Origin of the sequence: Corallococcus carmarthensis (genome assembly GCF_003611695.1) — a bacterium.
Lineage (GTDB): Bacteria > Myxococcota > Myxococcia > Myxococcales > Myxococcaceae > Corallococcus > Corallococcus carmarthensis.
On the sequence record NZ_RAWE01000010.1, the window covers coordinates 57,672 to 107,387 of the forward strand.

47 protein-coding genes and 1 pseudogene (1 of these 48 cut by a window edge) are annotated in these 49,716 nt (G+C 68.8%); 22 read left to right on the forward strand and 26 right to left on the reverse strand.

The features are described from left to right. Both D7X32_RS04835 and D7X32_RS04840 read right to left on the reverse strand, forming a co-directional pair. On the reverse strand, positions 1-1,132 hold the 5' portion of the coding sequence (locus D7X32_RS04835; RefSeq protein ID WP_147450031.1) for a hypothetical protein. 248 nt of this gene lie to the left of the window's left edge; 1,132 of the gene's 1,380 nt are visible here — the first part of the coding sequence; the start codon lies at positions 1,130-1,132; the stop codon falls past the left edge of the window. A 107-nt stretch (positions 1,133-1,239) separates the two neighbouring features. Continuing rightward, on the reverse strand, positions 1,240-1,647 hold the full coding sequence (locus D7X32_RS04840; RefSeq protein WP_171446466.1) for a MarR family winged helix-turn-helix transcriptional regulator: 408 nt from the start codon (positions 1,645-1,647) through the stop codon (positions 1,240-1,242). A 92-nt stretch (positions 1,648-1,739) separates the two neighbouring features. On the opposite strand from D7X32_RS04840, the gene D7X32_RS04845 reads away from it, so the two are divergent. Continuing rightward, positions 1,740-2,825, forward strand: a complete 1,086-nt coding sequence (locus D7X32_RS04845) for an aldo/keto reductase (RefSeq protein ID WP_120601320.1) — start codon at positions 1,740-1,742, stop codon at positions 2,823-2,825. A 6-nt stretch (positions 2,826-2,831) separates the two neighbouring features. On the opposite strand, the gene D7X32_RS04850 is transcribed toward D7X32_RS04845, so the two are convergent. Next, positions 2,832-3,773, reverse strand: a complete 942-nt coding sequence (locus tag D7X32_RS04850; protein WP_120601321.1) for a LysR family transcriptional regulator — start codon at positions 3,771-3,773, stop codon at positions 2,832-2,834. Between the two features lie 93 nt (positions 3,774-3,866). On the opposite strand from D7X32_RS04850, the gene D7X32_RS04855 reads away from it, so the two are divergent. Beyond that, the gene (locus D7X32_RS04855) at positions 3,867-4,751 is read left to right on the forward strand and encodes an NAD-dependent epimerase/dehydratase family protein (protein WP_120601322.1); all 885 of its coding nucleotides are present in this window, start codon (positions 3,867-3,869) and stop codon (positions 4,749-4,751) included. A gap of 44 nt (positions 4,752-4,795) precedes the next feature. After that, positions 4,796-6,034, forward strand: a complete 1,239-nt coding sequence (locus D7X32_RS04860; protein WP_120601323.1) for a hypothetical protein — start codon at positions 4,796-4,798, stop codon at positions 6,032-6,034. Between the two features lie 80 nt (positions 6,035-6,114). Here D7X32_RS04860 and D7X32_RS04865 read toward each other — a convergent pair whose 3' ends face one another. Next, entirely contained in the window at positions 6,115-7,662 is a 1,548-nt protein-coding gene (locus tag D7X32_RS04865; RefSeq protein ID WP_120601324.1) for a DUF1501 domain-containing protein, read from the reverse strand. 5 nt (positions 7,663-7,667) lie between these two features. Next, entirely contained in the window at positions 7,668-9,347 is a 1,680-nt protein-coding gene (locus D7X32_RS04870; RefSeq protein ID WP_120601325.1) for a DUF1800 domain-containing protein, read from the reverse strand. A 187-nt stretch (positions 9,348-9,534) separates the two neighbouring features. Between D7X32_RS04870 and D7X32_RS04875 the strand changes: the two genes are divergently transcribed. Further along, positions 9,535-10,155 (forward strand): hypothetical protein, encoded by a 621-nt coding sequence (locus D7X32_RS04875; RefSeq protein ID WP_120601326.1) that lies wholly within the window; start codon positions 9,535-9,537, stop codon positions 10,153-10,155. On the opposite strand, the gene D7X32_RS04880 is transcribed toward D7X32_RS04875, so the two are convergent. Then, the gene (locus tag D7X32_RS04880; protein WP_120601327.1) at positions 10,136-10,732 is read right to left on the reverse strand and encodes a hypothetical protein; all 597 of its coding nucleotides are present in this window, start codon (positions 10,730-10,732) and stop codon (positions 10,136-10,138) included. The genes D7X32_RS04875 and D7X32_RS04880 overlap by 20 nt on opposite strands. 52 nt (positions 10,733-10,784) lie before the next feature. On the opposite strand from D7X32_RS04880, the gene D7X32_RS04885 reads away from it, so the two are divergent. Next, entirely contained in the window at positions 10,785-11,543 is a 759-nt protein-coding gene (locus tag D7X32_RS04885) for a hypothetical protein (protein WP_120601328.1), read from the forward strand. Between the two features lie 13 nt (positions 11,544-11,556). On the opposite strand, the gene D7X32_RS04890 is transcribed toward D7X32_RS04885, so the two are convergent. From D7X32_RS04890 to D7X32_RS04915, 6 genes are all read right to left on the reverse strand, one after another. After that, entirely contained in the window at positions 11,557-11,757 is a 201-nt protein-coding gene (locus D7X32_RS04890) for a hypothetical protein (RefSeq protein WP_120601329.1), read from the reverse strand. After that, positions 11,754-12,608 carry a hypothetical protein gene (locus tag D7X32_RS04895; RefSeq protein ID WP_120601330.1) on the reverse strand — a complete coding sequence of 285 codons (855 nt, stop codon included), beginning with the start codon at positions 12,606-12,608 and terminating at the stop codon, positions 11,754-11,756. Before D7X32_RS04895 ends, D7X32_RS04890 begins: the two co-directional genes overlap by 4 nt. Then, entirely contained in the window at positions 12,605-13,702 is a 1,098-nt protein-coding gene (locus tag D7X32_RS04900; protein WP_244238851.1) for a pilus assembly protein, read from the reverse strand. Before D7X32_RS04900 ends, D7X32_RS04895 begins: the two co-directional genes overlap by 4 nt. Continuing rightward, complete coding sequence (locus D7X32_RS04905; RefSeq protein ID WP_120601331.1) at positions 13,702-15,327, reverse strand: pilus assembly protein; 1,626 nt, start codon at positions 15,325-15,327, stop codon at positions 13,702-13,704. The genes D7X32_RS04900 and D7X32_RS04905 overlap by 1 nt, the downstream gene beginning before the upstream one ends. Before the next feature lie 36 nt (positions 15,328-15,363). Then, entirely contained in the window at positions 15,364-16,188 is an 825-nt protein-coding gene (locus tag D7X32_RS04910; RefSeq protein ID WP_120601332.1) for a TadE family protein, read from the reverse strand. A gap of 118 nt (positions 16,189-16,306) precedes the next feature. After that, a complete protein-coding gene (locus tag D7X32_RS04915) occupies positions 16,307-16,930 on the reverse strand; it encodes a TetR/AcrR family transcriptional regulator (protein ID WP_120601333.1) in 624 nt (207 codons plus the stop codon). 105 nt (positions 16,931-17,035) lie between these two features. Here D7X32_RS04915 and D7X32_RS04920 point away from each other — a divergent pair, with 105 nt between their 5' ends. Beyond that, positions 17,036-18,022, forward strand: a complete 987-nt coding sequence (locus tag D7X32_RS04920; protein WP_120601366.1) for an NAD-dependent epimerase/dehydratase family protein — start codon at positions 17,036-17,038, stop codon at positions 18,020-18,022. Positions 18,023-18,032: 10 nt separating this feature from the next. Here D7X32_RS04920 and D7X32_RS04925 read toward each other — a convergent pair whose 3' ends face one another. The 4 genes from D7X32_RS04925 to D7X32_RS04940 all read right to left on the reverse strand — a co-directional run bounded on the left by D7X32_RS04925 (position 18,033) and on the right by D7X32_RS04940 (position 22,038). Next, positions 18,033-19,922 carry a chloride channel protein gene (locus D7X32_RS04925; RefSeq protein WP_120601334.1) on the reverse strand — a complete coding sequence of 630 codons (1,890 nt, stop codon included), beginning with the start codon at positions 19,920-19,922 and terminating at the stop codon, positions 18,033-18,035. Beyond that, a complete protein-coding gene (locus D7X32_RS04930) occupies positions 19,909-20,463 on the reverse strand; it encodes a MarR family winged helix-turn-helix transcriptional regulator (RefSeq protein ID WP_120601335.1) in 555 nt (184 codons plus the stop codon). The genes D7X32_RS04925 and D7X32_RS04930 overlap by 14 nt, the downstream gene beginning before the upstream one ends. Before the next feature lie 203 nt (positions 20,464-20,666). Then, complete coding sequence (locus D7X32_RS04935) at positions 20,667-20,987, reverse strand: hypothetical protein (protein ID WP_120601336.1); 321 nt, start codon at positions 20,985-20,987, stop codon at positions 20,667-20,669. Positions 20,988-21,090: 103 nt separating this feature from the next. Then, positions 21,091-22,038 carry a LysR substrate-binding domain-containing protein gene (locus D7X32_RS04940; RefSeq protein WP_120601337.1) on the reverse strand — a complete coding sequence of 316 codons (948 nt, stop codon included), beginning with the start codon at positions 22,036-22,038 and terminating at the stop codon, positions 21,091-21,093. 122 nt (positions 22,039-22,160) lie between these two features. Between D7X32_RS04940 and D7X32_RS04945 the strand changes: the two genes are divergently transcribed. After that, a complete protein-coding gene (locus D7X32_RS04945; RefSeq protein WP_120601338.1) occupies positions 22,161-23,066 on the forward strand; it encodes a DMT family transporter in 906 nt (301 codons plus the stop codon). Between the two features lie 4 nt (positions 23,067-23,070). Here D7X32_RS04945 and D7X32_RS04950 read toward each other — a convergent pair whose 3' ends face one another. Continuing rightward, positions 23,071-23,880 (reverse strand): class I SAM-dependent methyltransferase, encoded by an 810-nt coding sequence (locus tag D7X32_RS04950; RefSeq protein WP_158625611.1) that lies wholly within the window; start codon positions 23,878-23,880, stop codon positions 23,071-23,073. A gap of 68 nt (positions 23,881-23,948) precedes the next feature. On the opposite strand from D7X32_RS04950, the gene D7X32_RS04955 reads away from it, so the two are divergent. Continuing rightward, complete coding sequence (locus D7X32_RS04955) at positions 23,949-25,343, forward strand: hypothetical protein (RefSeq protein ID WP_147450032.1); 1,395 nt, start codon at positions 23,949-23,951, stop codon at positions 25,341-25,343. Positions 25,344-25,351: 8 nt separating this feature from the next. Here the strand turns inward: D7X32_RS04955 and D7X32_RS04960 are convergent, their stop codons facing one another. After that, on the reverse strand, positions 25,352-25,879 hold the full coding sequence (locus D7X32_RS04960; protein WP_120601341.1) for an ureidoglycolate lyase: 528 nt from the start codon (positions 25,877-25,879) through the stop codon (positions 25,352-25,354). 66 nt (positions 25,880-25,945) lie between these two features. Next, entirely contained in the window at positions 25,946-26,812 is an 867-nt protein-coding gene (locus D7X32_RS04965; RefSeq protein ID WP_120601342.1) for a GIY-YIG nuclease family protein, read from the reverse strand. Positions 26,813-26,904: 92 nt separating this feature from the next. On the opposite strand from D7X32_RS04965, the gene D7X32_RS04970 reads away from it, so the two are divergent. The 3 genes from D7X32_RS04970 (at position 26,905) to D7X32_RS04980 (ending at position 29,796) form a co-directional block, all read left to right on the forward strand. Further along, positions 26,905-27,735, forward strand: coding sequence for a hypothetical protein (locus D7X32_RS04970; protein WP_120601343.1), 831 nt, complete (start codon positions 26,905-26,907; stop codon positions 27,733-27,735). Between the two features lie 186 nt (positions 27,736-27,921). Continuing rightward, the gene (locus D7X32_RS04975) at positions 27,922-29,136 is read left to right on the forward strand and encodes a DUF4374 domain-containing protein (protein ID WP_120601344.1); all 1,215 of its coding nucleotides are present in this window, start codon (positions 27,922-27,924) and stop codon (positions 29,134-29,136) included. Positions 29,137-29,151: 15 nt separating this feature from the next. Then, the gene (locus D7X32_RS04980) at positions 29,152-29,796 is read left to right on the forward strand and encodes an MXAN_6652 family MXYO-CTERM-anchored protein (protein ID WP_120601345.1); all 645 of its coding nucleotides are present in this window, start codon (positions 29,152-29,154) and stop codon (positions 29,794-29,796) included. A 67-nt stretch (positions 29,797-29,863) separates the two neighbouring features. Here D7X32_RS04980 and D7X32_RS04985 read toward each other — a convergent pair whose 3' ends face one another. Continuing rightward, positions 29,864-32,164: a hypothetical protein gene (locus D7X32_RS04985; protein ID WP_120601346.1), complete on the reverse strand. Its 2,301-nt coding sequence runs from the start codon at positions 32,162-32,164 to the stop codon at positions 29,864-29,866. A gap of 94 nt (positions 32,165-32,258) precedes the next feature. Next, on the reverse strand, positions 32,259-33,071 hold the full coding sequence (locus D7X32_RS04990) for a hypothetical protein (RefSeq protein ID WP_120601347.1): 813 nt from the start codon (positions 33,069-33,071) through the stop codon (positions 32,259-32,261). Between the two features lie 355 nt (positions 33,072-33,426). On the opposite strand from D7X32_RS04990, the gene D7X32_RS04995 reads away from it, so the two are divergent. The 4 genes from D7X32_RS04995 (at position 33,427) to D7X32_RS05010 (ending at position 38,026) form a co-directional block, all read left to right on the forward strand. Continuing rightward, complete coding sequence (locus D7X32_RS04995; protein ID WP_120601348.1) at positions 33,427-34,290, forward strand: caspase family protein; 864 nt, start codon at positions 33,427-33,429, stop codon at positions 34,288-34,290. 145 nt (positions 34,291-34,435) lie between these two features. Then, entirely contained in the window at positions 34,436-35,305 is an 870-nt protein-coding gene (locus tag D7X32_RS05000) for an SIR2 family NAD-dependent protein deacylase (RefSeq protein WP_120601349.1), read from the forward strand. Continuing rightward, the gene (locus D7X32_RS05005) at positions 35,302-37,215 is read left to right on the forward strand and encodes an nSTAND1 domain-containing NTPase (protein ID WP_120601350.1); all 1,914 of its coding nucleotides are present in this window, start codon (positions 35,302-35,304) and stop codon (positions 37,213-37,215) included. The genes D7X32_RS05000 and D7X32_RS05005 overlap by 4 nt, the downstream gene beginning before the upstream one ends. Before the next feature lie 217 nt (positions 37,216-37,432). Then, entirely contained in the window at positions 37,433-38,026 is a 594-nt protein-coding gene (locus D7X32_RS05010; protein WP_147450033.1) for a hypothetical protein, read from the forward strand. Positions 38,027-38,068: 42 nt separating this feature from the next. Here D7X32_RS05010 and D7X32_RS05015 read toward each other — a convergent pair whose 3' ends face one another. Together D7X32_RS05015 and D7X32_RS05020 are read right to left on the reverse strand one after the other, a co-directional pair. Beyond that, positions 38,069-38,425, reverse strand: a complete 357-nt coding sequence (locus D7X32_RS05015) for a GFA family protein (protein ID WP_120601352.1) — start codon at positions 38,423-38,425, stop codon at positions 38,069-38,071. Further along, positions 38,422-39,033 (reverse strand): LamG-like jellyroll fold domain-containing protein, encoded by a 612-nt coding sequence (locus tag D7X32_RS05020; RefSeq protein ID WP_147450034.1) that lies wholly within the window; start codon positions 39,031-39,033, stop codon positions 38,422-38,424. The genes D7X32_RS05015 and D7X32_RS05020 overlap by 4 nt, the downstream gene beginning before the upstream one ends. 285 nt (positions 39,034-39,318) lie before the next feature. Between D7X32_RS05020 and D7X32_RS05025 the strand changes: the two genes are divergently transcribed. After that, positions 39,319-40,944, forward strand: coding sequence for a HEAT repeat domain-containing protein (locus D7X32_RS05025; RefSeq protein ID WP_147450035.1), 1,626 nt, complete (start codon positions 39,319-39,321; stop codon positions 40,942-40,944). Positions 40,945-40,948: 4 nt separating this feature from the next. Here the strand turns inward: D7X32_RS05025 and D7X32_RS05030 are convergent, their stop codons facing one another. From D7X32_RS05030 to D7X32_RS05040, 3 genes are all read right to left on the reverse strand, one after another. Next, entirely contained in the window at positions 40,949-42,289 is a 1,341-nt protein-coding gene (locus tag D7X32_RS05030; protein ID WP_158625612.1) for a S41 family peptidase, read from the reverse strand. After that, the gene (locus D7X32_RS05035) at positions 42,273-42,785 is read right to left on the reverse strand and encodes a MarR family winged helix-turn-helix transcriptional regulator (RefSeq protein WP_208752318.1); all 513 of its coding nucleotides are present in this window, start codon (positions 42,783-42,785) and stop codon (positions 42,273-42,275) included. The genes D7X32_RS05030 and D7X32_RS05035 overlap by 17 nt, the downstream gene beginning before the upstream one ends. A 123-nt stretch (positions 42,786-42,908) precedes the next feature. Beyond that, on the reverse strand, positions 42,909-44,585 hold the full coding sequence (locus tag D7X32_RS05040) for an invertase recombinase-like protein (RefSeq protein WP_120601356.1): 1,677 nt from the start codon (positions 44,583-44,585) through the stop codon (positions 42,909-42,911). A gap of 641 nt (positions 44,586-45,226) precedes the next feature. Here D7X32_RS05040 and D7X32_RS44845 point away from each other — a divergent pair. The 6 genes and pseudogenes from D7X32_RS44845 to D7X32_RS44850 form a co-directional block, all read left to right on the forward strand. Continuing rightward, on the forward strand, positions 45,227-45,601 hold the full coding sequence (locus D7X32_RS44845) for a hypothetical protein (RefSeq protein WP_147450036.1): 375 nt from the start codon (positions 45,227-45,229) through the stop codon (positions 45,599-45,601). Between the two features lie 23 nt (positions 45,602-45,624). Beyond that, entirely contained in the window at positions 45,625-47,202 is a 1,578-nt protein-coding gene (locus D7X32_RS05050) for a phage tail sheath family protein (RefSeq protein ID WP_120601358.1), read from the forward strand. A 15-nt stretch (positions 47,203-47,217) separates the two neighbouring features. After that, positions 47,218-47,718: a phage tail protein gene (locus D7X32_RS05055; RefSeq protein WP_120601359.1), complete on the forward strand. Its 501-nt coding sequence runs from the start codon at positions 47,218-47,220 to the stop codon at positions 47,716-47,718. Between the two features lie 31 nt (positions 47,719-47,749). Further along, complete coding sequence (locus D7X32_RS05060) at positions 47,750-48,589, forward strand: T4 family baseplate hub assembly chaperone (RefSeq protein ID WP_120601360.1); 840 nt, start codon at positions 47,750-47,752, stop codon at positions 48,587-48,589. Between the two features lie 17 nt (positions 48,590-48,606). Next, a complete protein-coding gene (locus D7X32_RS45330) occupies positions 48,607-48,756 on the forward strand; it encodes a hypothetical protein (protein ID WP_158625613.1) in 150 nt (49 codons plus the stop codon). A gap of 5 nt (positions 48,757-48,761) precedes the next feature. Further along, positions 48,762-49,716: pseudogene (locus D7X32_RS44850) on the forward strand (hypothetical protein); the annotation flags it as partial.

The window sequence follows — 49,716 nt, forward strand, 5'->3', positions numbered from 1 at the left end:
CGAGCTGGTTGCTGCTCGTCACCCCCAACTGCACGCCCATCACGGACGCGTTGCCGCTGGTGGCGAGCTGCGCGTCGTACGCCGTCCACGCCGTCGCAGCGGTACTGGCCGACGTGGCGCTGGAGAGGCTCGCTCGCAGGGCCGTGGCGGCGGTGTTCGCCTGGGCCAGCACCGTGTCGGCGGCGCTGGCGCCCTGGAGCAGGGCCTTCACGGCGGCCTCGGTGGCGCGCGCCTCCAGCGCCGCGGCGGCCCGCACCGACGCGTCCGTGACCGCGATCCCCGCGCCGTTGGACAACCGCGCCTCCACCGCCATGCGGTAGGACACGCTGGCCTCGCGCTCCGCCTGCTGGTCCTGCGTGTCGCTCGTCTGGGGCGTGGCCGCGCGCACCGCCGCGAAGAACGCGTCATACGCCTCCGCCGCCTGCCCTCCCGCGTCCAGCGCCGCGTCCAGCTTCGCCGCCGCGTCCAGCGACGCGCTGAAGAGCTGTCCCTGCGTGACGACCACTCCAGCCCGCGCATACGCCTTGATCCGGGTCGCCTGCGCCGCGCTCACCGCCGCGGCCAGGGCCTCCACCGATTCCGTCGCCGTCTCCTTGAGCTGGCCCCGCACCGCCGTGGCCTGCTCCACGTTCAGCCGCGCGCGCAGGTCCACCGTGTCCACGCCGTCCGGCGCGTCCCCATCCCGCACCATCTGGACGAAGACCTCCGCCTCCAGCGAGGACTCACTGGTGATGGGCGGCGCCGTGCGCACGTCCTGCCCGGACGGCGGCTCCGTGGAGTCCAGCAGCGCGGAGCCCACCGTGGCGCCGGACTTGTTCACCGCTTCGATGATCAGCCGCTGCCCCGCGTCGTCCAGATCCAGCGTGTAGCTGCCATCCGCCGCGACGTCCGCCTCCGCCAGCGTCGTCAGGTCGCCAGACGTCACCACGCGGCTGATCCGCACCGTGGTGGTGGCCGACGCCGTCCCGTCTCCCCCCAGCGCGGGCGCGCCGTCCACGAGCCCCTGCGATTGCTGGCCGCCACCGTTGGTGACGTGCCCCCGGACCTTCACCTTGTCGCCGCCACCACAGGCCGCGAGCCACAGACCGACGACTGCACCCAGAACCACTTCACCCGCGCGACGCGTCCGCATGTGTAGGGAACCCCCGCCGGGCGCAAACCCGCCTCGGCATTCGGTGGGGAATACATCCAGGGGCGCCGCGGGATGCAAGCAGCCAGGCGGACTGCTGCTCCGCGCCGTCAGCTCAGCTTTTCGAGCAGGCTCCGGAGCTCCGCCTGCTCCGCCGCGCTCAGGCGGCCAAGCCGCGCGCCGAACGCGTCCGACAGCAGCGCGAGCCCCCGCGCCGTCACCTTGCGCCCGGAGGGGGTGACCTGCAACCGGTGCCGCCGCAGGTCCGCGGCGTCGATCTCCCGGCGCAGGAAGCCCGCAGCCTCCAGCCGCTTCACGTACACCGTCACCGTCGGCTTCGGCATGCTCAGGGTCGCCGCCAGCTCAGCCGGGTAGGGGTGCTCCTCCACCTGCGCCAGGACGAAGAGCTCCTTCGTGTCCAGCCCCAGCTCCGCGATGTCGGGGGAGACACCGGAGATGACCGACATCAGCAGGTTGTAGTTCAGCGACCAGATTTTCGCCGGGTCGATTTTCGACATGGGCCCTTGCGTGGAAATTGGTACAAAATTAAATCACTTCAAGGCGGAACCAATTCGGCCGTCGAAAAAGTAGCACATCCCCAGGAGCCTCCATGCCTCTCGACCACTACGTAACGCTCGGCCGCTCAGGCCTCCGCGTGAGCCCGCTGTGCCTCGGTGCGATGACGTTCGGTGAAGACCTTGGCTGGGGCACCAGCGTGAAGGAGTCCGAGCAGATCATCGACCGGTTCATCGAACTGGGCGGCAACTTCATCGACACCGCGAACTTCTACACGAAGAGCCATTCCGAGAAGATCATCGGCGACCACATCGGGCGGAATGCGGTCCGCCGCGACCGCCTGGTCATCGCCACGAAGTTCAGCGGGAATCTGTACCCCGGGGACCCGAACGGGGGCGGCTCCGGCCGCAAGTCCATCATCTCTGCGTGCGAGAACTCGCTCCGCCGCCTGCAGACCGACTACATCGACCTGTACTGGCTGCACAACTGGGACAAGCACACGCCCATCGACGAGACGATGGCCGCGCTGGAGGACCTCGTCCGGGCCGGCAAGGTCCGCTACCTGGGCGTCTCCGACACGCCGGCGTGGAAGATCGTCGAAGCGAACGTCACCGCGCGCTTCCGGGGCTGGTCGGCCTTCATCGGGTTGCAGATTGAATACTCGCTGCTCGAGCGCAGCGTGGAGCAGGAGCTCGTGCCCATGGCCCTGGAGCACGGGCTCGGCATCACCCCCTGGTCGCCGCTCAAGAGCGGCGCGCTCAGCGGCAAGTACACCCGCGCGAACGCGGGCCAGCTGAAGGGAGACCGGGGCGCCTTCATCGAGCCCTACCTGAATGAGAAGACCTACACCGTCGTCGACGCGCTCGAGGCCATCGCTCGCGCGCACGAGAGCACTCCGGCGCGCGTGGCGCTGGCCTGGGTGATGGCGAAGCCGGGGGTGGGCTCGACCATCATCGGCGCGCGGCGGCTCTCGCAGCTCGAGGACAACCTGAAGGCCGCCGACGTGAAGCTCACGGCCGAGGAGCTGGGCCGGCTGGATGAGCTCACGAAGCCCACGTTCGGGTTCCCGCAGAGCATGGAGCCCATCTTCCCCGCCATCCACAACGGCGGGACGACGGTGAACGGCATCCAGATGCCGGCTTCCCCCTTCGGGGTGGAGAAGGGCGACAAGGTCTACTGACCGCCGTCACCGCCGGGGCCGGGGCCTTCCGCCCGGCCCCTTCGCGGGAGCGGGCGCCCGCGCCTCTTCGCGCGCGAACGCGTCCGCCACGAAGTCCACGAACACGCGGACGCGGGGCGACAGGTGCCGCCGCTCCGGATAGACGACGAACACGTCGGGCCCCGGCGAGTGCACCTCGCCGAGCACGGCCCGCAGCTGTCTGGAGGCCAGCGCCCGCGCTGCGACGAACTCCGGGATGCGCGCGATGCCCACGCCCTCCACCGCCAGCGCCAGCAGCGCTTCGTTGTTGTCGGACGCGAACGGGCCGGGCACGTCCACCGGCGTGCCATCCAGCCGCCACGGGACGCGCTGTCCGTCGCGCAGGTAGGCCAGACACGCGTGGCGCTGGAGGTCCGCCACCTTCCGGGGCGTGCCGTGCCGGCGCAGGTACGCGGGCGACGCGCAGATGACGGCTCGCGATTCGCCCAGACGGCGGCGCACGAGCCGCGCGTCCGCGCTCTCCCCCATGCGCAGCCCCACGTCCACGCGCTCCTCCACCAGGTCGATGAAGCGGTCCGTGAGCCCCAGCGCGCACTGGACCTGCGGATATGCGGCCAGGAACGCCGGCAGGCGTGGCACCAGCCAGTAGCGTCCCAGGTCCATGGGCGCGGTGACGTGCAACGGGCCTCGGGGACCCTTCGACTCGCGCAGCTCGCCCTGCGCCGCCTCCAGCTCCGCCACGATGCGCTGGCCCCGCTCGAAGAGGGACAGGCCCTCTGGCGTCGGCTGGAGCCGCCGCGTGCCACGCTGAAGGAGCAGCACCCCCAACCGGCCCTCCAGACGGGCCACCGTCTTGCTGACCGCGGAAGGGGACACGCCGAGCGCCCGTGCCGCCGCGCTGAAGCTCCCCGTTTCGAGGGTGCGCACGAAGGCACCCAGCCCGGCGAGCGGCTCCTGGATGAGGGTCATTCAAGAACTCTAGGAACAGGACATGTGCCCGGCAAGCCACTACCCGTCCACCGGGGAACAGTGCAGGTTTCCTCCCATTCACGGGAGCGGATCATGAAAGTCTTCGTGTTGGGCGCGACGGGGTACATCGGCGGGTCGGTGGCGGCGCGGTTGATGGCGGCGGGCCATCAGGTGGTGGGCACCGCCCGGACCCAGGACAAGGCGCGGGCGCTGGAGGCGCGCGGCATCCAGGCGACGGTCGCTTCGTTCGACGACCTGGACGCGCTCGCGCGGTTGGCGAAGGAATCCGACGCTGTCATCAACGCGGCGTCCGCGGATGAGCGCAAGGTGGTGGAGGCGCTGATCGCCGCGCTGAAGGGCTCCGGCAAGCACTTCATCCACACCAGCGGCTCCAGCATCGTCGCCACCGACGCGGGCGGCGAGCTGACGGCGGGCGTGCACGACGAGGACACGCCCATCGAGCCCGTGCCGGAGAAGGTGGCGCGCATCTCGTTGGACAAGACGGTGCTGGACGCCGCGAAGGACGGCATCCACACGAACGTCATCTGCCCGTGCCTCATCTACGGCAAGGGGCTGGGCCTGAACCCGGACAGCGTGCAGCTGCCGCCGCTCATCCAGTACGCGCGGGAGACGGGCACGGCGCGCTACATCGGGAAGGGGGAGAACGTCTGGTCCAACGTGCACATCGAGGACCTGGCGGACCTGTACCTCCTGGTGCTGGAGCGCGCGCCGGCCGGCACGTTCTTCTTCGCGGAGAACGGCGAGGCGAACTTCCGGGACGTGGTGACGGCCATTGGCAGGAGCCTCCACCTGCCCGTGGCCAGCATGCCGCTTCAGGAAGGGGAGAAGCGCTGGGGCGTGGAGCTGGGGCGGCTGGCGCTCGCGTCCAACAGCCGCATCCGCGCGAAGCGGGCCCGCGCGCTGGGCTGGAAGCCGCACCGGCCCTCCGTGTTCGACGTCCTCGCTGAGCTGAAATAGTCACACGCCCGCAACCCGCCGGGGACTGGGGTGTTGAGGAGGGCATGACCCCCCGACCCCTGCTCCTGGCCTCGCTGTTGTTCTCCACCCCGGTCTTCGCCTTCGGCGAGGACCTCTGCTACGCGGCGAACGGCTCCGCGCCGCTCAACTGCCAGCCCCTGCCCGCGGGCTGCGCGCCCGGTGACGCGTCCGCGGCGTGCAAGTCCGCGGCGCTCGTGGCCGCGGGCAACGCGAAGAACCAGTCCAACGGAGGCCGCAGCCTCATCCACGTGGACGCCACCTATCTCCTCGCGCAGGCGGTGGGCTTCTCCCCCACGCAGGCGTACTGGATCGCCGCCTACGACGAAGCCACGGACCTGGGCTCGTTCGCGCCTCGCACGCTGAATGGTGCTCCCGCTTCGAACGCGGCGGCTCTCACCACGAAGTCCATCACCGGCGTCACCCGGGGCGACTTCGACCACGGCGGCGTGCTCTTCCACTTCGTCGCCCCTCGAAACGGCGGCGCCGCGTATCCGGACCCCGCCGTGGACGGCCTGCATCCGGATGCCACGGACGTGGACGAGGTGCTGCTCGCGAACCTCCGCGCGTGGGCGCTCCAGGGACAGGGCGGCGGGCGCGGCTGCACGGCGGGCCTGACGGTGCCCGCGTCGGGGACGGGCTACGCGCTGGGGCCCGCATGCTACCAGTTCAACGGCCAGCCCGGCGCCGTCACGGGCAGCCTGGCGGCGGTGGGCTCCGTCGCGGTGCCCTTCAACACCACCACCGGACCGCAGGTCATCGACGTGGACGCGGGCGTGCTGTCCACCGGCTTCGACGCGTACATCGGCGCGAACGCCGCCGACGCCCGGGCGGGCATCTACCTGCACACGCTGGCGGACCGCATCTCGCACCACGTCTGTACGGACGCGTCCATCAGCACCGGCCCCACCGGACCGCAGCGCACGTTCACCGTCGACATGTCCAACAGCGAGTGCGTCCAGACGCTGCACGTGCTCCGCCACGTCTGGGAGTCGGGCGTGGACTTCTCCGCGCTCCCGGCGCGCGAGCGCACCACGGAGGCCGCGCTGGGTGAGGTGTTCGACGCGCTCCTGGAGCTGGCCACCGCGCGCGGGCTGGCGTCCGGCCCCACGCCTGCGACCGCCACCCTGAAGACCCAGCTCGTCACGGAGCTGTCCGGCGCGCTGGAGACCTTCAACGCCCAGGACCGCGCGCTCGCGGTGCGCGACGTGGGCTGCGCCCGGGGCCTCGCGGTGCTGCCGGGCATGCCCGCCTGCGGGAACTGACGGAGCTTCACGGATGAGGGGGAGGAAGGCCGCGAGCCAGCAGGGGGCTCGCGGCCTTCTTCATTCACACGGCCTTCACGTCAGTCCGCCAGCATGAAGCCGATCTTGTACTTGCGTGCCTGCGCCGGGAAGCTGCGCGCCACCGCGTCCGCCACGTAGCCGGCGAGGTTGGGGAACACGTAGTCGCGCTCGACGGCGGTGGTGAGGCCCAGCCACGAGGCCAGCGACCAGCCGTACTGCTCCACCGTGAGCGTGGGGATCCAGCGGCCGCGCTCGTCCGTGGAGCCGTCCAGCGAGCCCGACAGGTCCAGGCTGGGGAAGGTGCCGTAGAGCGCCTTGCCCGCCACGCGGTTGCCCAGGACGATGGCATGGCCACCCCAGGCGTGGTCCGTGCCGCTGTCGCCGTTCTCCAGCAGCGTCCGGCTGAAGTCGCTCATGGTGAAGAGCGTGGCCTGCGGCGCGTTGGCCCCGAACGCGGTCTGCGTCTCCAGCAGCGTCACCGACTTCTGGAAGGCGTCGAGCGCGAAGTCCAGCTGCTCCAGGAGCTTCGGCTGGTCCACGTCCTGGTCATGGTGCGTGTCGAAGGTGCCGAAGCCCACGGAGAACACCTGGCGCTTGAGGCCCAGGCCCGCCTTGTTCGTCGGCATGGCGCCCGCCACCAGGTCGCGCACCACCTGGTAGAGCTGCGTGTGCAGCGTCCATCTGGCGGTGTCCTCCGGCGGCAGCGTGGGCACGAAGTAGCCATCGATGGTGTCGCGGGTGGCCTGGGGCAGCTGCGCCCACGCCGCGTCGCGCGCGGCGGCGCGGGCGGCGGAGAAGGTCTGCGCCGTGGTGAACACGCCCGCGTAGGCCGTCTCCAGCACGTTGCTGTCCTGCTCCGCCATCACGTCCGCCAGCGCCGCCTGCTGGAGCAGGTCGAAGTCCGACGGCGGTGTGCTGAGGGTGCGGAACGCGAGCGTGCCGTCCGGAGCCACCATCATGGGCTTGCGGTCCACGCCCGCGCAGAAGCGCGGCTTGCCTCCGAACGACGTCACCTCCGGGTAGTCCGGCGGCGTGCTGGAGTTGAGGATGTGGAGCTTGTCCGCCGCGCGGCCGCCCCAGCCCGTCACCTTGATGTCGGTGGTGACGGTGCTGGAGCCGGGGTTGGCCAGCGCGCTCGCCCAGGCGTCCTGCTGGTCGCTGTGGGAGAAGAGGTTCTCCGGCACGGCGGTCCCGCCGGCCAGGTAGTCCGCCTTGGTCAGCGGGAGCACCAGCGGGCCCACGTTGCACACGAACGCGGCGCGCCCCGCCTCGAAGTGCGCGCGCAGCTTCGAGAGCGTCTTGGGCAGGGCGAAGGAACCGGCGGCCAGGCCCGTGGGGTTGATGAGATCCAACTGCTCCGGCTTCAGCCCGATGGTGGGCCGCGCGGCCAGGTACTGCGCGTAGGCGTTGGTCTCGCGCGGGATGAGGATGTTGTTGCTGTCGTTGCCTCCCAGCAGGAAGACGCAGACGGCGACGCGGCTGCCGGAGTAGCCACTGGTGTTGGCGGCGTGGGCGTTGCCCACCCAGCGGGGAAGGGCGGCGGCGGCGGCCAGGAAGCCCAGGCCATGCGTGGCGCGCCGGAGGAACTGGCGACGGGTGGTGGTCATGGGGTTCACCGCTGGATCTGGAAGGAGGGGGAGAGGAACGTCAGGTAGAGCCCGAGCTTCTTCTTTCGGATGGCCGTGTTCGCCCGGCTGTCATTCATGGCCGCCAGCAGCTTCGGCTCCAGCGTCGGTGCCATCGTGCCGTGCAGCCAGTAGCGGCCCATGTACGCGACCAGCTCCGTGGTGGTCCCTGGCAGGAGGTCGTAGTCCACGCCGATGCCCGAGTTGGCGAGGGTGGTGGAGTAGAGGAACTCGTGGAGGAAGTTGGCGCGCGCCGTGATGGTGGCCGTGTCCAGGATGGCGAACTCCGGTCCGACCAGGCCGTCCGCCCCCGGCAGCGGCGCGTTGGGCGGGTAGAAGCTGAACACGGAGGGCGAGCGGGTCACCCACTGGCTCATCGACTTGCTCCAGTTGCTCAGCTTCAGCCCCGGGTCCTTGGTGGCCGTGTCCAGCGTGGGGTCCAGCCAGCGGACCACGTTGGTGACGAACAGCGCGGGCGAGCGCAGGTGGCCGAAGCCGGGACGCAGGCTGGAGGGCGGCAGGGCGCCGCGCGCCTCGTTGTCCACCAGGATGGCGCGCACCACCGCCTGGAGGTTGCCGCGCGCGCCGGTGCCGTCGTTCTTGAAGACGTTGGCCACGCGCTGCACGTAGCCGGGCGTCGGGTTGCTCGTCACCAGGTGCTGGATGAGCTGCTTGCTGATGAAGGGCGGGACGTTGGGGTCGTTGAAGACGTTGTTCAGGGCCTGCGTCAGGTGCGTGGTGATGTTCCCGCCCTGCGCGGTGAGCACGCCGCGCAGGAGCTCCTGGCGGCTCGTGTCGTGGTTGTCGTTACAGGGCATCAACGGGTTCTTGTAGTCGGGCGTGTTGATGGCGGCGCCCTTGGCCGGACAGGCGGCGGCGTTCCAGGTCCAGCCAGACAGGGTGTGCGCGAAGGCCTTCACCTGCGCCTCGCTGTACGCGCGCTGCCGGTTGCCGTTGACGTCCAGCGCCGGGGTCCCGTCCAGGTTCAGCTTGTCGGTGCCCAGGGTGAAGAGCTGGAGCATCTCCCGCGCGTAGTTCTCGTTCGGGTCAATGGGGTTGCCCTGCGAGTCGAAGGCGCGGTTGTTCGCCGTGTCCAGGTAGCGGCCCATGGCGGGGTTCTTCGTCACCTCCTCCAGCAGCACGCGGAAGTCACCGAAGGCATGCTGCGACAGCAGGTTCATGTACCCCGCGAGCGCCACCTTGGAGTCCACGTACGGCGTCTTCGAGGAGTCCGGGATGCCGTTCTGGGAGACGACGAAGATCTGGCTGAGCGCGAACGCCACGCGCTGGCGGAGCTGATCCTCCCCCGTCACCGCGCGCTGGAAGAACTGCGAGCCCAGGTCCTGGGCGAGCTCCCCGTCGTACGGCGTGGCGGGCTGGAGCGCGAACTGGTCCGTGAGCGACTGGGTGATGCCCACCGCCATCACGCGCTCCACGGTGCCCACGGGCGCCGGGGCCACGTTGCGCGCGAGCTTCGGGCCGAAGGACGACTGCTCCAGGAAGCGGATGCTGTTCGCTTCGGTGGGCGTCTCCAGGGACTCCACGGCCTGTTCGGCCGTGCCCAGGGCTGCCTGTTCGGGGCGAGGGGACTCTGCTGCGGAAGGCCCATCGGCCTGTGTGCAGGACGTGGCACACAAGACGAGGGCCAGGGCGGTGCGACGAAGCATCCGGTAACTCCTGGTGACTGCGGGGGGTGGACCCCTGAACGCCGGGGCCGCGACGTCGCAAAAGATTCTAGGAGATAGGTAAATTCAATGAAAGCGGCTTTTTCTGGTAGTCCCGCAACCGTGCGACGCCGGAGGTTTTCCTTGAGGCCCCGGGGCGCTGGGGGCCGGGTGGTGTAGAGAGGACCGGGTGAGTCGTCCTCCGGCCCCCACGCGCCCCGTCTCCACGGCCGCCTTCCAGGGCGTGACGCTGCTCTTCTTCGCGGGCTGCGCCGCGTGGCTCGTGCGCGAGTCACGGGAGCTGGGAGGTCGTCCCGGGATGATGGCGCTGGGCGTGGCGGTGGCCGCGGGAGGACTGGCGCTGGTGGCGCTGGGAGCGCTGGTGGCGCTGCTGCGCGGCGGGAGGCTGGTGGCGCTGCGCTCGCGCGCGGAGATGGGCACCTATGCGCTGGTGCTCGCGACCATGGCGGTGCTGGCCCTGGTGGGCCTGCGGCTGTTCTCCACGGAGGGCCGGCCCGCGCTCGCCACGTTCTGCCTGGGCGTCGCCGGGTGGCTCGCGGGCGTGGGCCTGCATGCGGTGCCCGCGCTGTTCCTGGGCCAGACGGGCTTCATCGATTCGCTGGGGCGGCGCACGCCGTTCTCCCGGCTGGAGTGGTTCTCGTTCCAGCGGGAGCAGGGGGACCTGCCACGCGTGCGGCTCCAGGCGGGGCACGGGACGCGGTTGCTCCTGGCCGCGCGGCTCGCCAGCGAGGACGAGGACGTGGTGCGGACCGCGTTGCTCGGGGCAGGCCTCAGCGCCCGGCGGAAGTAGCGCCCTTCCAGGGGTCTCCGCCCACGCCGAAGGCCTCCAGCTGGAAGGACTGGGTCCCGGAGACGCGCACCAGGCCCAGCACCGGAACGCCCGGGGACCACTGGGCGGTGATGCCTCCCGCGTACGAGTACTCCGTCACCGCCAGCTTCTTTCCGGCGACCGTCTCCGTGCCCTCGCGCAGCAGGTGGGGCTGGCGGTCCGCGCCCGGTTGGTTGAAGGGCGCGGGCGTGTCCGACGGCGGCCGGCCCGGCACCCGCAGGCGCATCAGCAGCACGCTCTTCGCGCTGAAGCGCTCACCCTCCACCAGGAAGTCGAAGCCCACGCGTCCGGTGGCGGGCACGTCGATCTCCAGCAGCACCCACCGGCCGCGCTTGCCTTCATGGCGTCCCGGGCCGCCCAGCTTGATCACGAACCGAGCGGGCCCGTCCGGCGACGTGTTCACGTAGCGCGCCCAGCCGCCTTCGCGAACGACGAGCGGCAGCCCGAACAACGCATCCGGCGCGCTGCCTTGCGCCCGGGCGGGCAGGGCCGCAATGCAAACGAACATCACGGCGAGCAACACCAGGCTCCGACCCATGCGTCCTCCAAGCTTGTCCGGCGCGGAGCCCCGGACCCATAGTGCTGTTCCCATGCGCCGCCTCCTGTGTCCCGTGTGCACCGCCGTGCTGCTCTCCGCCACGCCGGCCACGTTCGCCGCGCCCGACGCGGGCGCTGCTCCGGCCCGCCCCACCCCGACGGCGGCTCCCACCGACGCCGGAACGCCGGCCCCGGCGGATCCGCCCATCGCCCCCGAGCGCCTCGCGGAGGCGCGCGCCCTGGTGCCGCCCCTGCTCCTGTACGGCCAGCTCCAGCCCGTCCTGGGCACCTGGGTGGAATACACCGTCCTCCCGAAGCAGGGCATGTCGAAGCCGGGCTCCTTCCCCGTCCGCGCCGCCGTGGTGGGCGAAACGCCGCGCGAGCACGACACGCTGTACCAGGTGGAGCTGGACTACCAGACGATGCCCCGCAGCCTCATCGTCGTCTGGGTGTCGCGCGCCGGCACCGCCCGCGCCGTGGTGGAGCGGCTGGCCATCTCCGTGCCGCCCAACACCCCCGTCTCCATCCCCGTGGACCTCCTCGCGGACCACGCCACGCTCCGGGGCGCGCCCGTCCGCCAGCGCGACACCGACCTGCGCACCGGCCCCTTCGCCGGCAAGGGCCGCGAACAGACCTTCCGTCTGGAATCCGGCCAGCAGGTGACGGTGGTGACCTCGGCCCGGGTGCCCGTGTTCGGCGTGGAGTCCCTGCGCGAAGCGGAGGTCACCTGGACGGCCCAGAAGGGCGGCACCGGTGCCCGGCCCGCGCTGGACGCCGTGCCGCTCTCGCTGCCCCGGCTGCCCGTGCCCTGACTTCAGGGCCCTTTCATCCGAACGGATAGCCCAGCACGCAGTAGAAGCCGCGGATGTAGATGGTGAGCGCCGCGAACATCTCCGGCGCGAACGTGGTGATGGCGCCGACGCCGAACATGAACGCCATCAGCAGGATGGTGAACTCCGCCATGGCCTGCCCCCGCGAGCGCGGACGCCGCATCCACCGGTAGCCACGCGACAACCAGACGTTCATCGATTCGACTCCTGGGGAGGGGGAGGAGATGCACGCTCGACGACGAACGTGATCAGCGATTCCGGAGGACCGTCCTTGTCCAGCGGCGACAGCGACAGCGACACCCGTTCACCGGGGCGCTCGAAGTCGAGCAGCTCCACGCCCTTCGAGAGGCGCCGGCCCGAAGGCGCGTAGCCCCGCGAGGGCATCTGTGCCCGGTAGAACTCCGCCAGCATCTGCGGCGTGCCATGCGCCACCTGGGTGAGCGTGGTGCTGCCCGCATTGCGTCCGGAGCCCTGCTCGTCCACGCGCAGCACCGTCACCGCGCCCGGAGGCTGCGGCAGCGACGCGGGCGCCGTGCCCTGCAGGTGGATGCCCTCGGGCGCCTCCACCAGCGACGGGAACACGAGCGTGCGCGTCGTCGCGCCGCCCACGCGGATGGTGGTGACGGACACCAGCGCGCCCAGCCGCTCGTCGTAGTAGTTCACCGCGCCGCCGCCCGCGCCGTCGTCCTGCGTGACGATGTTGCGGCCCCGCAGCCGGAACTCCCGCGCGTAGAACTCCAGCACCTCCCCGGGCGGGTGATCCGTCTCGAAGTAGCCCAGCTCCATGGGGCTGCCGTTGGCCTCCAGCCGGCCCATGGGCACGAGCGCGGCGCCGGGAAACGGCGGGAACACCCGCTGCACCCGGCCCACATCCGGAAGTGGCGGCGCCGGAGGCAGCGCCACCTGGGGCCCGGAAGGCGCCGCACGGGGCTCGGCCGACGGGGGCGGCGGATCCTTCAGCAGCACGGCGGTGGCCACGAGCGCGAGCAACCCGCCCAGGCCCAGCCAGCGCGTGAGCGCGCCCGTGTGGTCCGTCAGGCCACTCATGGGATGCAGGCGTCGCTGTTGTAGCGGAAGTAGGCCGCCGCCGCCGTCGTGGACTGCGTGTACTCGGACTCCGGGGCGTTGGAGAAGGTCGCGCCCTGGAAGAAGTTCCCGCGGCACCGGTACGAGCGCATGGGCCAGTTGTCGCCCCGGCCTCCGGAGTTGGAGAGCCCGCGCTTCGTCTTGATGTCGTTGGGCTCGCAGTTGCCGTAGCAGTAGCTGGTGTCGTTGCGCCAGTAGGCGGCCTGGAGCACGTCGCCGGGCACCGTGCGCGTCGGCCGGACCGCGGCGAAGTTGCCCGCGGCCGTCACCTCGCGGATGACCACGGACTGGCGGATGTAGTCGTCGGAGAAGGGGAAATCGAGCCCCAGCACGGACAGCACCCCTTCAATGGCCTGCAGCGCCCCGCCGCCGCCGCTCGCCACGCCCGCGTAGACGATGCGGCTCACGCGGTCGTGCGTGAGCTGCTCCACCCGGGGATACGTCTGCGAGGGATTGTCGCCCGGCCCCCACGCCCGCCACGTGTCGTGGAAGAGGTAGAAGTGCTCCTGGAAGTTCAGGTCCAGCTGGTTGCCGTTGAAGCCCGTCGTGTAGAGGGCGATCTCCCGCGGGATGATGCGGTTCACCATCCGCACCTGCACGTCCGCCTGGACCGCGCCGACGCTGGGGTCGAACCCCATGTCCCGCACCAGCTGGTCCGGAGAGCTGCCCAGCGCGCCAATGGCCGCGCCCGCCAGGCCGCCCACGCCGGCCTGCGCACCCATGTTCGACATCTGCACGCCTTCCAGGGGCGCGTCCGCGTTCTGCGCCTGGACCTGGATGGTGAGCCCGTTCTGGTAGGCCGTGCCCAGCGTGCCCGTCTTGGTGGAGCCGTCCAGGTCCTGGTAGCGCTGCCGCGCTTCCGCGACGACCGTGGACAGGTCCTGGCGCACCGTGCGCTCGAAGGCGACGAAGCGCGCCATCTCCGCCATCTTGATGCGCGCGCGCTGCACCTCCCAGAAGTAGTTGCCCCAGAGCACCAGCACGACGAGCAGCGGCGCCAGCAGCGCCAGCTCCACCGTCGCCGTCCCCCGCGCCGCGCGGCGGCCCGGGCGCATCAGTAGTTGATGCCTTGAATCAGCCATTCGCTGTCCTCCCAGGCCGGCACCAGCCACTTGAGGTGATCCGCGTCCCAGTGCGTCTGCACGGGCGCCAGGCGCGCGGTCCAGAGCGGGTTGAAGAAGTTGGGCTCTTCCTTCCACTGGCCGGGCCGGTGGTAGATGGCGCGGCCCACCGCCATGGCCATCATGCCGCCCGTGCGCTGGCGGAAGTCCGCCGCGTAGCCGTCCTGCTTTCCGCCCACGTACTGCCAGGTCATGTCCAGGTACGACTCGCGGATGCCCTCGCCGTTGTTCTCCGCGGTGTTGTACTTGCCGTCGCCGTTGCCCTCCATGAAGGCGTTGCGCGACAGGTTCTCCAGCTCGTAGACCGGCTTGCTGCCGGTGCGCTCCGCGCCCATGTCCTTGCCCAGGACGATGAGGTTGCACGGGTAGCCGAAGTGGTTCTGCCGGGGGCTGACGAAGCTGGTGTCGGAGGTGATGAACGGCGTGATGCCCAGCCACGGGTGGTGGTCATCCGTCTTGTTGGAACCGTATTCCTGGTGGAAGCCGCCCCGGTTGTCCGCCGCCGCGCGGAAGCGCAGCCGGAAGACGTCGCTCCAGCCGAAGAGGAAGCAGGTGGGGCGCACCTCGATGCGGATGTCGTCCGACGCGAAGAGCTGATCCTTGCGGTTGTTCTCGAACCCCTCGTCGAAGCTCTTGATCTGGCTGTCCGCCGTCTTGCGGATGCGCAGCTCGCCAATCACGACGCACAGCCGGAACTCCCAGCGCCGCCCGATGAGGATGGGACCCTCGCCCTCGGCCGTCCAGCGCCTGCGCACGCCGTTGGCCAGGTTGCCCATCAGCAGGCGGTACTTGGCCATGTTCGGATCCGACAGCTTGTTGCCTGACACCAGCTTCGCCCGCGTGAGCATGCCGGTGGGGTCCACGCCCATGGTGGGACTGCTGCTGAAGGGGCCGTCATCCAGGACGTGGAGGAAGTTCTTGGCGTTGGAGTAGTTGATGTCGCTGGGGTTGCCGAACAGCGAGGAGACGGAGGCGTTGTTGAAGGACTGTCCGGAGTCCATGTCCTCCGTGACGTCCGCCCGGGGGTCGGTCTTCTCGATGACGTCGCTGCGTCCCTTCGTGGTGTAGAGGTCGAAGAGGGTGCCGGTGAGCATGGCCTCCTGGGCCAGCCACAGCGCGATGTTGAGCGCTGTCAGCACCGGGATGAGCAGCCGTGAGACGGTCTCCACCGCGACCTTCCAGGCTTTTATCGCCTGCGAGACCGCCGCGAAGACCGCGCCGATGCCGGGGATGTATTGCAGGTACTTTGCCGCGACGCCGATGGTGCGGTCCAGGTACACCGCGTGGCTCACGTAGGACATCACCGTGAGCATCGCGGAGTAGTGCACGATCATCGCGCGGTTGGTGTACGCGAGGAAGTTGTAGGCCCGCGCTTCCTTCACCGCCAGCGAGTACGCCTGCGCGTCCGCGGCGTCCTGCAGCTTGATCTTCTCGTACACGCCACGGCCGATACCCACCGACGTCATGATGGTGACGGCCAGCACCAGCATGACCACCACCCCCAACACCATGGCCTGCCCGCGCTCGTCGCGCCGCAGTCTCCGCAGAATCCGAAACATCCGAGGGGGTCCTTCTGACGCGCGCCGGGGGAGACGCTAGCTGTCCACGGCGCACGCGTTGGGGCCGTGCGCGCCGCTGTTGAGGAGGTTGGACTGCATGCGCATCGAATAGGTGGCGACGACGGGGATGGCGAAGACGTTGCTGTCAGCGAGCGTGCGGATCTTCTGGTGGTCGCCGCTCTGGCCCGCGCCCTGGTCCTCCAGGTGGTCCGTGAGGCTGCCGCCGTTCACCTTCTGCGTGGTGAAGTTGACGCCCCGCATGGCCAGGCCGTTGAGCGCCTCGCGGCCCATGTAGAACGCGTGCAGCTGCCAGTTCGCGAACGGGATGCGCATCTCGTAGAAGTACGTCACGCGCACCGTGAGGAGGTTGGCCTCGATGACCTGCGCGTTGCGGATGTCGTCGTAGTCCAGCTCCCGCCCCTGCATGTGCGAACCGTAGGAGGCGAAGAGCCCGGGCAGCTGGCTGCGCCGGGGGTTGAGCACCTCCACCCGCACGCGCTCCAGGTTCACCTGCTGATAGCGCTGGTTCTGGGCGGCCAGCTTCTCGTCCGTGTACGCGTCATGGACCAGCGCCACGTTGATGAGCGTGTCCACGCGGCCCTTGCCGCCGGACTTGGGCGGGCCCAGGGTGGGCAGCACCGCCACGTAGGCGGCCTTCTTCATGATCTCGCAGTCGCCGTGGTTGACGATGCCCGCGCGCGCCGCCCGGTACGCGGCGTACTCCGTCATCAGCCGCGCGTGGTGGAGCGTTCCCAACTGGAGGATGCCCAGGATGAGGAACACCATCACCGGGATGACCAGCGCGGACTCCACGAGCGCCTGACCCGACTCACCGGGACGGGTTGATTGGGACCTTTTCATGGGACGTCCAATCTTCACACGGTGTGTCACCAGGATGCCAGTTGGCGGCCGCCCGGTGGCCCGTCAGCCCTACCCATGAAACAGGGCTGTAACCCAGCAGGACGTAAAAACCCGGAAACTACCGGGAGCGCCGCGCGGGCTTCGGTGCGTGCACCAGCGTGGCGACGAGGGTCTCCACCAGCGCCTCCGCGGGTGCGCCCTGGAACCCAGAGCAGGTGAGCTTGAGGCTGATGATGCCGTGCAGGCCCGCCCAGAACACCTCCGCCAGCCGCTCCGGGGGCGTGGCGTCCAGCGTCCGGCCGGCCGCCTGCAAGGCCGCGCAGGCCCTCACCAGCAGTGCGAAGGATTTGGGCCCCGGGCCCTCCTGCTTGTCCTGGAAGAGGTCCGCGGACAGCCTGGCGTCCTCCATGAAGATGAGGCGGTAGGTCTCCGTGTTTTCCATGCCGAAGGCCAGGTAGGCCTCCGCCAGACGTGACAGCCGCTGCGCGGGATCCTTCACGGTGGCCGCCGGCTCCAGCACCGCGAGCAGCTCCTGGAAGCCGCGCACGCACAGCTCCCGCGCGATGGCGTCGCGGTTCTCGAAGTGCAGGTAGAGCGTCGCGGGCGCGTACTCCACCGCGTCCGCCAGCTTGCGCATGGAGAGGGCGCCAAAGCCTTCCTTCATCACCATGTCGCGCGCCACCTGGAGGATGTGCTCCCGCAGCTCCGCCCGCTGTCGCTCCTTGCGCTCCGTGATGCCCATGTCACGAGGTTAGGCCTTGACGAAACGAACGGCCAGCAATAAATGAACGGTGTTCAAAGAACGGTGTTCATCAAAAGTCCGGACGTTCATTCCCGGGAGGACGACATGGAGACGGTGGCGTTGTTCGGCGCTTCGGGCGTCATTGGCCAGTCCGTGGCGCGGACGCTTCAGGCGCAGGGCCGGCCGTACCGGGTGGTCGGGCGCTCGGAGGGAAGCCTGCGGAGGGAGTTTGGCGCGGATCCGCTGGCGGAGGTGGTGACGTGGAATCCGGAGGACCCCGCGTCCATCCGGGCCGCGGCGCGGGGCGTCCGGACGATCATCTACATGGTGGGGGTGAACTACTGGCAGTTCCACCTGCACCCGGAGCTGATGCGCCGCACGCTGGACGCGGCCATCGCGGAGGGCGTGGAGCGGGTGGTGCTCATCGGCACGGTGTATCCGTACGGGATGCCGCGCACCGCGACGGTGGCGGAGTCCCATCCGCGCGAGCCGAACTCCTACAAGGGGCGCATGCGCGAGGCGCAGGAGGACCTGCTGCTGGAGGCGGACGCGGCGGGCTCCATCAAAGGGACCATCCTCCGGCTGCCGGACTTCTACGGGCCGGGCGTGGAGCGCAGCTTCCTGTACCGCGCCTTCGTCGCCGCGTCCCAGGGCAAGCGCGCGCCGCTCATCGGGCCGTTGGATGCGCCGCACGAGTTCGTCTTCGTGAATGACGTGGGCCCCGTCGTCACCGCGCTGATGGACGAGCCCCGCGCGTACGGCCGCTTCTGGAACCTGGCGGGCGCGGGCGCCACCACGCAGCGCCAGATGGTGAACGAGCTCTCCGCGCAGGCGGGCCACACCCCGAAGACGATGTCGATGGGCAAGACGCTGGTGCGCCTGGCCGGCCTCTTCGATCCCTTCATGAAGGAGCTGGTGGAGATGTACTACCTGCTCACGAACCCCGTGCTGCTGGATGACTCCGCGCTGCGTGGCCTGCTGGGCACGGTGCACAAGACACCCTACGCGGAGGGCATCCGCCAGACGCTCGCGGCCCTGCGCCAGGAGCAGGAGGCGAAGTCACGTCCGGCGGCGGTCCCCGCGACGACCTGAGCCGCGGTGCTCAGGCGGGCCGCGGTGACGGGGGACGCGTGGTGCCCAGGCCGCGCTCCCGCGTGCGCGCGTTCGCCAGCCGCTGCCGGTGGCCCGCGAGCAGGTCGCTGCGGGTGAGGATGCCCACGACGTGCTCCGGCCGCGCGCGGGAGACGACGGGCAGGCGGCCCACGCCCTCGTCCATCATCAGGTCCGCCGCCTCGCGCAGGGAGCTGTCGTCGAAGACGACCGCGGGGGGCCGCTTCACCACGTCCCGCATCCGCCGGCCGGCGCTGTCATGGCCGTCCAAGAGGTCCCTGCGGGTGACGACGCCCACGAGCGCCCCTTCCCGCGAGACGACGGGGAAGCCCTGGTGGCGCGAGCCCGTGGCATCCGACGTGAGCCACGCGCGCACCTCTTCCAGGGGCATGTCCGCCTGCAACGTCATCACGGGCTTGAGGCCATGGTCGCGCACCAGCGCCTGTCCGAGCGCGTCCGTGCCCAGCTCCGTGGGGATGCGGGCGCCGCGGCGGGCCAGCTTCTCCGTCATGATGGAGTGCCGCATGAGCAGCGCGGACACCAGGTAGGACGCCGCGCAGCCCGCGAGCAACGGCAGCAATCCCAGCGGCTGCCGCGTGGTCTCGAAGGCGAACACCACCGACGCCAGCAGCGCGCGGGAGGCTCCCGCGAAGAGCGCGGCCATGCCCACCAGCGCCGCGACGCGCACGTCCACGCCCAGGCTGGGGAACAGCTGCGAGGCCAGCAGCCCCAGTCCGGAGCCCAGGCCACCGCCCAGCGTGAAGAGGGGCGCCAGCGTTCCGCCGGACGTCCCGCTCCCCAGGGCTACGGACCAGGAGATGAACTTGAGCGCGCAGAAGACGAGCATCGCCGTCCCCACGAAGCGGCCGGACAGGATGTCCTCGATGTTGGTGTAGCCCACGCCCAGCGTGCGCGGGGACAGCCAGCCCACCACGCCCACGACGATGCCGCCCAGCGCGGGCCACCACATCCAGTGCACGGGCAGCTTCTCGAACGCGTCCTCCAGCCAATACACCGCGCGCGTGCACACCACGGAGGCGGCGCCAATGACGAGGCCCAGGACGCCGTAGAACGCGAGCGCCCCTCCGGACGGAGTCGTCAGGTCCGGGATGGCGAACGCGGGCGCACCGCCCATGAAGGCGATGCGCACGCCAGTGGCGGTGGCGGTGGCCAGGGCCACGGGGATGACGGAGCGGGGCTTGAACTCGAAGAGCAGCAGCTCCACCGCGAGGAGCACCGCGGACACCGGCGCGCCGAACGTGGCGGCCATGCCCGCGGCGGCGCCCGCGGCGAGCAGCGCCTTTCTCTCGTCGGCCGTGACATGGAGCCCCTGACCCAGGAGTGAACCCAGCGCGCCACCCGTGGCGATGATGGGGCCCTCCGCGCCGAACGGGCCGCCGGTGCCGATGGCGATCGCCGCCGACAGCGGCTTGAGCAGCGTCATCCGGGGCGGGATGCGGCTCTGGTTGAAGAGCACCTGCTCCATGGCTTCCGGGATGCCGTGGCCCCGGATGGCCCGCGAGCCATAGCGCGCCATCAGCCCCACGATGATGGCGCCCGCGACGGGTACGAGCACCACCCAGCCCCCCAACGTGTTGTCGCCGGGCGACACCGGCTGCACGGACAGCCGTCCGAAGAAGGCCAGGTTCGTGACGAAGTGGATGAGGGCGCCCAGCCCCTGCGCCACCAGGCCCGCGACGGCCGCGAGCACCACCGCCATGCCGCTGATGAACACGGTGCGGGAGTCCACCGCCACGGACGCGGAAGGGGTGCGCAGGCTGGCGAGCGCGGGGCCCATGGACGGGGCCACCGGGAGGCTGGACCGCGCCTCCGGCCCTTCACCCAGGCCCTCTTCGATGCGTTCCACGTCAGGTTTCTTCATCGGTGTGCTCCTGTGTCTTGCGTCGCCGCGGCGGGCGCGAGGTTTCGTCCTCGAAGAAGAGCGGGGCTTCATCCCCGTCGAGCCCCAGCGCGCGCACCCAGGCGTCCAGCCCCTGGACCAGTCCGGCGCGCACGTCGGGCTTCAGGCCGCGCAGCCCGGAGATGAGTCGGGCCTGGGCCATGGGCGGCGCCGTGCGCACCAGCGCGCGGCCCTTGGCCGACAGGGCCACCTCCACGCGGCGGCCGTCCTCGTCGGAGCGGCGGCGGCTCACCAGCCCCTGCTCGATGAGCTTCGTGACGACGACGGACACGCTGCTCTGGTGCGTGAGCGTGCGCTCCGCGAGCGCGTTGATGGAGCAGGGACCGGCCTCCGCCAACTGCTGGAGGATGAAGAGCTGGGCGCCGCTGATGCCCACCAGCCGTTCAGAAGCGCGAGCGGAGACCCGCAGCAGCCGCACCAGCCGCCGCACGCCGTCCATGGCCGCGCGAACCTCGCCGGAGTCATCCGAGGGCGGCGGCGTCCGATTTGAATGGGAGCCCATATATCTTCCCGCAAGCTACGGGGCAGGGGTGGCGGGCACAAGCGAAAGTGCGGGGGATGCCCGGCCGCCTGGGGGACGGGGAGAGGACAGCGCTCGGCGAGGGGCGGACTCACCGTCGGAGCGCACGGGCGGTACGTGCCCGGCAGTGACAACGGCGAGGCCCGGTCAAGAAGCCCGGACCCCGCGAGGAAGCGGACCGCGGCTCAGCTGCCGGCGGTGACGGACAGCTCGGCGGCGGGGTGCGCCTCGCTGCACACCTGCGAGGACTCCTCGGCCTGGAGGGCTTCGGCTTCGGTCACGGAGGCCGTGGACTCGGAGAAATCCCCGCCGCCGCTCCCGCAGCCCCAGCCCAGGGAGTCACCACACGTCGTTTCAATCTTGAGCCCGATGTAACACACCGTGTCGCAGGGCGCTTCGAGACAGGCGCCGATGCCGCATTGGGGGGCCGGCAGGGCAAAAGCCGCCGTGGGGGCCAGCAACAGGACAGTCGAGACCGCCAGCAGGGACTTCACCCGCATGCGCATGTGCGCCCCTCGTGAGGGAATCGCGCGAACACCGTGAACCTGTTTCCCAGACAAGTAAATGGATGTCATTGGAGGGTTCGGAGTCACCCGGGGTCGGAGTTTGTTATTGGGGGGCTTTCCTGCGTGGCGGTGCGGCGCCTTGTGTCGCGGCCGGTATCGGCGTCTGCGGACTGTCGCGCTGCGCCAGGAGCCAATCACAGAAGAGGCGCGCGGCCGGGCGCAGCCGCCGGTGCGCGGGATACACCACGAAGTAGCTGGCGCGGGTGGGCACGATGGGGCCGGGCAGCCGGATGAGGCGGTTGTCCGCGAAGTAGGGCGTGACGATCTTCTCTCGGGCCAGCGCCGCGCCCAGGCCCTGCACCGCGGCCATCAGCGCGCCGGTGGTGTCGCTGAAGCTGTAGCGCTCCTCGACGCGCACCCCGCGCACGTCCGCCGAGCGGAACCAGTCCTGCCAGCCCTGGCGGGTCAGGTCCGCGATGAGCGGGAGCTTCGCCACGTCCGCCGCCTCACGAACGTGCTCAATGCCCGCGAGCTTCGGAGACGCCACGGGGAACAGGGCGTCGTCCATCAGGGGATGCGCGCTGAGGCCCGGCCAGGGAGGCTGGCCGTAGCGGATGCCCAGGTCCGGCCCGCCCTCGTCGAAGCGGGTGAGCGCCATCTCCGTGTCCACGTGGATCCGGACGCGCGGGTGCAGGGCCGTGAAGCCCGGCATGCGCGGCAGCAGCCACGCGTAGGTCAGCGAGTGCACGGTGGTGACGCGCACCACGGCGTCCTCGTCCCGCGAGTGCTTGAGTCCCCCGAGCACGTTGTCCATGTCCGACAGCGCGGTGCTGGCGGCGTCCGCGAGCTGGCGTCCCTCGGCCGTCAGCGCCACGCCCCGGGCATGCCGCTGGAACAGCACGACGCCCAGCCGGTCCTCCAGCTTGCGGACGTGGTGGCTGACCGCGCTGGCGGTCAGGTGCAGCTCCTCCGCCGCGCGGGCGAAGTTCTGGTGGCGGGCGGCGGACTCGAAGGCCGCCAGTGCGGGGAGCAGGTCGGTGCGCAGGGTCATGGGCCGAGCCTCAAATCTGGCTCATGTCTGACACGGAAACGATGCGCTTGTGAAGCGGGGGTTCCGGCGTGAAGAAAGGACCAGACAGAAGTCTGATTCCTTCCTCGCACGAGGGGGCCGCCATGAGCGCTTCCGGTCTTACCCATCCGCAGGTCGTGTCTCCAACCTTCAACCGGGCGTGGCTCACGCCCCTGGAACTGGGCGGGCTGGCCGCCATCTGGGGCGCGTCCTTCCTGTTCATGCGCATCGCGGCGCCGGCCTTCGGTCCGGTGCCCCTGGTGGAGCTGCGGCTGGTGCTGGGCGCGGCGGTGCTGATGCCCTTCCTCTGGCGCGCGCGCTCGGCGATCCGCCCCGCGCTGTGGCCCCGGCTGGCGCTGGTGGGCCTGGTCAACGCGGCGATCCCCTTCTCGTTGTTCGCCTGGGCCGCGCGGCAGGCCCCCGCGGGCGTCGGGGCCATCACCAACAGCATGGCGGTGCTGTTCACCGCGCTGGTGGCGTTCGTGTTCTACGGCGAGCGCATCGGGGCCCAGCGCGCGGTGGCGCTGCTCGCGGGCTTCGCCGGGGTGGTGGTGCTGGCCAGTGGCAAGGCCGCGGGCACGAGCGTCGCCTGGGCCGCGGCGGCGGGGACCACGGCCGCGTTCCTCTACGGCATCGGCGCGAACCTGGTGCGCCGCCACCTCACCGGATTGCCGGCCGCCGCGGTCGCCGCCGCCACGCTGTCCTGCGGCGCGGTGTTGATGCTGCCCTTCGCGGTGGCCACGTGGCCCTCGGAGCCCATCGCCGTGCGGCCCTGGCTGGCGGCGGCGGCCCTGGGCATGGTCTGCACCGGCCTTGCGTACGCGGTGTTCTACCGACTCATCCAGCGCATCGGGGCGGCGCGCGCCGTCGTCGTCACCTACCTGGTGCCGCTGTTCGCGGTGGCCTGGGCCTGGCTGCTGCTGGGCGAGCCGCTGACGCCCACCATGCTGGTGGCGGGCACGCTCATCCTGGGCAGCGTGGCGCTGGGGCAGCCACCGAAGGCGAAGTGAGGCGTCAGGCCCGCTCGAACTTCCAGATGCGGTAGCCGTCGCGGACCGTGTGCATGAACCGCCGGACGATGAACGCCGGGCCGCGCTTCCCGGCCAGTTCCAGCGAGCGCAGGGGGACGGAGGTGGAGGACGTGGCCGTGTAGCCCGCCTCCAGGAAGGTGCTCTCCGGCGCGTCCGTCATGTCCTGGAAGGACGCGCCCATGCTGACGAGCACCGCGTGCAGGTCGCGGCTGTACTCGCGCTGGAAGGTGGCGCTCATCAGGTCGCAATACACGGCGTGATGAGGGAATGCGTTCCGGAGCACCGCGAGCATGTCCTGGCGCTGCGCGTTCGACAGGTACATGAGCACGCCTTCGATGATGACGTGCGTGCGCCGCGAGTCCTGGTAGGGCGCGAGCTTCCGCGCGAGTGACTCCGCTCCGAAGTCGATGGAGAGACGCTCCAGCGGATTGCGGGCCTCCGTCACCGGCAGCTTCGCGTCCTTGAGGGTGATGATGGCGGGCTCGTCCACCTCCAGCCACCGGCCTCCGCGGAGCCGGTAGGCCCGCGTGTCGAAGCCCGCGCCCAGCACCACCACCCGCGCGTCGGGAGCCTTGTCCAGCTCCTCCTGCACCAGCGCGTCGATGATCTGGTGCCGCGCGGCGTTGCTCGCGTTGGCCTCGCGGAAGGACTGGAAGCGCTCCCAGACCTGGCGCGCATCGTCGTCCATGAAGCGGGCGGCGAAGGTGTCGCCACACAGGGGCCGGGGCTTGCGTGCATCCTCCGCCCGGCAGGCCAGGGTGTAGTAGGCGGTCTTCGAGATGGCATTGGCCATGGATGGCGCTCCTTGAAACCTGCTCGCAGCTTGCATGAGATACGCGCATTCTCGAAAGGTTGGTCACGATGCGATTCGTGATGGCGCTGGGCGTGGTCGCGTTGGGCGCGGGCTGTGCGCACTCCCCGAGGGCGGCGGATGCGGCGGCGCCGGACCCGGCGTCACGGGCGCGGCAGCTTTCGGCGGAGGCGGAGCAGGCCTATGACTCGCTGGACTTCGAGCGGTGCGCGGAGCGGTTCCGCGCCTCCGGTGAGGTGGCCGGGGAAGGGCCGGACCGCTCGGAGTCCTTCTATCGCGCCGCGGGATGCGCCTCGCTCGCGGGCCATGCGGACGCGGCCGTGGAGGTGCTGAAGCGGGCGGTCCAGGCTGGCTACTACGACGCGGATCATCTGGAGTACGACCCGGAGCTGGCGGCGCTGCACCCGCTGCCCGCGTGGAGCGGCATCGTCGCGGAGGCCCGCGCCAATCTGGCCAAAGCGCCCGAGGCGCCCTTCATGACGATGACGCTCATGGGGGTGGATGCCTTCGGTTCGCGGAAGGTGGACCGGGAGACGGTCCAGCGGCTGATGGGGTTGGAGGTGGGCAAGCCCGTCGTGCACAGCGCCGCGATCTTCAAGCAGAAGGAGGCGGCGCTGCGTGAGCAGTACGGCCTCGCCTTCGCCCGCGCGTCCATGTCCATCTACTTCGCCGAGGAGCGCAAGGGCACCGCCTTCGTGGTGATGGACATGGTGGACGCCGAGGACGCGAGCCGGTTGCGCTTCCTCCCCGAGCCCAAGGGACACCCCACGGATCCGGAAGGACTGCTTGCCCGGTGGAGCGACTATGTGGAGCGCCTGCAGCAGCTCCAGATGCAGGGGAAGCTGTCTGAAGACTCCAGCTGCAAGAAGGTCGCGCATTGCATCGGTGGGTTCGGCCATCCGGACCTCGCGCCCTTCGAGCCGGAGTTCCTCGCGAAGGTGCCAGGGCAGCTGGACGCGCTGACCGCCGTCCTGCGAGAGGAGGCGGACCCGGAGAAGCGGGTCTCGGCGGCATACCTGCTGGCCTACGCCCCCACGGTCGAGGAGACCGCGCAACGGCTGCAGCCCTTCATCCGCGATTCGCAGTCCTCCGTGCGCAACAGCGTGCTGCGCGTGCTGACGGCCACGCAGGAAGCCGCGACGAAGCCCCTGGTGGACGTGGCCACGGTGGCGGACGCGGTGGCGATGCCGACGGCGACCGACCGCAACAAGGCGACGTACCTCCTCTCCTACCTGCTGGAGGACCTTTCACCGGAGGTGCTGAAGGCGCACCGTGCCGGGCTGCTCCGCCAGCTGGGAGAACGGCTGGTGGAGATGTCCGCGCTCACATTGCCCATCAACCGCGATCCCGCGGTCCTGGTGCTGAAGCATCTCTCCGGTGAGAAGTACGAGACCGCCGACGAGTGGCGTGCGTGGCTCGCGCGTCAGCCGAAGACGGCAGGGTAGGGGACCGCTCAGTCCCCGACGATGACGGAGACCTGCGTGGAGAACTGCCGCACGACGCAGTCCTCCGCGCTCCCGTCCTCCCACGCCAGCATCGCGAACTCGGCCGGCGTATCCAGCGCGACGATGGGGTGGTGCCACACGCCCCGGTGGTAGTTCACGCCCTGGCCGGGGCCGCAGACGAACGCGACGAGCCCCTCCAGGTCGGGCCCGCCCGAAGGCGCGGTGGGCGCGACGCACACCAGGAAGCGCGAGCAGCGCATGGGCAGGAACGCCTGGCTCGACTGGGGATGGTGTTCGAGCAGCTTCACGGTGAAGGGAAGTGGCTGCGGCACGGAACGGAACACCGCGAGGTTCGGCTTCGCGCCCGGCCGGCCATTCTCCAGCCGGGCCGACCAGTCAAAGCGCACCGCGGTGCCCTGGTTCGCCGACGCGCCGCTCTTGAGTCCGGCGGACACGACGTCGCCAAAGGGCGCGAAGCCTTCCGGCGTCAGGGGCAGGGCGACGATGGAGCGGAGCGGGGCGGAAGCGTCCTTCATGGGGGGACTATATGCGGTATGCGTCGCACGGATGCCGTGACTGCCTGACGGCTATGGCTCTTGGATTCAAACAGTGGACTTCGCCTCTTCAATCTCCTTGAGCGTTCGGCCCTTTGCATCACGCCAAGCCGTGCGCCCGTTAACAGCATTTCCGCTGATGACATTTGCTGCAGCACTGGCACTACTGAAGAGCACATTCTCCTTGAAGCGGAGGAGGTCTCCCTCCGGAACAAGTTGCCTTGCTTCCAGGAGTGCTTCGCGAAGAGCTTGGTATGCACCCATGCTTACATTGACTTGCGAGAGTGCAGTAGAGCCCTGAAGGACGACGATCCCCTCATCCGTAATCCGTGCTCGAGCCACAGCGGACTTGATTGTGTATGTTAGTGTGGCGGCGTCACTCCCCGAATTTGCCGCTAACGCAGCTGTTTCAATGAGAGGTTCAAGAAGCCTGTGCCCCAGCGCACCCAGCAGCAGCCGGAGATGACCCAAAAACTCCTCCATGGCGTCGCGGTCTGGGCGAGGAAGGCCCGCGGGTGTGGGCTGGTTTCCGTTCTTGACCTCATATCGCTTGGCCGTTCTTGCGAGTTCGAGGAGTCGGGATTCCAGGTATCGTATGTGAGACTTCGTGAGATTCTCGTCCTTGCTTGTGAAGACGATGGCCTCCTGCCAGAACTCCTTACTGATGTGTTGCTGGAGCCGGTCAGCGACGCTCTCGGATTCTCCGATGTATACCTCGCGAGTCGCTAGGGTCTCTGCTCCAACGAGGAAGTAGACCCCGGGACGCCCGAGTTCCGCTGTCCAGCTCATCAATCCCGCAAGCCGGTTTCTGGGGAAGAGGATGGCCTGTCCGGTCCAATTGACGATCTCCGCATACCGGATGCCGGTCACGTCACCTTCATCCAGAAAGATCCGGATGCTCTTGCCTAGCGCCATGGATGGATACTACCGCGTACCTAGGGACTTCTCCTCGGGGCTGCTGACCAGGGAAGGGTCAACTTCCAGCCGCCTCCGCCCGATAACCCCATATGTCCAAGGTCTCCTCCAGGCCCGCCTCGTCCCCCGTGCCGTCCGCCGTCCGCACGGAGGCCTCCGCGGCGCCGCGCGCCACCAACGCGGTCCGGCAGCAGACGCCCTACCAGGTCGCGGACGGGCTGGATGTGTCGAAGGCCGGAACGCGGCCTCCGGTGTCCCTGGACGTCCCCACGCCGCGACAGGCCCAGGCCGTCACCGGCAGGGACGGGCGCGCTCCGGACGGCAAGCGCGCCATCCGCGTGGAGACGGGCGTCGCCGACGGGCCCTGGGGCAGCACGGTGCACCAGTACATCGAGATCCGCGTCAAGCCGCTGGACCTGGGCATCGCTCCGGGGCAGCTCCAGTCGGAGCTGGACCGCGCCTCGGCGGAGAAACTCGCGGATGACGAGAAGGCCTATGGCGCGGACATGCGGGCCGCGGGCTATTCGTCGCTCCAGGAGTGGTCGGAGGACCGGGGCTATTACGGCTCCCCCTCGCACGTCGCCTGGGCGGAGGCCGCCAGCGCCCGCACCGGCGGCCAGATTCCCGCCGAATGGTGGATGCGCTTCGACCCCTTCGGCGGCACCGCCGGCAACGGTCCCAACATCCTCCCCACCGGTGAATACCCCGGGCTCGCGAGCCGCATCGCCATGTGCCACGACACGGACTGGGACCTGGGCCGCTACTTCGGCGCGGGCCCCCTGCGCCAGCTCCAGGGCGCGGAGAACGCCCAGGACCTGGGGCCGCTCGGGCTGGATCCCCGCCTGGGCGGAGAGCTCTACACCTTCGGTCACGCCGACTGGGACGTGACCTACGGCGAAGAGGTCCAGCGCTCCGGCGGCTGAAGTCCCCGGGTCCCACCCCACCCAAGGTTGTCCGGATTCAAGGAGAGCGCGTCTCTTTCTTGACATCACGCGTCTACGCCTTTAGAGGAAGTGAAAATGAGAATGCTTATCATTTTCATGTCCGGGTCCCCGTCCCGGCTGAAACGGACAGGCGCTCATCTCCCCCACTCGAAGAGGCCATTGCCGATGAAGCATCTGTTTGCCTTGCGTTCCTTGCGACTCTCCACCGCGGCGATCGCCCTGTCCCTGTTCGTGGGCTGCGGCGACGAGGAAGAGGAAGGAACTGACGGTCCGTTGTACGCCATCACCACCCAGATGCTCGCGGAGGATCCCTCCGACAGCTACGTCCTGGTGACGCCGGACGCGGAGAAGGCCGCGTCGCTGTCGCTGGACGGCGCCATCAAGATCCCCGGCCGCGCGCTGGGCGTGGGCATCCCGAAGACCGGCTCCGTCTACGTGGTGAGCGACGCGAGCGCGACGGTGACCCGCTACACGCTGAACAGCGCCGGCAAGCTGGAGGCCGCGGGCACGGTGAGCTTCGCGTCCCAGGGTGTCACGTCGCTGGGCGAGTACCAGGCCAACTTCCAGTTCGTCTCCGCGACGAAGGCGTACTTCTTCGACGGCAACGCCGCGAAGATCGTCATCTGGAATCCCACGGAGATGACCGTGACGGGCACCCGCCCGCTGGACGCGCTGGTCATCAAGAACACGGTCATGGCGTTCTCCGGCGCGGTCGTGCAGACCGGCGGTCAGATCATCATGCCCGTGGGCTGGAGGCCGTTGGAGGGCAACAGCGTCACGAAGATGGCGGGCGTGGTCGCCATCGACACGGCGACGGACGTCGTCTCGCTCGCGACGGACGACCGCTGCGGCTACACGCACGACGCCGCGCTCGGCACCGACGGCAAGGTGTACATCGCGACGGAGGCGTACGGCGCGGCATCGCGCCGGGTGGTGGGGGCTGAATCGCCGGAGCCCTGCCTGCTCCGGTTCGATCTCCAGACGCGTGACTTCGACAAGACCTTCTACCGCTCGCTGGCGGACCTGGTGGGCGGTGGCACCGCGGGCGCGCTCATCCCCAGCCACACGCCGGGAACGGCCTACGTGCGCGTGCTCGACGAGAGCATCACCCCGGTGTCGGAGGGTTCGCATCCGCGCACGCTCGCGAGCGGCACCGGCTGGCAGTGGTGGGAGCTGAAGCTGGACACGCTGACCGCGACGCGGAAGGCCGACTTCCCGTCCACCTCCGGCAGCGTCTTCCTCTTCGAGTCGGAGAACCAGACGCTCTACACCGAGTTCGGCGCCGGTGCCTCCTCCACCACCTTCCGGGTGCTGGGCGACAACGGCAAGGCCACGGTGAAGACGCCCGGTCTGTCCTTCTCCTTCCTCCAGCTGCGCTAGTCAGGACACGACATCATGTACGGGAATTCGATGCGTCAGTGGGTTCGCGGCGCGGGCGTGGTTGTCATTGCGATGCTGGGGGCGACGCCTGCCTTCGCCACCAGCACGGGCATCAGCGGCAACTCCGGCAAGGACACGCAGACCTGCAACACGTGCCACAACGGCGGTACGGCGCCCACCGTGGAGATTGAAGGTCCCTCGACCCTGGAGAAGGGGGCCACCGGCCAGTACACCTTCATCATCCGGGGCGGCGCCGCGATGACGGGCGGCGTGGGCATCGCCGTGGACAACACGGAGGCCAGCCTCCAGGCCGGCACCGGGATGAAGAAGCTGGGCGCCGAGCTGTCCCACTCCGCACCCCAGGCCTTCACGGGCACGGAGCTGCGTTTCAACTTCTCCCTGGTGGCGCCCGCCACGGACGTCACGCTCAACCTCTTCGGCGCGGGCAACTCGGCGAACGCGGACCAGAAGAGCAGCGGCGACCGCGCCGCCGCGACGAAGCTGAGCATCAAGGTGGGCAATGGCACGCCCGTGGTGGAGGATCCGGGCCCGGATGACGGCGATGACTCCGGTGGCTGCACCGCCGCGAGCAGCGCCCCGGTCTGGGCGCTCGCGCTGGCGGGGCTGCCGCTAACCGTGCGCCGCCGCCGCCGGAGCTGAAGCACCCGCTGAAGTCCTGAAGCATGAGGCCCCTTTCCCGCGCGAGCAGGGAAGGGGCCTTGTGCCATCAGTCCGCGAAGGAGTTGGGCGCCTTGCTGAACCCCGCCTTCGCGTGGTGCGTCAGCCGCTCCGAGCGCGAGGCGTTCTCCAGCGCGGCGATGATGGCCTTCTCCGCGTCCGGCCCCCACTCCTTCACCTTGGCGGGGTCCACGCCCTTGTCCTTCACGTACTTCTCCAGCGCGGCCTTGGCGACCTTCGCGCCCGTTCCCGCGTTGATGGCGAGGTCGGCCATGATGGCATTGCCATATTCACTGGTGACGACGTCCTTGAGCTTCAGCTTCGCCGTCTTGGCCTGGCCGTCGCCGTCCCTGCCCGTCACGGACACCGTCGTGTTGCGGGCGCCGGAGATCTTCCCCTCACTGGCGAACCGGACCTGAGCCGCCTGCATGGCCGGGTCGGCGCCCGCGGCCATGAAGACCGCCGCCAGCTTCACGTCGGTGCGGATGGCCTCGGCGGCCGCGACGCCCTTGAGCACCGTGCCATCCGGGCGGGTGAGCACCACGCCCTTGGCGTCGATGTCGATGCCGAACTTGCCGAAGTGCTTGTCGTACTGCGCGGGGTCGTTCTTCTTCAGGTCCCGCATGACCTCGGCGAGCGAGCCGTTGCCGTCACTGCCGAGCGTCCACTGGGCGAAGCCCCATGAGACGCGGCCGATGTCCCAGGTGTTGACCTTGCTGAAGGTGCCCTCCAGGCCGGAGATGGAGCCGAGGATCTTCTGCCGGTCCTCGCTGATGCCGCTCTTCTCCAGCTGGGAGGTCACCTGGGCCTCCGAGTCACCCGACACGGCGCCGCCATCCACGGCGTTCCACGCGTTCGTGTACGGGGTCTCACGGCCATCCCGCATGCGCACGGTGACCCCATTCACCGTGACATCCGAACGGGTCTGCGGCACGCCGACCATGGGCTGATACCCGTCGATCCGGGCGATCAGGCCGTCCTTCACGGACTTCAACCGGGCCTGCGCGTCGGTGACCTTCGCCTTCGCCGTGTCGAGCGCGGTCTTCTGGGCTTGCCGGAGCTTCTCCGCCTCGGCGGGATCCTTCGGAACCTTCGCCTTCGCCTGCTGCTTCTCCAGCTTGGAGAGTGCGCGTTCGGCGACCTTCACCTCCGCGGTGGCACTGCGGAGGGACGGGTTCGTCGCGAGGTGCTTCTCCTCCTTCATCCACGCCTTGAGCTTCTCTCCCTGCGCCTGGACTTCCTGATCCGCGGCCTTGAGCTTCTCTTGCGCGGCCTTCTTCGCGGGCTCGGTGGTGGCCGAGGTGACGGCCGCCTGGGCCTTGTTGCGCGCCTCCACGGCCTTCTTCAGCGGGTTGTAGATGTGCGCCTTCGGCGGCTTCCACTTCGCGATGTTGCGAGGAATGAGGTCGTTGAGCTCGACGGCGTTCCCGCGCTGGAGGGTGCCCTCGTCCTTGGTCTTCACCTGGATGGCATCGAGGTTCTTCTGGATGTCGCTCGCGGTGGCGGCCGGGACGGTCGTGGTCGCAGCGGCCTTGGCCGAAGCCTGCACCGGCGCGGCGGAGGTGGCGGTGGATGTGGCGGGCCCCTTCTGCCCGAGTGCCGTGAGCGCGCGCTTCAGGTCCGCGCCTTCCAGTTCGAGGTTGAGCGCGTCCTCCAGCGGGGTGCCGGTCAGCTTCTCGTACTTCTCCGCCACCTGCTTGAGCTGGGACGGGTCCAGGCCCTCCAGCGCCTGGAAGACCGCGGCCTCGTCGGTGCCCCAGATGTCATCCATCGCCGTCTTGAGCTTCGCCGCAGCGGCGTCCACGGCGCTGGTGGGGGCCGAACGCTTCGTGGCCCCCGCCGAGGCGGACAGCGGGTTGAAGGAGAAGCCCTGGTGGGAGGGCGGACGTCCGCGGATCTGCTCGGCCAGCCGCTTGAGCGTCGCGCCCGAAGCGCCGCCCGCGACGGCCTTGAGGAGGAAGGTGCGTTCCGCGTCCGCGTCGGAGCGGGGGGAGGCCTTGGTGCTGACGCCCGCCTTCGACAGCAGGGCCGACAGGTCCTTCTGCTGCGCGGGGCTGAGTCCGCCCAGCGCGGTGGCGATCGCGCCCGCGTCGGACGGGGGCATGCCGCTGGAGAGTGCCTTCAGCAACGCCTGTCGCGTGGGCCCATCCGGGAGGGCGGAGAGCTGCTGCTCCATCTTCCGCTGCGCCGGAGCCTTCGCGCCCGCGGCGACCGGAGCGGCCATGGCGGAGGCGGAGCTGGTGCGGCGTGAGGACGCCACGGTCGCGGCGGAGGGCGCCTGCGTGAGAGGCGTGTCCACACTCGCGACGGACGTCGTCTTCGGGCCAGGGGAACCGGAGATCTTGACCATGAGGTCTCCAGCCTAACGCACCCCCCGTGCGACAGACATCGGGGGGCCGGAAAGCCGGGCAGGGGAGGGACGCCTGCCCGGCTGCCGAAGCCGGTTACTTCGCGGCGACGGTGGACTCGCCCAGGATGTTGAAGGTGCTGGCGGCCGCCTTCACGTCGATGGAGGAGAAGCCGGTGTACGGGTAGTGGCCGTCGCCGATCTCCTCGACGATCTCCAGGAAGTCGCCGCTGACGGGCTTGCCATTCACGTCCAGCGTGAAGGCATCACCGGTGCCGCGGAAGCTCCAGATGCAGGCGCCCGCGCCGATGCGGTCGAACATGCTCGTGGAGCTGTGGTTCTTGAAGCCGAAGTCGAGCCGCGTGAGCCCGATGTGGATCTGGTACCACTGCGAGCCGACGCCGTAGTCCTGCTCGAAGTAGTGCGAGTGCATCAGGCTGTTGCCCCGCCACAGGTTGACGGTGAACGGCGAACCACCGGCCCGGCCCGTGAAGGAGGGCGTCATGGTCACCTGGTCGCGCTCCTTGCCGGGCTGGACGCTGATCGCGCTGACCACCTGGTCGCCGTCACGGGCCGCGAGCGTGAAGCCCTGGCCCAGCGCGCCAACCCCGCCGAGCTCCGTCTTCAGCACCCAGTCCGTCGCGCGAGGGAACTCGCTGGAGAAGCCGTCCGTCTTCACGCTCGTCAGGCTGGACACCGCGATGCTCTTCCCGGTGTTCGTGAGCTTCGCGCGGCCCGTCGCGCAGTTCTTGATGCCCTCGAAGCCCTGGATGCACGTCAGTCCGGCCTTCGCTTCCTGCGTCGCGAGGGAATCACCTTCGGCCGCCGCCGGCTCTTCACCCTGGCAACCCGCGGCCGTCACGCTCAGGAGCGCGGCCGCCAGCAGGCGGCCCGTCAGCTTCATCATCATGGAGAGATCTCTCGTTGGTGGGGGATGACTGCATGCCGGTCCCGGTGAAGCCCGGCGCGGACCGTTCATGCACCCACCGAGCCACACCTCCACCCGGAGGCACCTCCTCTCAGCGCAGCCTGGCGACACCGGGCCGAGTGGCGCGCGAGGTCACAGATGCGTGCGCCCCCGTAACCCGTCGTGTCACACGGGAGCGGAGGGAGCGGGCGCAGGACTGCTGGTTTCCATTCCAGGGGGCACCCGAGGGCCGCGGTGGCCGGCAAGGAGAAGGGCCGGAAGCACGCGGCGCACTCCGCCTCCTTCCTGACATCCCGAGCACCAGTCTCCACCGTGGGGGAAGGAGGCAGAGACTGTCATGGCGCAGGGATATTCCATCAACATTGGCTTGAACGCGGTGGATCCGAAGCACTACGCGGGTTGGGATGGCCAGCTGCAGGCGTGCGAAGCGGACGCCGAGGACATGATCAGCATCGCGAAGGCGCAGGAATTCAGCCGCGTCCGCCCCTTCCTCACGAAGGACGCCACGCGCGCGGCCGTGCTCGCGGAGCTGGGCGAGGCGGCGTCGGTCCTCCAGGCCGGAGACCTGTTGTTGTTCACCTACTCGGGGCACGGCGGCCAGCTCCCCGACATGAATGGAGAGGAGGACGACGGCCTGGATGAGACGTGGTGTCTGTATGACGGGGAGCTCGTCGACGATGAAATCTACCAGGCGATGTCGAAGCTCAAGGCCGGCGTGCGGGTCTTCATGCTCTCCGACAGCTGCCACAGCGGCTCGGTGAGCAGTGTGGCCTATGCGGCCCTGCGCTCCAGCGGCAGCCTGCAGTTGCTGGCGGATTCCATGCGGAGCACGGAGCCCGCGGAGCGGCGGTTCAAGGAGATGCCGCGGGGCATCGAGCAGCGCACGTATCGCGAGAACAAGGCGATGTACGACGCCATCTTGAAGGGACTGCCCAAGGAGGACCCGAGGCTTGCGCTCAAGGCCACGGTGCTGCTCATCTCCGGCTGCCAGGACAACCAGCTCTCCAGCGACGGCGCCTACAACGGCCTCTTCACGGCCAACCTGCTGCGCGTCTGGAATGGCGGGAAGTTCAAGGCCAGCTACCCGACGTTCCACCGCCGCATCCTGAAGACCATGCCCCCCATCCAGTCCCCGGCGTACTCCGTCATCGGAGTCCCCAGCCGCGAGTTCGAGCGGCAGGTCCCGTTCAAGGTGGGCTGAAGCGACAAGGCCGCCATGCCACGGACCCCGGTGGCATGGCTGGGACAGCCGGTTTCCTTGCAATGCCAGCGAATGCCTGGACGGCCCCTGGCTCGCACTGGTGGTGCGTCATCGTATAGGATGGCGTCACCAGGGTGGGGGGCGTATGTCAATCCAGCGAATTGCTCAGGCAATCCAAAAGAAGCAGTGCATCCTATTTCTGGGCGCGGGCATTCATGCGCCTCCTCCCGACGGTTCGGGCCAGTCCTATCCCCCGGCGGCTCGTCCGCCATTGGGGGGAGAGCTTTCCCGGAGGCTGGCCCAGGCAAGTTCCTACGACACCGCATACCCTGGGAAGGACACCAGCCATCTCCAACGGGTTGCCTGGCATTGCGAACATTCGCTTGGGCGCAATGCATTGGTCGCAGCCATCCGCAAGGAGGTTGATGAGGGCAAGACCCCTTCGCCACTGCTCAAGCTGCTCGCGGAGCTCGACTTCCCGCTGATTGTTACGACCAACTACGACAACCTGCTTGAGCGGGCACTGTTCGCCGCGAACAAGTCTCCTCGGGTCAGTATCTACAAGCCCGATGCAACCCAGCACACGGATGATCTGGACTCGGACCCGGATCCTTCGAATCCGTTCCTGGTCAAGATTCACGGGGACATCAGCAGGCCCGAGTCGCTGGTCGTCACGGACGAGGACTACATCCACTTCGTCATGCGGATGCGGGATAAAGATCAGTTCAACCCCATCCCAGAAACGTTGCAGTATCACCTGCGGCGCTGGCCCGTGCTCTTCGTGGGCTACAGCCTGCTGGACTACAATCTCCGCCTCCTGTTCCGGACGCTGCGGTGGTCGGCTGACAAGGCGAGGATTCCAGACTCATTCTCCATCGATAAGTACCCGGACACGCTCGTCAAATCACTCTACGACGATCAGTTGAGGCTGGTCCGCTTCGTGGTCGACGACCTTTGGGCCTTCATTCCCGCGCTGCATGGCCAGGTCACGAGCCAGATGAAGGGGGCCGCATGAGCCTCCCCGATCTTGAAGTGCTCCCAGCGCGGCCGGCCGTGCCGGAGCCGTCTGTCGAAGCCGCATTCCCCAGGCAAGAGCTGCCTGCCGTGCCCTACCGGGGCATCGAGCCCTTCCGCTACGAGGACAGGCATCTCTTCTTCGGACGGAGGAAGGAGATCTGGAAGCTGGTGCGTGCGATCACCATCTACCGTGGCTTCCTTCTGTACGGAGAGTCCGGCGCGGGGAAGTCCTCGCTCATCAACGCGGGGCTCATTCCAGCACTGAAGGAGGAGGGCTACCTTCCCTATCGCGTCAGGCTCCAGCCTCAGGCTGACGGCGAGTTCGTGTTCGAGCGCATCGTCGTCCGGTCCTCTGGAACTCCAGAGTACCTCCCCACGCTCTTCCCAGGAACGGAAGGAGAGGAGCGTCACGTGGCGTCGCTCACGGAACTGGAGCGGCTGCTCAAGGAGGAGGGCAGGACGCAAACGCCGGTTCTCATCTTCGATCAGTTCGAGGAACTGATCACACTGTTCGAAGCCGCTCCATCGAGTTGCGGCGAGACTTCAGGGGCGCTCCAGCAGAAGATCTGCGCGTTCCTGGTGCGGATGCTTCGCGACCACGCGACTTCCGTGAAGCTGTTGTTTGCTTTTCGAGAGGACTACTTCGCGAAGCTGAGGGTGCTGCTGTCGGATCATCCTGCCTTGGTGGACCACTTCTTTCGCCTGGAACCCTTGCAGGCGGATTCGTTGGCCTCTGTCATCCGTGGGCCCTTTACGGACTCACGAATCCCCAAGGGACACTTCCAGGAGAAGATCTCGCAGTCGCTCGCAGAGCGGCTGATGCAAGACCTCGTGGCGCGATCTCCCGATGGCCGGCCGAAGCTGTCGGAGGTCCAGGTGGCGTGCCTGCAGCTCTGGCACGCCAGCAATCCAGAAGAGCACTTTGCCCGTCGTGGCATCCAGGGGTTGCTCACGGACTACCTGGAGCAGGGGCTGGAAGGCATCTCCGCGAAGCGGCGAGATGTCGCGAAGGCCATTCTGGCCGCGTTGGTGACGCCGGCCCGGACTCGCAACGTGGTGTCCCAGTCGAGTCTCGTTCAAGGCGTGAGCAACGCCGAAAAGGTGCCACAGGACGATGTGCAGCAGGTCCTGGCACAGCTCGAGACCGGCACCCGCGTCGTTCAACACGAACTGCGCCGCACCGAGCGATGCTACGAGCTCGTCAGTGAGTTCCTCATTGATTGGATTCTCGATGAAGACGCGCAGCGGCTCGCCCAGCGTCGTTGGAGGAAGCGTTTCCGATTGGCCGTGGCCATCGGGTCCGCGACCTCGGTCACGGTGATCGCAGTGTGGTGGTTGGTCGTCGGCGTTGAAGCGGTTGCGAGAGCTGGAGTTCTCCTCGCGAGGGCGGAGATGAATCAGGCGCAGCTGGAGGTGCTAGAGGCGAAGGCGCGCCTGCAGAAGTCCGAGTCCGAGTTCATGGCGCGGGAGCAGGTGCTTGAAGGTGAAATCAAGACGCAGAGAGCCTTGAACACGACACAGGCAGAAGTGATCGCGTCAACGACGAAGTCCCGCAACAATGCATGGGTCGAGAATGCAAAGCTCACCAATGAGAAGAGTGACCTGGGGGCGAAGCTTCATGACACCCAGATCGGCTTGGAGACGGTCAAGACGGAGCGGGAGATCCTGACTACGCAACTCCTGGAGACGAAAAAGACACTCCAGGAGACCCAGGAGGAATCGGCGCGCTTCAAAAAGGAGCGGGATGACGCCAACTCGCAACTCCATACGACCCGGAAGGCACTCCAGGAGGCCCAAACCGAACGGGAGCAAGTCAACACGGACCTTGTGAATGTCAGGAACGAAAAGGTGGCCTGCGATTCGCAACTGACAGAAGCACGGCAGCGCTTGCAAAGCTGCAAGCCGTAGAATGGCGCTCCGCTTGTTCCCAGGGACGCCGGGACCTTCCTTGGGCCCGCCGGAGAAATGGGAACCGGGGCTGCTGTCTCATCGGGCTGCCCTCGATTCCGGAAGGGAGTCTTCACGCCATGTTCGGCACCGGTGTGAAGGTCGAAGTCCACAGGAGCGAACTCCTCACTTCTCAACCCTCTGACATTTCGGAACCACAATGCGTAGACCCTCATCCATGCATCCGCTCTCCGTACCCGCAACCTTCATCGGCAGTGTTCAGCGCGCCGTGTCGACCCTTCCGCCTTCGTTTAGGGACAACCCCGGATTCACTGCGTGGTTTGCCGGCCGGATGCAGGCCGTAGCGAAGGAGCATGGGTTGCACTGCTACAACAAAGGGGCGATGCGGCCTTATGAGGTTCTGAATGTCGACCACGTCTTCGCCGAGAGCGACGCCTACGACAAATTCCCCCTGATTTCGGTAGAGCATGAGAACGGGGATCTGGGGTCGCGTGATGGGGAACTCCCAAACCCGAACTCGGGCGAGTACATCGAGTGGGCCATTTGGAAAGCTCTCGCGCTGCGCGTCGAGCTCTCGGTTGCCGTCGTGTATCCCTTCATTGACACCCGAAGCTCCTTCGAGTCAGTCATCGTGACAATGGTCGAGGGGTGGAAAAGCCAGCACGGCCAAACCGCCCCATTGCTCATCCTTGCTGGATGGTGGAGCCGCAATCCGTATGACCTGGCCTGCCGCCCGGAGCTGTACGAAGCCCTCATGCCATCGGACGCGGGGACGCTCAAGACCGTTGGCCGTATCCAGCTACCTGTGTGAGTGGCACACGGAGTAAGTACATGGCGACGGCTCACGTGGGCGTCAGTCGACGTACTCCTCGGTGTCGGCACCGTCGAGGTGCCGCACGCGAACCTTCGAGAGCAGTTCGAGTGGCATGAGCCGCGCGTTGACGCCCATCCGGTCGCGCGCGGGGTCGAGCGAGGCCCAATGTGAGACACAACCGCAGTGCGCGCACCGGTGGAAGGCAATCTTCTCCTCGCCCCACTGGTACGTGTCCTGGGCCGCCTCATGCGTCAGCACCCGGACCTGTCGCGGCGAGTAGTACGCCCACAGCACGCCGTAGCGGCGACAGATGGAGCAATTGCAGTCGGTGACTTCGGCCGGCTCTGACTGGACCTCGAGGGAGACACGGCCGCAGTGACAGGTGGCGAGGATCATCGCAGTCCGTACCAGCTCTTGAGCTCGGCTTCCACGGAAGCCCGCTCGGCGGCTGGGAAGGCCTGGCTGTAGATGAGCACCTCCGCCAGGTCCGCCTTTCCGTAGGCCTCGCTGAAATACGCCCCGACCTGCGCGAGGACCCAGGGCCCGGTCGTCTTGACCTTATGGCTCCCGGCGAGGTCGCCGTTCATGTGGATGTCGAGCGTGGTGCCGTCATAGCGGGCCGTCAGCAGATGATAGGCCCGCGTGTCCCCCACGGAGGTCCTCACGGCGGGCAGGTCGTTGCCCCTGCCCACGGCCAGCACTTCGCTGCCGTTCTCCCAGCGCAGCTGGTTGTTGGGGAGGTTGCCACCGGGCCCGAGGATCATGCTGAAGGTCTCGTCGCGCTCGTTGTTCTTCCCGACCACGAAGACGGTGAAGGCCTCCGGCTGGAGCGGGGTCTTCAAGTAGAGCGACTGCGCACCGTCGAAGCGCACCACCGGTAGGGCATTCAGCGCGGCGGCGATGAGCGCGGGCTGCTTCGGCGCGCTGTCCATGATGCCATCGCGGCCATGGCCACTCTGATCCAGCCATCGTGAAACCCGGCCCTGCTTGGCGACGACTCCCATGTCCGAGCGGAGCCAGAGCTCCAGCCCGTTCATCGGTATGTCGGCCCGCGCTTTCTCGGCTTGGGATGTCGTCTGTGAGACTTGCTTCACGCATCCACCAAGCAGGACCATGAACACAGCCAGGACCTGGAGCCTCTTCGTCATGGGGGCATCCTTTCGGAATCGCCGCCCGAACGTACTGTGGACACCGGCGGCACACCAAGCCCTGGGATATGCTTGTCCCCCGTCTCATCTGTCGTCCCGGAGGGGGCCATGAGGAGCCTTACCGTCATTCTGGGGTCGTGTTTGCTGCTCGGTGCGAGTCTTTCTCACGCGGAAGCCCCCGCGCCCGCGAATGCCGAGCGCGAGCTCCGAACGCTGCTCGCACGCTGCCTGGCGGGAACCGCGAAGTGCGAGGAACTCGACGGGTCTGGCAGCGCCAAGACAGACGAACTGCGACAGGTGACGAGGACCGCGAACGCGCTCATCGAGAAGCTCGGTCAGCAGGGCGGCGCGGAAGTGCTTCCACTTCTCCGGCAGCTGGATGCACGAGGCTCCTTCGAAGCGGCGTACGCGCGCGAGGCCCTCAAGACGCGATTGATGACCCAGGCACTCGCCACGCGTCCGTGCGCTCCCCCTTCCAACGAGGACGTCACCGGGGAACTGGCCCGCCTGGGCGACTTCGCGGCCCTTCGCGTCGAGGGCGGCAAGCTCGTCGCCGTGCGGCCCACGCCGAAGGAACTCGGGGACCTGGCCTACTTCCTCGTCGCGGTTCGTGACGCAGGCCCTCCGGTGGGAGAGACACAGGAGCCCGGTAGCGACTGGCGAAAGCCCGCGCAGTCCAATGCCTCACTTGATGCGGCCTATGCGGAGCTGAAGTCAGCCCGCCTCCAAGGTGACCTCCGGGGCATGGACGCCGCGGCACGGCGCTACCTGGTGCTGCTGGGCTATCCCGCCCCCCTGAAGGCAAGCGAGGAGAACACCTACGGTTGGCATGCCTCCCGCTACACGTTGGTGATGCGGGAGTGGGCCGAGGTGCAGGAGGAGCTCGGCGCGTTCGGTGAGGCCGCGGCCCTCTATCGCCGCGTCAGCCCGGGAGATGGCGCCTGCGGGACGGGATGGGACATCGCCCTGCAGGAACAGATTCTCGGGGTCATCCGCGCCACCGAGCAGCACGCGGGCTGCCGAGGCGTCGTTGCCGAGCGGCTCCTGGACGTCGACGACATGTCCCGCTTGAGCAATGCGCTGTCACCCTATGGGCCGGAGCGGCTGCGCGAGGCGGGCTTCGACCTCCCGAGGCTCTACCGGGGAGCCCTGGTGACACGTCACCGGGACATGCCTCCAGAGGAACTGCAGCGGGTGCTCTCCGCCGCTCCGGAGCCCTTGCGCACGGACGCCCTCCGGCGCCTCCAGGAGCGCGGGCCCGAGGCGTGGGAGAAGCAAGTGCTGGCGCTGGAGGGCTTCGCGGATGTCGGCCAGCGTGACGCGCTGGAACCGCTGTTCGTCCTGGCCGTCAGCTCCATGGGGGAGACGCAGCACCGTGCGGTTGCCGCGCTCAGTGACCTCGTGGAGCGGCCTCAGCGCGACCCCTGTGCGAAGAACGAACTCTTGGTGGGAGATGGCTTTGAATCCGACGGGAAGCGCTTCATCCACAAGCTCGGGGCGCAGTGCGCGACCGCGCTGAAACCGCGGGAGCGTGATGCGCTGGCGACACGCCTCCTGCCACTCCTCAAGTCGAAGGACGGGCAGACCCGCGAAGCCACGGTGAAAGCACTGGGCCGGCTCGGCTCGCCGCTGGCCATCCCCCGGTTGCGGCAACTGGACAAGGATCCGTACTCAGAGGGGTTCTACCTCTCCGACGACCAGACCCGGCAGATTCCCATCTATCGCGTCAGGGAAGCAGCGGCCGAAGCCCTGAAGCGGCTCCCGTGAGAAGTCAGCCGCGCGCGAACACAGCCGGCGCGGGGTCGTCGCTCCACAGCAACTCCAGCGACTTGCCGGTCAGCCGAGCGCGCAGGACCTCGTAGCCCTCCACCGAGAACAGCCCTTCCGTTGTCAGGGGCGTGAGCCGGACGGGAGCACGGCTTCCGCGGCGCAGCCACAGGGCACCGTCCTTCCAGGACACCTCATGCGGCCCGAAGCGGCCGGCCAGGGGCTTCAGGGCCTGCTGCGAGACGGAGACCGGATGCAGCACGGCCTCGACCGTCGTCTGCGCCCAGGTGTATTCAAAGCGGAGATCCGGGGAGAGACCAGGCGTCGCCAGCAGCCGCTTCAAGGCGCGGGACTGGGCGACCTGCAGGGCCTGCTCCGGAGGCGTCTCCACGTCGGGCGCGACGCCCACGCCCTCCCAGTTCGTCTGGCTGACTGCGTGGACCGGACGCCCATGCGAGACGCTGAGCACGAAGCAGGGCGCCACCGGCACGAGTGAGTTGTTGTTGGCGGCCCCCGCGGTCCTGGCGCCAATCAATTCGCCCAGCTTGAACTGCTGGACGTCATAGGCGAAGTCCTCGCCCGCCGAGCCCACCTGCGAATTGATCAGCACGTACAGGGGCTTGCCCATCAACCTCCCAGCGGGAAGGTGCTCCAGCGTCCGGGACTGCTCGGGGGGCTTGGAGCCGCCCTGGAAGGTCAAGAGCAGCACGTCTCCGTCGAGGAAGTGGCTGACCAGGTAGCGCACCGCCGCGTGCGAGCCGCCTCCGTTGTCGCGCAGGTCGATGATGGCCGCGTCCCCGTCCTTGAGGAACCGCAGGGCGTCGTCATAGGCCGCGCCGGTCTCGTCCTGGACCCAGTGGAAGGCGGGGAGCTTCAGATAGCGCACGTTGCCCGGCAGCACGCGCAGCTCCGTGAGGCCGTGGTGGTCTCTCAGGGCCCGCTGCCGCCAGTACGCGTCGGTGTCCGTCTCCCGCGCCTTGGGCGCCTTCGCGGCGGCGTACTGCGCGGCATCGTTCACGAGGTACAGGTGCCGGTCCTTGCTGGCGTCCTTCAGGTCGGCGGTGACGCGCTCCGAGAACTCCGCTGGCGAGTCCACATCGTAGCGTCCCGCCTTCCGCTCCCGTTCCAGCCGTTCAACGAGCGCGGCGCGCTTCTCCGGGAAGACGTAGGTCCGCTGGAGCTCCTCTTTGATGGAGGACAGCGCCGCGTCGCGCTCCGAGGCGGTGAGGCGGGATGGAGCCGGGGTGCCGCCACTGGCGGGGGGCGCCGCGAAGGAGGGCAGGGGACCCGTCAGGAAACACAGGGCGGTCAAGACGGTGAACAGGCGGCTAGCGCTCATCTTCATCGGTCGCTCCAGGTGCATCGGGTTCATCGAGGTGCAGCAGGTCTCCCACCCGCGCCCTCAAGCCACGGCGGTCGAGCGCGTGCTCCAAGCCCGTCAGCTCCGCGAGCAGCTGTGGCGCTCCTTCCTTGAGGAGCGCCGTGGCCGCCGTCTGGATGGCGGCCCACAGCGGCGCCAGCTTCGCGGCGGTCTTCTGTCCGTGCGCGGTGAGCTTCAATCGCTGCCGCCGGCCGTCCTCGGGATCCGCCTCGCCGGTGATGAGCCGCTCGCGCTCCAGCGCCGTGCGCACCTGGCTGACGGCCGCGTGCGTGACGCCCAGACGCTCCGCCAGCTCTCCCACCGTCAGCGGGCCATGATTCCGCAATGCGGTGAAGACCGCGTACCAGCGCGGCTCGAAGCGCACTCCCGCGGCCTGGTAGATGGCATGGACGTCGCGGTCCATCCGCTCCACCACCCGGCGCAGTCGTGAACCCAGCGCCCCTGTCCCCTGCTTCGCCACGTCGTCCACAAACTCCGTTATTGCTTACGGATATGGGCCCGTCAAGCCGGTGCGGGAGCTGAAATGCAAAGGGAGCGATGCGGAACCACCCCGCATCGCTCCCTCTCATGTGCGCGTCAGCTGCTAGTCCTTCGTGCAGACGACGTCATCGACCTGGAGGTGGTCGCGGTCGGCGACGCTGCGGCTCGGATAGAAGAACAGGCGCCAGTCGCGCACGTTGCCGGTGAAGCGGAAGAACACCGGCTGCCACTCGTCGCTGTCGACGGTGATGAAGTCCGTCTGCGGGCTCCAGCCGCCGCTCGAATAGCTGCGGTGGCGGATGCTTCCGTGACCGCGCACCCGGTACGAGCAGGAGTAGTTGCCGGTCGGCACGTTGAACTTCTCCAGGGTGAAGCGCTCCGCGACCTGGATGGGGACCACGAACTGCAGCGCCGCGGACCCGCCGTGCACCGCGTTCGTGTAGCGCACGAGGCGCGAGGGCTTGATCTCCGAGCCGGGGTCCGTGATGCCGTTGTCGAGGCCGTACCAGGAGTCCGGGAGATAGTTGTTCCCGTAGTAGGGGATGGACCGGGTGCTCCAGCTTTCGAAGCCACCATTGCGGATGATGTTCGCGGAGTGGTCCGCCGCGACGCAGCGCCGGGTGGCCGGGTCGCAGGCGGGCAGGGCGCCACGGCAGTCGTAGGTCGTGAAGCAGGCGCCTTCGGCCAGCTCGCAGACGCCCGTGGTGGGGTTGCAGCTCGTCGCAGGGTTGCTGCACGTGACACCGGCGCAGGGGTCACCCTCGACGCACAGATGCGTGGAGGTGTCGCAGACAGGCGTCTGCGGGGTCCCCGCGCAATCCGCGTGGCGGGTGCAGCGGTCCTGGGCGGTCACGCAGGTGTGGGTCGCATCGCAGGCCTGCCACTCATTGCAGTCCGTGGCGTCGTCGCAGCGGCCGGAGAGCGGCTGGCAGGTCACGGTGGCGTTGTCGCAACGCGCCCAGGCCTCGCAGCTGACCTGATCACAGGGTTCCGGAGTCCGCACGCAGCGGACGTTGTCGATGAGCAGGTTCTCGCCGCTGGTGTTCCGGACGCTGAAGATGAGCTCGAAGGTGTCGAAGACGGCGTTGGCCAGGTTGAAGTTGTACGCCACCTGGGTCCACATCTGGGTGTTGACGGAGGTGTAGGCCGAGTAGCTGGAGTAGTCGGTGCCGAACCAGGCGTTGCGGACGTCACCGGTCCCCCGCGCCCGATAGGTGCAGGAGTAGCGGCCCGCGGGCATGGACTTCGCCACGGTGCTGAAGCGCCGGTGCGTGGACGAGGCGTTGATCAACCGGGCTGCGTTCACTCCCTCGAAGGCCTGCGTCGTGACCTTCTGCACTTCTTCGATGTTCGACGTGCTCCCGGACCACAGCGCCGGAAGCGCACCGGGCCATTGCTCGAAGCCACCGTTGTCGATGACGTTCACGTCGGTGGGCCCACCCGCGTCCGGCGTTTCGGAGCCCGCGTCCGGAGTCTCCGTGCCTGAGTCCGGCGTCTCCGTCCCTGCGTCGGGCGTCTCCGTCCCTGAGTCCGGCGTTTCGGTGCCCGCGTCGGGCGTCTCCGTGCCTGAGTCGGGCGTCTCCGTGCCCGAGTCCGGGGTTTCGCTGCCCGCGTCCGGATCCTCAGCGCCCGCGTCCGGCAGCGGGTTGCCCGAATCGGGCGTCTCGACGCTCGCGTCGGGCCGGGTCTGCCCGGCATCAGGCGTCTCCGCCGGATTCGAATCACCGCACGCGACCACCAACACCAACAGCGAAGTCAGACACACTCGAAACAACGTCAACGCGAGCCTCCGGTTCCAGATCCGGGTCTCTCCTACCACAGTTCCCCTCCAGCGGGCCCCTCGGGGGCGCCGGCTCATGAGGGCATCCCAGCTCTTGAGGAAAAACAAGACATGTCAGTGAGGACTGAAAACCCCAGGGGCCACTGCAAGTCACCGTGAAATCTCAGTGGGTGTTTGTGTAATGAGGGCAGTCAAATCGTGTTTTGTGATTGTGATTGATTCGGAGCGCGCGGGGGACGTTGTGACGCACCCTCAGTCAATGCCCGGTGTCCCGGCAGGTCCTCCCCGAGGTTCCATGCGTGTGGCGATCGAGCTCCGGGTAAAGAACCTGCCAGGGCATGTTCTCAGAGGAGAAGATGGCCCAACCCACCAGGAGCTGGTGATCAGCCCAGCCCGGACCATCGTTCCCTGTCGCCATGTTTGACGCACTGCGGGTGTGTGACGGTGTGTCGCGTCAACGCATACGTGTTTCCCGCAGGTGTTGCATGTATGGGCGGGTGTTGCTGGAAAAATAGCCGTACAAATAGCTGGACAAGCATGGTGATGTTTTGTTTTTGATTACACCATCGGGTTGGGGGGCACATGCGAGCGCCAGGGGGGCTGCTCCGCCGTGACCTTCCTCTCGACGGAGGAGAGCGACCATGGCGAACGCGGTGTTCTCATCGAGCGTGACCTACACACCCAGCGGAGGCGGTTCGCTCACACAAGGGTTCCGTGTGGCCTTTGCGTATACAGCCTCTTCCGCGGGAACTGTCGATGTCGCCGCCGGTTCCTCGGCCGCGGTGGACATCGTGTTCGGGTCCGTGAGCGAGGTCCTCGGCTTCGTCCTCCAGAACAACACCGACAAGGACATCGCCATCAAGGTCGGCGCCAATACCTTCTACAGCCTCGCGGCGGGTGGCGTCCTGATGCACTGGTCCCCGGCGAAGTCGGCTTCGTCCCTCACCGGGGTCAAGGCAACACCAGACAGCCCCACCAATGCTGGGACGATTGAGTTCGTCGTCCTCGGGAACTGACCGTCTTCGCAACGAGGGTGACCATGCCTGCACGTCTGCATCCAGGTGTATACGTTGAAGAGGTTCCCAGCGGAGCACGGGCGATCGAGGCGGCGGGGACCTCGACGGCCATCTTCGTCGGCGACACCGAGCGCGGACCTCTCATTCCGACCCGGATCAAGGGCGTCGCTGACTACGAGCGGCAGTTCGGCGGCTTCAAGCGCCACGCCGGGGTCGCGCCCGCGGCGAGCTCCGTGGTCATGCGGTACGCGATTGACGCCTTCTTCCGCAATGGCGGCACGGCGGCGTACGTCCTGCGGGCCATCACGAACACCTCCGTCGCTCCGGCCAAGACGGGGGCCCGGGCAAGCCTCGGTGTCGTGGCCTCCTCGCCAGGCGCGTGGTCGGACAGCCTGGGCGTGGTCCTCGGCGAGTCCAGCGACGGTGATGCCAGCCGCTTCCGCCTCTTCGTCGTCTACACCTTCCCGGGCACCTCCGACGGCGTCATCGTCGAGCGATGGGACCGGCTCTCCGCCACCCCGACGGATGAGAACTACGCGAAGGATGTCCTCCTGCGCAGTTCCTACATCCGCTGGAAGGACGGCCCCGTCGTCAAGCCGGCCGGCCCCGCGGATGTCGCGGGCTCGAGCCCGCTCGACACGGCCATCGTCGCGTCCGCCGCCGCTCACATGATGACGGGCGGCACCCAGGGCAACGCGGACTTTCCGAACGGCAGCCTCCCCGGGCTGCTCTCCGCGCTCGATGAGATCACGGACGCGAGCCTGCTCGTCGTCCCCGCCCAGCTTGGCGAGGCGGACACCGACGTGGTGACGCGGACCCAGGCCGCCCTCGACTACGTGACGGGCCGCGCCCGGCAGGATCTCTTCTGCGTCGCGGACATGCCCCGGTCGGCCAACAAGTCGACCACGGAGGCGGCGTCCGCCACGGCCGGCTACATCCGCAACGCCGTGCTCACCACGACGAACTTCGGCGGCGTGTACTTCCCCTGGATCGAGATCAGCGATCCGGCGGGCGTCGGCCGGGACCCGACCCTCGTCATCGGGCCGAGCAGCTTCGTCGCGGGCATCTGCGCACGCACCGACCAGCGCCGCGGCGTGTGGAAGGCCCCCGCGGGCCTGGAGGCGACCGTGCTCAACTCCCGGCGCCTCGACTACAATCTCCTCGACGCCCACCAGGACGACCTCAACCCGCTGGGCATCAACGGGCTCCGTGCCCAGCCCGGCGGAGGCAATGTCGTCTGGGGCGCGCGCACGATGCAGCCCAGCACCGAGTGGCGCTACGTGCCCGTCCGGCGCACGGCCATCTTCCTGCGCACGAGCATCTACAACGGCATCCAGTGGGCGGTGTTCGAACCGAACGATGAACCGCTCTGGGCCCAGCTGCGCCTCACCATCGGCGGGTTCATGGAGCAGCTCTTCCGCCAGGGCGCGTTCGCGGGCCGCACCACCCGCGAGGCGTTCTACGTCAAGTGCGACGCGGAGACGACGCCGGAGGCGGATCAGATCGCGGGCATCGTCAATGTGTCAGTCGGCTTCGCGCCGCTCCGGCCGGCCGAGTTCGTCGTTGTCCGACTCAGCCAGATCGTCAATCAGAAGGCGTAGCGAGGGCAAACGGCCATGGCACTCTTTTCTGTCAACAGCCACCGGAGCGACCCGTACAAGAACTTCAAGTTCCGCGTCCTCATCGACGGGCGTCCGGTCGCCGGGCTCTCGAAGATGAGCGCGCTCAAGAAGTCGACCGAGGCCGTCGAGTGGCGTGAAGCCGGCGACCCTTCGATCGTCCGGAAGATGCCGGGACGCACGAAGTTCGAGCCCATCACCCTGGAAGCGGGGCTGACCCACGACACCACGTTCGAGGAATGGGCCAACCTGGTGAACAACCTGGACGGCTCGGCGGCCATGTCGCTCGCGAAGTACCGCAAGGACATCGCCATCGAGGTGCTCAACCTCCAGAGCACCCCGGTCCTCCGGTTCAAGGTGCGGCGCGCGTGGATCAGCGAATACCAGGCCACGCCGGAGATGGATGCGAACGCCAACGCGGTCGCCATCACCATGGTCAAGATCGAGCACGAGGGATTCCAGCGCGACACCACGCTGACCGAACCCGCCGAGACCTGATTCCTTCTCCACCGGCCCACGGAGCTCCGAGATGGCCACAGAGCGGATCGAAAACCCGTTCGCCCAGCGGCGGGCGCAGACAGGGCCTGCCCAGCGGGAGGGCGCGGGCGCGCGCGAGGTCCGGCCTCCACCCGAGTCCGCGCCGTCGCGGTCCATGGCGCCCTCGGTGCCAGCCCGCGGCGCGCACAAGCCGCGCTCCGATTCGCAGCTCCGGGCCATGACCGGCTACGAGGAGGAAGCTGTCGAGGCCCGCCAGCGGGACTCCAACACCGCCGCGCTCTGCAACGAGATCGTGGCGCGCTGCTCGGTGGCGCCTGGCGCGGACTTCGAGGCCGCGTACGCGCGTGTCCGGGCGCTGTCGACCGTCGAGCGCGATGCCTCGCTCGTCCGGATCCGCCAGCTCTCCCTGGGCGACGTGGTCCACCTTCAGGTGGCCTGCCCCGCGTGCGGCCACAAGAACGAGGTGGACTTCAAGCTGAGCGCGCTCCCGCTGCCGGAGGCGCCCGTCCCCACCGAGGTCGAGGTCGAGCTTCCCGGTCACGCCCTGCCGGCGGAGCCCGCGGCCCGCACGGCGCTCGCGCGGACACCCACGGCGGGAGATCAAGAGGACCTGCTGTCCGCCGGTATCGAATCGGAGTCGGCGCGCCGCACGTTCCTACTCGCCCGCGTGCTGATCCGGTACGCAGGAGGGGAGGGGCCCTTCGACGAGGCGTTCGTGCGCGCGTTGCCCATCGCCGCGCGCGCCGCGATCGAGCGGGCCATCGAGTCGGCGCTCCCGGACCTCGACCTTGGCATGGCCGTGCAATGCCCGGCCTGTGGTGCCGGCTTCGAGAGTCCATTCGACGTTGCCGCTTTTTTTTTGCCGAGCTGAGCGGGAGGGGGCGACGGATGTTGCATGACGTCCACAGGCTGGCCGTGCGCTACCACTGGAGCGAGGACCAGATCCTCCGCCTGCCGCTCCCCCGGCGCGCCGCGTACATCGCCATCATCGACGCCGAGGATGACCGGCGCCTGTTCGATGCGCTCGGGGAGGGTTGAGCGCGATGGCGGCCCTGTCGCGGATCGTCCAGGGACCCTTGCGCAGCGCCGGAGATGGCGCCGCGAATGGTGAGGCCGCGCCACGTGCCGCGCCGCTGAGCGTGCGCGCCAACGAGCCCGAACGCGCGACGACCGCCGTGGACGTCACGGCGGGACCGCTCGTCCCTGCGCGGATGGCGGCCTCCGCCCCGTCGGTGGAACACGCGCAGGAGCGTCCCCACACCGACGCAGGGGCCGCGCCGGAGCCGTCGGTCTCCGGCCGTCCCAGCGCGGCCGAGCTGCCCCGCGCCACCGCGCCGGTTCCTTCCGCGCCGGCTCCCATGCCCACGGAGTCGAGGGGCCCGGCCGCGAAGGTCCCTGCTTCCGCCTCTCCTCCGGCCGCCACCGTGGCCTCCCCGGCTCCCGTTCCACCCGTGAGGCCGTTCGTCGCGGAGCGACCCCGCATCCCCGCCCTGGCCGCGCCGCTCGTGGTGCGAGAGCGCGTGGTCGAGCGCCGCACCGAACGCGTGGTGGACCGCGTCGTCGAGCAGAGGGTGGTCGTCACGGCGGCTGTTCCGCGCGAGCCCCTGGCCCCTACGCCGGAGCGCCCCACAGTGGAAGCTCCACGCTGGGCGTCGCCGCCGCTCACTCCGCCAGCACCGCCACCGAGCGCATCGAGGCCCTCCACGGGCAGCGTGGACGCGCGAACGGCGAAGCCACCCCTGGCCACTGCCCAAGCTCCCGAGGCCGTCCCCGCGCCTCGCCCTCCGCGCGCCTCGGCGCTTGCCGAAGACAAGCCTCCTCGCGCGGCGGCGCCCACGCCTGCCGTGACGGCCCCCTCCATCGCGCAGCCTCCCGGCAAGCCACTAGTGAGGGCCGCTCCGCCCGTGGCGCCGCCTCCGCCGAAGGCCCCTTCCGGCAGCTCACCTCCGGTCCCCGCGCCGAAGTCCGCGCAGCCCGGCCCACCCGCCGCACCGCGCC

Bases quoted from the DNA above. Each gene is read 5' to 3' on its own strand.
- D7X32_RS05005 (WP_120601350.1), top strand. From the start codon at position 35,302: ATGAGCCTCCCCGATCTTGAAGTGCTCCCAGCGCGGCCGGCCGTGCCG.
- D7X32_RS04920 (WP_120601366.1), top strand. From the start codon at position 17,036: ATGGAGACGGTGGCGTTGTTCGGCGCTTCGGGCGTCATTGGCCAGTCC.
- D7X32_RS05020 (WP_147450034.1), bottom strand. From the start codon at position 39,033: ATGGGAGTCGTCGCCAAGCAGGGCCGGGTTTCACGATGGCTGGATCAG.
- D7X32_RS04915 (WP_120601333.1), bottom strand. From the start codon at position 16,930: ATGGGCATCACGGAGCGCAAGGAGCGACAGCGGGCGGAGCTGCGGGAG.
- D7X32_RS04860 (WP_120601323.1), top strand. From the start codon at position 4,796: ATGACCCCCCGACCCCTGCTCCTGGCCTCGCTGTTGTTCTCCACCCCG.
- D7X32_RS44845 (WP_147450036.1), top strand. From the start codon at position 45,227: ATGGCGAACGCGGTGTTCTCATCGAGCGTGACCTACACACCCAGCGGA.
- D7X32_RS04965 (WP_120601342.1), bottom strand. From the start codon at position 26,812: ATGGCGCTAGGCAAGAGCATCCGGATCTTTCTGGATGAAGGTGACGTG.
- D7X32_RS05060 (WP_120601360.1), top strand. From the start codon at position 47,750: ATGGCCACAGAGCGGATCGAAAACCCGTTCGCCCAGCGGCGGGCGCAG.
- D7X32_RS04995 (WP_120601348.1), top strand. From the start codon at position 33,427: ATGGCGCAGGGATATTCCATCAACATTGGCTTGAACGCGGTGGATCCG.
- D7X32_RS04930 (WP_120601335.1), bottom strand. From the start codon at position 20,463: ATGGGCTCCCATTCAAATCGGACGCCGCCGCCCTCGGATGACTCCGGC.
- D7X32_RS04960 (WP_120601341.1), bottom strand. From the start codon at position 25,879: ATGAAGGACGCTTCCGCCCCGCTCCGCTCCATCGTCGCCCTGCCCCTG.
- D7X32_RS04980 (WP_120601345.1), top strand. From the start codon at position 29,152: ATGTACGGGAATTCGATGCGTCAGTGGGTTCGCGGCGCGGGCGTGGTT.
- D7X32_RS05055 (WP_120601359.1), top strand. From the start codon at position 47,218: ATGGCACTCTTTTCTGTCAACAGCCACCGGAGCGACCCGTACAAGAAC.
- D7X32_RS04975 (WP_120601344.1), top strand. From the start codon at position 27,922: ATGAAGCATCTGTTTGCCTTGCGTTCCTTGCGACTCTCCACCGCGGCG.
- D7X32_RS05010 (WP_147450033.1), top strand. From the start codon at position 37,433: ATGCATCCGCTCTCCGTACCCGCAACCTTCATCGGCAGTGTTCAGCGC.
- D7X32_RS04940 (WP_120601337.1), bottom strand. From the start codon at position 22,038: ATGACCCTGCGCACCGACCTGCTCCCCGCACTGGCGGCCTTCGAGTCC.
- D7X32_RS04925 (WP_120601334.1), bottom strand. From the start codon at position 19,922: ATGAAGAAACCTGACGTGGAACGCATCGAAGAGGGCCTGGGTGAAGGG.
- D7X32_RS04905 (WP_120601331.1), bottom strand. From the start codon at position 15,327: ATGTTTCGGATTCTGCGGAGACTGCGGCGCGACGAGCGCGGGCAGGCC.
- D7X32_RS04935 (WP_120601336.1), bottom strand. From the start codon at position 20,987: ATGCGCATGCGGGTGAAGTCCCTGCTGGCGGTCTCGACTGTCCTGTTG.
- D7X32_RS04970 (WP_120601343.1), top strand. From the start codon at position 26,905: ATGTCCAAGGTCTCCTCCAGGCCCGCCTCGTCCCCCGTGCCGTCCGCC.
- D7X32_RS04855 (WP_120601322.1), top strand. From the start codon at position 3,867: ATGAAAGTCTTCGTGTTGGGCGCGACGGGGTACATCGGCGGGTCGGTG.
- D7X32_RS05000 (WP_120601349.1), top strand. From the start codon at position 34,436: ATGTCAATCCAGCGAATTGCTCAGGCAATCCAAAAGAAGCAGTGCATC.
- D7X32_RS04900 (WP_244238851.1), bottom strand. From the start codon at position 13,702: ATGCGCCCGGGCCGCCGCGCGGCGCGGGGGACGGCGACGGTGGAGCTG.
- D7X32_RS04850 (WP_120601321.1), bottom strand. From the start codon at position 3,773: ATGACCCTCATCCAGGAGCCGCTCGCCGGGCTGGGTGCCTTCGTGCGC.
- D7X32_RS04950 (WP_158625611.1), bottom strand. From the start codon at position 23,880: ATGGCCAATGCCATCTCGAAGACCGCCTACTACACCCTGGCCTGCCGG.
- D7X32_RS45330 (WP_158625613.1), top strand. From the start codon at position 48,607: ATGTTGCATGACGTCCACAGGCTGGCCGTGCGCTACCACTGGAGCGAG.
- D7X32_RS04885 (WP_120601328.1), top strand. From the start codon at position 10,785: ATGCGCCGCCTCCTGTGTCCCGTGTGCACCGCCGTGCTGCTCTCCGCC.
- D7X32_RS04880 (WP_120601327.1), bottom strand. From the start codon at position 10,732: ATGGGTCGGAGCCTGGTGTTGCTCGCCGTGATGTTCGTTTGCATTGCG.
- D7X32_RS04985 (WP_120601346.1), bottom strand. From the start codon at position 32,164: ATGGTCAAGATCTCCGGTTCCCCTGGCCCGAAGACGACGTCCGTCGCG.
- D7X32_RS04945 (WP_120601338.1), top strand. From the start codon at position 22,161: ATGAGCGCTTCCGGTCTTACCCATCCGCAGGTCGTGTCTCCAACCTTC.
- D7X32_RS05015 (WP_120601352.1), bottom strand. From the start codon at position 38,425: ATGATCCTCGCCACCTGTCACTGCGGCCGTGTCTCCCTCGAGGTCCAG.
- D7X32_RS04870 (WP_120601325.1), bottom strand. From the start codon at position 9,347: ATGCTTCGTCGCACCGCCCTGGCCCTCGTCTTGTGTGCCACGTCCTGC.
- D7X32_RS04865 (WP_120601324.1), bottom strand. From the start codon at position 7,662: ATGACCACCACCCGTCGCCAGTTCCTCCGGCGCGCCACGCATGGCCTG.
- D7X32_RS04955 (WP_147450032.1), top strand. From the start codon at position 23,949: ATGCGATTCGTGATGGCGCTGGGCGTGGTCGCGTTGGGCGCGGGCTGT.
- D7X32_RS04840 (WP_171446466.1), bottom strand. From the start codon at position 1,647: ATGTCGAAAATCGACCCGGCGAAAATCTGGTCGCTGAACTACAACCTG.
- D7X32_RS04990 (WP_120601347.1), bottom strand. From the start codon at position 33,071: ATGATGATGAAGCTGACGGGCCGCCTGCTGGCGGCCGCGCTCCTGAGC.
- D7X32_RS04845 (WP_120601320.1), top strand. From the start codon at position 1,740: ATGCCTCTCGACCACTACGTAACGCTCGGCCGCTCAGGCCTCCGCGTG.
- D7X32_RS05050 (WP_120601358.1), top strand. From the start codon at position 45,625: ATGCCTGCACGTCTGCATCCAGGTGTATACGTTGAAGAGGTTCCCAGC.
- D7X32_RS04890 (WP_120601329.1), bottom strand. From the start codon at position 11,757: ATGAACGTCTGGTTGTCGCGTGGCTACCGGTGGATGCGGCGTCCGCGC.
- D7X32_RS05030 (WP_158625612.1), bottom strand. From the start codon at position 42,289: ATGAAGATGAGCGCTAGCCGCCTGTTCACCGTCTTGACCGCCCTGTGT.
- D7X32_RS04895 (WP_120601330.1), bottom strand. From the start codon at position 12,608: ATGAGTGGCCTGACGGACCACACGGGCGCGCTCACGCGCTGGCTGGGC.
- D7X32_RS04910 (WP_120601332.1), bottom strand. From the start codon at position 16,188: ATGAAAAGGTCCCAATCAACCCGTCCCGGTGAGTCGGGTCAGGCGCTC.